The organism is Mesorhizobium sp. M4B.F.Ca.ET.203.01.1.1 (assembly GCF_004791025.1).
Lineage (GTDB): Bacteria > Pseudomonadota > Alphaproteobacteria > Rhizobiales > Rhizobiaceae > Mesorhizobium > Mesorhizobium abyssinicae.
The window spans coordinates 167,436-221,181 of the sequence record NZ_SRUO01000009.1; the positions used below are offsets into that span (position 1 = coordinate 167,436).

General features: G+C 64.7%; 62 protein-coding genes and 1 pseudogene (2 of these 63 only partly in view). 28 read left to right on the forward strand and 35 right to left on the reverse strand.

All coding sequences use genetic code 11. From position 1 onward, the window contains the following. Window positions 1-163 carry the final stretch of a LysR family transcriptional regulator gene (locus tag EN846_RS20405; RefSeq protein WP_127285450.1) on the forward strand. 752 nt of this gene lie to the left of the window's left edge, so the window shows 163 of its 915 coding nt (coding positions 753-915); its start codon lies off the left edge, out of view; the stop codon is at window positions 161-163. A 67-nt stretch (window positions 164-230) separates the two neighbouring features. Here EN846_RS20405 and EN846_RS20410 read toward each other — a convergent pair whose 3' ends face one another. Together EN846_RS20410 and EN846_RS20415 are read right to left on the reverse strand one after the other, a co-directional pair. After that, window positions 231-773, reverse strand: coding sequence for a DUF2314 domain-containing protein (locus EN846_RS20410; RefSeq protein ID WP_127287014.1), 543 nt, complete (start codon window positions 771-773; stop codon window positions 231-233). Window positions 774-965: 192 nt separating this feature from the next. Then, window positions 966-2,060, reverse strand: a complete 1,095-nt coding sequence (locus EN846_RS20415; RefSeq protein WP_127391159.1) for a GH25 family lysozyme — start codon at window positions 2,058-2,060, stop codon at window positions 966-968. A 243-nt stretch (window positions 2,061-2,303) separates the two neighbouring features. Between EN846_RS20415 and EN846_RS20420 the strand changes: the two genes are divergently transcribed. Then, window positions 2,304-3,215 carry a hypothetical protein gene (locus EN846_RS20420; RefSeq protein ID WP_127391160.1) on the forward strand — a complete coding sequence of 304 codons (912 nt, stop codon included), beginning with the start codon at window positions 2,304-2,306 and terminating at the stop codon, window positions 3,213-3,215. 27 nt (window positions 3,216-3,242) lie between these two features. On the opposite strand, the gene EN846_RS20425 is transcribed toward EN846_RS20420, so the two are convergent. The 4 genes from EN846_RS20425 to EN846_RS20440 all read right to left on the reverse strand — a co-directional run bounded on the left by EN846_RS20425 (window position 3,243) and on the right by EN846_RS20440 (window position 5,449). Then, window positions 3,243-3,455, reverse strand: coding sequence for a hypothetical protein (locus EN846_RS20425; RefSeq protein ID WP_127287011.1), 213 nt, complete (start codon window positions 3,453-3,455; stop codon window positions 3,243-3,245). Window positions 3,456-3,583: 128 nt separating this feature from the next. Further along, window positions 3,584-3,979 carry a GFA family protein gene (locus EN846_RS20430; protein ID WP_127287010.1) on the reverse strand — a complete coding sequence of 132 codons (396 nt, stop codon included), beginning with the start codon at window positions 3,977-3,979 and terminating at the stop codon, window positions 3,584-3,586. A gap of 178 nt (window positions 3,980-4,157) precedes the next feature. Then, window positions 4,158-5,111, reverse strand: coding sequence for an alpha/beta hydrolase (locus tag EN846_RS20435; protein ID WP_127391161.1), 954 nt, complete (start codon window positions 5,109-5,111; stop codon window positions 4,158-4,160). A gap of 89 nt (window positions 5,112-5,200) precedes the next feature. After that, entirely contained in the window at window positions 5,201-5,449 is a 249-nt protein-coding gene (locus EN846_RS20440) for a ParB N-terminal domain-containing protein (protein WP_126054808.1), read from the reverse strand. A gap of 150 nt (window positions 5,450-5,599) precedes the next feature. Here EN846_RS20440 and EN846_RS20445 point away from each other — a divergent pair, with 150 nt between their 5' ends. The 5 genes from EN846_RS20445 (at window position 5,600) to EN846_RS20470 (ending at window position 11,303) form a co-directional block, all read left to right on the forward strand. After that, a complete protein-coding gene (locus tag EN846_RS20445) occupies window positions 5,600-7,240 on the forward strand; it encodes a N,N-dimethylformamidase beta subunit family domain-containing protein (RefSeq protein WP_127391162.1) in 1,641 nt (546 codons plus the stop codon). Between the two features lies 1 nt (window position 7,241). Then, window positions 7,242-8,624, forward strand: coding sequence for an aspartate aminotransferase family protein (locus EN846_RS20450; protein ID WP_127391163.1), 1,383 nt, complete (start codon window positions 7,242-7,244; stop codon window positions 8,622-8,624). A 14-nt stretch (window positions 8,625-8,638) separates the two neighbouring features. Further along, entirely contained in the window at window positions 8,639-9,568 is a 930-nt protein-coding gene (locus EN846_RS20455; RefSeq protein ID WP_127391164.1) for a 3-keto-5-aminohexanoate cleavage protein, read from the forward strand. A 209-nt stretch (window positions 9,569-9,777) separates the two neighbouring features. Next, window positions 9,778-10,278: a GNAT family N-acetyltransferase gene (locus tag EN846_RS20465; protein WP_245478192.1), complete on the forward strand. Its 501-nt coding sequence runs from the start codon at window positions 9,778-9,780 to the stop codon at window positions 10,276-10,278. Continuing rightward, on the forward strand, window positions 10,275-11,303 hold the full coding sequence (locus tag EN846_RS20470) for a histone deacetylase family protein (RefSeq protein ID WP_127391165.1): 1,029 nt from the start codon (window positions 10,275-10,277) through the stop codon (window positions 11,301-11,303). Before EN846_RS20465 ends, EN846_RS20470 begins: the two co-directional genes overlap by 4 nt. 60 nt (window positions 11,304-11,363) lie before the next feature. On the opposite strand, the gene EN846_RS20475 is transcribed toward EN846_RS20470, so the two are convergent. The 3 genes from EN846_RS20475 to EN846_RS20485 all read right to left on the reverse strand — a co-directional run bounded on the left by EN846_RS20475 (window position 11,364) and on the right by EN846_RS20485 (window position 14,324). Continuing rightward, the gene (locus tag EN846_RS20475) at window positions 11,364-12,629 is read right to left on the reverse strand and encodes a cysteine desulfurase-like protein (RefSeq protein ID WP_127391166.1); all 1,266 of its coding nucleotides are present in this window, start codon (window positions 12,627-12,629) and stop codon (window positions 11,364-11,366) included. 39 nt (window positions 12,630-12,668) lie between these two features. After that, a complete protein-coding gene (locus EN846_RS20480) occupies window positions 12,669-13,736 on the reverse strand; it encodes an aldo/keto reductase (protein ID WP_127391167.1) in 1,068 nt (355 codons plus the stop codon). A gap of 120 nt (window positions 13,737-13,856) precedes the next feature. Continuing rightward, window positions 13,857-14,324: a hypothetical protein gene (locus tag EN846_RS20485; protein ID WP_127286912.1), complete on the reverse strand. Its 468-nt coding sequence runs from the start codon at window positions 14,322-14,324 to the stop codon at window positions 13,857-13,859. Window positions 14,325-14,706: 382 nt separating this feature from the next. On the opposite strand from EN846_RS20485, the gene EN846_RS20490 reads away from it, so the two are divergent. Next, a complete protein-coding gene (locus EN846_RS20490; protein WP_126054817.1) occupies window positions 14,707-14,871 on the forward strand; it encodes a hypothetical protein in 165 nt (54 codons plus the stop codon). A gap of 49 nt (window positions 14,872-14,920) precedes the next feature. On the opposite strand, the gene EN846_RS20495 is transcribed toward EN846_RS20490, so the two are convergent. Beyond that, complete coding sequence (locus EN846_RS20495) at window positions 14,921-15,424, reverse strand: DUF1993 family protein (RefSeq protein WP_127286913.1); 504 nt, start codon at window positions 15,422-15,424, stop codon at window positions 14,921-14,923. Between the two features lie 116 nt (window positions 15,425-15,540). Here EN846_RS20495 and EN846_RS20500 point away from each other — a divergent pair, with 116 nt between their 5' ends. Next, window positions 15,541-16,578, forward strand: a complete 1,038-nt coding sequence (locus EN846_RS20500; protein WP_127391168.1) for a DUF1176 domain-containing protein — start codon at window positions 15,541-15,543, stop codon at window positions 16,576-16,578. 18 nt (window positions 16,579-16,596) lie between these two features. Here the strand turns inward: EN846_RS20500 and EN846_RS20505 are convergent, their stop codons facing one another. From EN846_RS20505 to EN846_RS20540, 8 genes are all read right to left on the reverse strand, one after another. After that, the gene (locus tag EN846_RS20505) at window positions 16,597-17,466 is read right to left on the reverse strand and encodes an alpha/beta fold hydrolase (protein WP_127391169.1); all 870 of its coding nucleotides are present in this window, start codon (window positions 17,464-17,466) and stop codon (window positions 16,597-16,599) included. A gap of 59 nt (window positions 17,467-17,525) precedes the next feature. After that, entirely contained in the window at window positions 17,526-19,142 is a 1,617-nt protein-coding gene (locus EN846_RS20510) for a molybdopterin-binding/glycosyltransferase family 2 protein (RefSeq protein WP_127391170.1), read from the reverse strand. Further along, window positions 19,139-19,843 carry an XdhC family protein gene (locus EN846_RS20515; protein WP_128346780.1) on the reverse strand — a complete coding sequence of 235 codons (705 nt, stop codon included), beginning with the start codon at window positions 19,841-19,843 and terminating at the stop codon, window positions 19,139-19,141. The genes EN846_RS20510 and EN846_RS20515 overlap by 4 nt, the downstream gene beginning before the upstream one ends. Before the next feature lie 6 nt (window positions 19,844-19,849). Then, window positions 19,850-20,188: an XdhC family protein gene (locus EN846_RS20520; RefSeq protein ID WP_040593291.1), complete on the reverse strand. Its 339-nt coding sequence runs from the start codon at window positions 20,186-20,188 to the stop codon at window positions 19,850-19,852. 54 nt (window positions 20,189-20,242) lie between these two features. Next, on the reverse strand, window positions 20,243-20,638 hold the full coding sequence (locus tag EN846_RS20525; protein ID WP_127394318.1) for a RidA family protein: 396 nt from the start codon (window positions 20,636-20,638) through the stop codon (window positions 20,243-20,245). A gap of 68 nt (window positions 20,639-20,706) precedes the next feature. After that, window positions 20,707-21,957 (reverse strand): VWA domain-containing protein, encoded by a 1,251-nt coding sequence (locus tag EN846_RS20530; RefSeq protein ID WP_135859257.1) that lies wholly within the window; start codon window positions 21,955-21,957, stop codon window positions 20,707-20,709. A 4-nt stretch (window positions 21,958-21,961) separates the two neighbouring features. After that, window positions 21,962-22,891 carry a MoxR family ATPase gene (locus tag EN846_RS20535; RefSeq protein WP_127394129.1) on the reverse strand — a complete coding sequence of 310 codons (930 nt, stop codon included), beginning with the start codon at window positions 22,889-22,891 and terminating at the stop codon, window positions 21,962-21,964. A 31-nt stretch (window positions 22,892-22,922) separates the two neighbouring features. Further along, a complete protein-coding gene (locus EN846_RS20540) occupies window positions 22,923-23,417 on the reverse strand; it encodes a flavin reductase (protein ID WP_127286659.1) in 495 nt (164 codons plus the stop codon). 174 nt (window positions 23,418-23,591) lie between these two features. Between EN846_RS20540 and EN846_RS20545 the strand changes: the two genes are divergently transcribed. Next, entirely contained in the window at window positions 23,592-24,665 is a 1,074-nt protein-coding gene (locus EN846_RS20545) for a branched-chain amino acid ABC transporter substrate-binding protein (protein WP_128275233.1), read from the forward strand. Beyond that, window positions 24,665-25,684, forward strand: a complete 1,020-nt coding sequence (locus EN846_RS20550; protein ID WP_135859256.1) for a P1 family peptidase — start codon at window positions 24,665-24,667, stop codon at window positions 25,682-25,684. The genes EN846_RS20545 and EN846_RS20550 overlap by 1 nt, the downstream gene beginning before the upstream one ends. A 9-nt stretch (window positions 25,685-25,693) precedes the next feature. On the opposite strand, the gene EN846_RS20555 is transcribed toward EN846_RS20550, so the two are convergent. Beyond that, entirely contained in the window at window positions 25,694-25,948 is a 255-nt protein-coding gene (locus EN846_RS20555; protein ID WP_127394358.1) for a DUF2171 domain-containing protein, read from the reverse strand. Window positions 25,949-26,078: 130 nt separating this feature from the next. On the opposite strand from EN846_RS20555, the gene EN846_RS20560 reads away from it, so the two are divergent. From EN846_RS20560 to purB, 3 genes are read left to right on the forward strand one after another with little or no spacing between them, the layout of a single operon-like run. Then, the gene (locus tag EN846_RS20560; RefSeq protein WP_128347112.1) at window positions 26,079-26,798 is read left to right on the forward strand and encodes a DUF2259 domain-containing protein; all 720 of its coding nucleotides are present in this window, start codon (window positions 26,079-26,081) and stop codon (window positions 26,796-26,798) included. Further along, window positions 26,795-27,319: a hypothetical protein gene (locus EN846_RS20565; protein WP_245499952.1), complete on the forward strand. Its 525-nt coding sequence runs from the start codon at window positions 26,795-26,797 to the stop codon at window positions 27,317-27,319. The genes EN846_RS20560 and EN846_RS20565 overlap by 4 nt, the downstream gene beginning before the upstream one ends. Window positions 27,320-27,377: 58 nt before the next feature. Continuing rightward, window positions 27,378-28,685, forward strand: coding sequence for an adenylosuccinate lyase (purB, locus tag EN846_RS20570; protein ID WP_127310979.1), 1,308 nt, complete (start codon window positions 27,378-27,380; stop codon window positions 28,683-28,685). Between the two features lie 204 nt (window positions 28,686-28,889). Here purB and EN846_RS20575 read toward each other — a convergent pair whose 3' ends face one another. Further along, complete coding sequence (locus tag EN846_RS20575) at window positions 28,890-29,702, reverse strand: VOC family protein (protein WP_128346528.1); 813 nt, start codon at window positions 29,700-29,702, stop codon at window positions 28,890-28,892. A gap of 240 nt (window positions 29,703-29,942) precedes the next feature. Here EN846_RS20575 and EN846_RS20580 point away from each other — a divergent pair, with 240 nt between their 5' ends. After that, on the forward strand, window positions 29,943-30,500 hold the full coding sequence (locus tag EN846_RS20580) for an alpha/beta hydrolase (protein WP_127282360.1): 558 nt from the start codon (window positions 29,943-29,945) through the stop codon (window positions 30,498-30,500). A gap of 21 nt (window positions 30,501-30,521) precedes the next feature. Here EN846_RS20580 and EN846_RS20585 read toward each other — a convergent pair whose 3' ends face one another. After that, window positions 30,522-31,295, reverse strand: a complete 774-nt coding sequence (locus EN846_RS20585; protein WP_127392924.1) for an HpcH/HpaI aldolase/citrate lyase family protein — start codon at window positions 31,293-31,295, stop codon at window positions 30,522-30,524. Window positions 31,296-31,456: 161 nt separating this feature from the next. Further along, window positions 31,457-31,777: a DUF1476 domain-containing protein gene (locus EN846_RS20590; RefSeq protein WP_127282326.1), complete on the reverse strand. Its 321-nt coding sequence runs from the start codon at window positions 31,775-31,777 to the stop codon at window positions 31,457-31,459. A 277-nt stretch (window positions 31,778-32,054) separates the two neighbouring features. Between EN846_RS20590 and purC the strand changes: the two genes are divergently transcribed. The 5 genes and pseudogenes from purC (at window position 32,055) to EN846_RS20615 (ending at window position 34,918) form a co-directional block, all read left to right on the forward strand. Continuing rightward, window positions 32,055-32,849 carry a phosphoribosylaminoimidazolesuccinocarboxamide synthase gene (gene purC / locus EN846_RS20595; protein WP_127282327.1) on the forward strand — a complete coding sequence of 265 codons (795 nt, stop codon included), beginning with the start codon at window positions 32,055-32,057 and terminating at the stop codon, window positions 32,847-32,849. A gap of 67 nt (window positions 32,850-32,916) precedes the next feature. After that, window positions 32,917-33,156 carry a phosphoribosylformylglycinamidine synthase subunit PurS gene (purS, locus tag EN846_RS20600; RefSeq protein WP_126054835.1) on the forward strand — a complete coding sequence of 80 codons (240 nt, stop codon included), beginning with the start codon at window positions 32,917-32,919 and terminating at the stop codon, window positions 33,154-33,156. A 2-nt stretch (window positions 33,157-33,158) separates the two neighbouring features. Next, complete coding sequence (gene purQ / locus EN846_RS20605) at window positions 33,159-33,827, forward strand: phosphoribosylformylglycinamidine synthase subunit PurQ (protein WP_127392923.1); 669 nt, start codon at window positions 33,159-33,161, stop codon at window positions 33,825-33,827. A gap of 45 nt (window positions 33,828-33,872) precedes the next feature. Beyond that, window positions 33,873-34,283: a hypothetical protein gene (locus tag EN846_RS20610; RefSeq protein ID WP_127392922.1), complete on the forward strand. Its 411-nt coding sequence runs from the start codon at window positions 33,873-33,875 to the stop codon at window positions 34,281-34,283. 4 nt (window positions 34,284-34,287) lie between these two features. After that, window positions 34,288-34,918, forward strand: a pseudogene (locus tag EN846_RS20615) (Pr6Pr family membrane protein). 36 nt (window positions 34,919-34,954) lie between these two features. Here EN846_RS20615 and EN846_RS20620 read toward each other — a convergent pair. Further along, on the reverse strand, window positions 34,955-35,203 hold the full coding sequence (locus EN846_RS20620) for a DUF1127 domain-containing protein (RefSeq protein ID WP_126054839.1): 249 nt from the start codon (window positions 35,201-35,203) through the stop codon (window positions 34,955-34,957). Window positions 35,204-35,294: 91 nt separating this feature from the next. On the opposite strand from EN846_RS20620, the gene EN846_RS20625 reads away from it, so the two are divergent. The 3 genes from EN846_RS20625 to EN846_RS20635 all read left to right on the forward strand — a co-directional run bounded on the left by EN846_RS20625 (window position 35,295) and on the right by EN846_RS20635 (window position 39,416). Then, complete coding sequence (locus EN846_RS20625; protein WP_127392921.1) at window positions 35,295-36,704, forward strand: PLP-dependent aminotransferase family protein; 1,410 nt, start codon at window positions 35,295-35,297, stop codon at window positions 36,702-36,704. A gap of 141 nt (window positions 36,705-36,845) precedes the next feature. Further along, window positions 36,846-39,086 carry a phosphoribosylformylglycinamidine synthase subunit PurL gene (gene purL / locus EN846_RS20630; protein WP_135859253.1) on the forward strand — a complete coding sequence of 747 codons (2,241 nt, stop codon included), beginning with the start codon at window positions 36,846-36,848 and terminating at the stop codon, window positions 39,084-39,086. Between the two features lie 96 nt (window positions 39,087-39,182). Then, on the forward strand, window positions 39,183-39,416 hold the full coding sequence (locus tag EN846_RS20635; protein ID WP_023674714.1) for a BolA family transcriptional regulator: 234 nt from the start codon (window positions 39,183-39,185) through the stop codon (window positions 39,414-39,416). A gap of 6 nt (window positions 39,417-39,422) precedes the next feature. Here the strand turns inward: EN846_RS20635 and EN846_RS20640 are convergent, their stop codons facing one another. The 3 genes from EN846_RS20640 to EN846_RS20650 all read right to left on the reverse strand — a co-directional run bounded on the left by EN846_RS20640 (window position 39,423) and on the right by EN846_RS20650 (window position 42,663). After that, window positions 39,423-40,622 (reverse strand): metal transporter, encoded by a 1,200-nt coding sequence (locus tag EN846_RS20640; protein ID WP_128346688.1) that lies wholly within the window; start codon window positions 40,620-40,622, stop codon window positions 39,423-39,425. Beyond that, window positions 40,619-41,749 carry a multicopper oxidase domain-containing protein gene (locus EN846_RS20645; RefSeq protein WP_127391995.1) on the reverse strand — a complete coding sequence of 377 codons (1,131 nt, stop codon included), beginning with the start codon at window positions 41,747-41,749 and terminating at the stop codon, window positions 40,619-40,621. The genes EN846_RS20640 and EN846_RS20645 overlap by 4 nt, the downstream gene beginning before the upstream one ends. A gap of 113 nt (window positions 41,750-41,862) precedes the next feature. Further along, entirely contained in the window at window positions 41,863-42,663 is an 801-nt protein-coding gene (locus EN846_RS20650) for a phosphodiester glycosidase family protein (protein ID WP_127391994.1), read from the reverse strand. A 162-nt stretch (window positions 42,664-42,825) separates the two neighbouring features. Between EN846_RS20650 and grxD the strand changes: the two genes are divergently transcribed. Both grxD and EN846_RS20660 read left to right on the forward strand, forming a co-directional pair. Next, the gene (gene grxD / locus EN846_RS20655) at window positions 42,826-43,161 is read left to right on the forward strand and encodes a Grx4 family monothiol glutaredoxin (RefSeq protein ID WP_127282336.1); all 336 of its coding nucleotides are present in this window, start codon (window positions 42,826-42,828) and stop codon (window positions 43,159-43,161) included. A gap of 145 nt (window positions 43,162-43,306) precedes the next feature. Next, window positions 43,307-44,551, forward strand: coding sequence for a multidrug effflux MFS transporter (locus EN846_RS20660; RefSeq protein WP_135913949.1), 1,245 nt, complete (start codon window positions 43,307-43,309; stop codon window positions 44,549-44,551). 40 nt (window positions 44,552-44,591) lie between these two features. Here the strand turns inward: EN846_RS20660 and EN846_RS20665 are convergent, their stop codons facing one another. The 7 genes from EN846_RS20665 to EN846_RS20695 form a co-directional block, all read right to left on the reverse strand. Next, window positions 44,592-45,002 (reverse strand): hypothetical protein, encoded by a 411-nt coding sequence (locus EN846_RS20665; protein WP_127282338.1) that lies wholly within the window; start codon window positions 45,000-45,002, stop codon window positions 44,592-44,594. Between the two features lie 68 nt (window positions 45,003-45,070). After that, window positions 45,071-45,898, reverse strand: coding sequence for an inositol monophosphatase family protein (locus EN846_RS20670; RefSeq protein WP_127282339.1), 828 nt, complete (start codon window positions 45,896-45,898; stop codon window positions 45,071-45,073). A gap of 10 nt (window positions 45,899-45,908) precedes the next feature. After that, complete coding sequence (ttcA, locus tag EN846_RS20675; RefSeq protein WP_187331405.1) at window positions 45,909-46,766, reverse strand: tRNA 2-thiocytidine(32) synthetase TtcA; 858 nt, start codon at window positions 46,764-46,766, stop codon at window positions 45,909-45,911. 156 nt (window positions 46,767-46,922) lie between these two features. After that, window positions 46,923-47,540, reverse strand: a complete 618-nt coding sequence (gene rpsD, locus EN846_RS20680) for a 30S ribosomal protein S4 (protein ID WP_126054848.1) — start codon at window positions 47,538-47,540, stop codon at window positions 46,923-46,925. A gap of 338 nt (window positions 47,541-47,878) precedes the next feature. After that, window positions 47,879-48,067, reverse strand: coding sequence for a DUF3008 family protein (locus EN846_RS20685; RefSeq protein ID WP_126054849.1), 189 nt, complete (start codon window positions 48,065-48,067; stop codon window positions 47,879-47,881). A 60-nt stretch (window positions 48,068-48,127) separates the two neighbouring features. Next, window positions 48,128-48,913: a glutamate racemase gene (gene murI / locus EN846_RS20690; RefSeq protein WP_127282341.1), complete on the reverse strand. Its 786-nt coding sequence runs from the start codon at window positions 48,911-48,913 to the stop codon at window positions 48,128-48,130. Continuing rightward, the gene (locus EN846_RS20695) at window positions 48,906-49,823 is read right to left on the reverse strand and encodes an RNA methyltransferase (RefSeq protein ID WP_127282342.1); all 918 of its coding nucleotides are present in this window, start codon (window positions 49,821-49,823) and stop codon (window positions 48,906-48,908) included. Before EN846_RS20695 ends, murI begins: the two co-directional genes overlap by 8 nt. A gap of 207 nt (window positions 49,824-50,030) precedes the next feature. Between EN846_RS20695 and EN846_RS20700 the strand changes: the two genes are divergently transcribed. The 3 genes from EN846_RS20700 to EN846_RS20710 all read left to right on the forward strand — a co-directional run bounded on the left by EN846_RS20700 (window position 50,031) and on the right by EN846_RS20710 (window position 52,738). Continuing rightward, window positions 50,031-51,242, forward strand: a complete 1,212-nt coding sequence (locus EN846_RS20700; protein ID WP_127282343.1) for an NADP-dependent isocitrate dehydrogenase — start codon at window positions 50,031-50,033, stop codon at window positions 51,240-51,242. 84 nt (window positions 51,243-51,326) lie between these two features. Beyond that, on the forward strand, window positions 51,327-51,953 hold the full coding sequence (locus EN846_RS20705; RefSeq protein ID WP_127391992.1) for a glutathione S-transferase family protein: 627 nt from the start codon (window positions 51,327-51,329) through the stop codon (window positions 51,951-51,953). Beyond that, window positions 51,953-52,738 carry a hypothetical protein gene (locus tag EN846_RS20710; RefSeq protein ID WP_127391991.1) on the forward strand — a complete coding sequence of 262 codons (786 nt, stop codon included), beginning with the start codon at window positions 51,953-51,955 and terminating at the stop codon, window positions 52,736-52,738. The genes EN846_RS20705 and EN846_RS20710 overlap by 1 nt, the downstream gene beginning before the upstream one ends. Before the next feature lie 64 nt (window positions 52,739-52,802). Here the strand turns inward: EN846_RS20710 and EN846_RS20715 are convergent, their stop codons facing one another. Beyond that, window positions 52,803-53,582, reverse strand: coding sequence for a PhzF family phenazine biosynthesis protein (locus EN846_RS20715; RefSeq protein WP_127391990.1), 780 nt, complete (start codon window positions 53,580-53,582; stop codon window positions 52,803-52,805). Window positions 53,583-53,647: 65 nt separating this feature from the next. Then, window positions 53,648-53,746 carry the 3' end of an alanine--tRNA ligase gene (gene alaS / locus EN846_RS20720; protein ID WP_135859252.1) on the reverse strand. Its footprint extends 2,568 nt past the window's final position, so only the last 99 of its 2,667 coding nucleotides appear in the window; its start codon lies off the right edge, out of view; it ends in the stop codon at window positions 53,648-53,650.

Genomic DNA, 53,746 nt, shown 5'->3' on the forward strand with positions numbered 1-53,746 from the left:
ACAGCTGATCCAGCCTTTTGAAGTGCTTGGATCCGATGGCGACGGCTATTGGCTGGTGCATCTGGAAAGCCGCCGCAATGCACCCAAGATCAAGGTGTTCCGCGACTGGGTGCTGGCCCAGACGGCCGAGATACGCGAGCGCGAAAGACGCGAGGCAAGGTAAGGCTAGGGTCAAGCTCGAGGATGACGACCGCGCGGGGTGCGACTCTCCTCCTCTCGGGGGAGTCGGATCAATCCTTGAAGGTGATGCCGTATTTCGCGGCCTGTTCCTTCGGCATGTCCGCAAACGCCTGGCGCACGGTATAGCCGCCGTAAACCTCGCCGCCGTTCTTGACCATCCAGTCCTCGACGTCGGCTTCCGCCACCGTCATGCGGTCGCCCATCTTGTATTTGGTGCCGTTGACCGGCTCGTCGGCGAGCAGGCCGATGAAGGTGCCGTCGCCCAGGCCGGTGAGCTGCATCCAGATGTGCTCGGTGGCGCCGTTCTGGGTCAGCGGGAACTTCACCGTGTAGGTGCCGGGCGTGCCGGCGGCCATCAGCTCGTGGAAGCGCGGCAGCGTCGAGTGGCCCTTGTTCTTGGCGGCCTGCATCGCCTTGTCTTCGGTGGAATAGGCGACGACGTTCTCCGTCATCGCGCGAGGCGCCGTCTGCGAGGCGCCCGGCGCCGCGGCCGGAATGGCCATCGGCTTGTCGCTCCGCCCGTGCCCGAGCGCATTGAAAAATCCGTAGCCGACAGCGGCCACGAAGACGATTGCCAGAACCGGATTGCGCATCGACCCCTCCATGCCCATTCATGCCGGGCCGCGCGGCGTTGCGCGCGGCATGCATGATCACGCGGATGTTACCAGCCGGGCATTGCAGGACCACTAAGGAAAAAGGTGAGTGGATCCTTAGCAAATCGCTGAAAATGCCGCCGGGGGATGGGGACGACGGCGGCCTGCCGGTAGTCGCGCCAGCCGGAACGCTCAGTCCGCGTCGGCGACGGTCGTCTGTCCGCCGGCCCATGCTCGCCAGGCGCGCTCGTCGCCATGGAAGACGTTGAGGTCGATGCGGCCCCTCACCCCGTGCGAAAGGCCGGAGCCGGAATACTGCCAGAACACCCATTTGCGGCCGGGATAGACCTTTGACGGATGGCGCGCCACGGCGCGCAGCCAGAACGGATAGTCGGGGAAGGCGCCGCGCAGATTGTCGCGATAGAAGTCGGGGCTGGTGTAGATGATCGGACGCTGGCCGTAATAGCGTTCAAGCTTGTCCATGAACACCTGCATCTTCTCCAGCACCGTGTCGCGCGACGGCCGCCGCTTGCAGGACGACTCGCCGTTCCATTCGACGTCGATCACCGGCGGCAGCGCGCCCTCGACCCGCGGCACATTGCGGATGAACCAGTCAGCCTGCTCGCCGGCGGTGCGGCACCAGTAGAAGAAATGATAGGCGCCGCGCTTCAGCCCGGCAGAGTCGGCGTTGCGCCAGTTGGTCCTGAACATCGGGTCGAGATGATCGCCGCCGTCGGTCGCCTTGATGTAGGCGAAGTTGGCGCCCTGGGCGCGCAGCTTTTCCCAGTTGACGTTGCCTTGCCAGCGCGAAACGTCGACGCCGTGCACGGCAAGGTGCCGGGGCGAGGCGCGGCCGAAATTGATCGGCTTGGCATCGCGGAAGCCATAGCGGGTGACGGGACCGGCCAGCATCGCGGGCGCCGCCCGCGACAGACGCTTCGGCGGCGCCATAAGGGCTGCCGGCTGGACCGGCGGCTCGACGCTGTCGGGCAGGTTCGGCGCGGGGAACGCGACCGTCTCTTCCTCGGCAAGACTGAACGGAGGCGCATTGTCGTCGGCCACCGGCTCCGGTGGCCGCATGCGCGCGTCGCCTGCCATCGATGTGGTCTCGAACGTCGTTTCCGTTTCGGCCGTGGCCTCGGCCGCCGCGACGGGCGCGCGCGGCCTGACGACGGAACTGGTGGTTTCGTTGGACGGCACCTGCAAGGCGTCCATGCCCGATGTGGACGAGCAGCCGGCAAGGCACAGCGATGCAAGCACAAAACTGACGACGCCTGAGAACCGCATCTGGACCTGTACACAAAACAAAACAGGCCGAGGGCGGATTGCCACCGGCAGATCCGATTCCTAACGAGAAATTACCAATAAAGTTTGAATCAACTTGTTAGGGATAAATGGCGGCTCGCCGGCGGCATCATCGGAATGTCCTCGGGGCAACGGTGTTTCCCACATCCTGCTTGACAAGCCTCGCCATGATATTATCCTCCACTAATCTTACATCGTAAGGTTAGGCTTTCGGGAGGAGAAGCCATGTCGTCCGCCCTGTCGGAACTGGAACCCGTCATAGTGCCGGTGCCGCATCCGCCGGCCATCGCGATCGAGGATGTGTCAGGCGATTTCAGCCGCGCCATCGAGCGCGCCGAGGTCAGTGCCTGGCTCGACCTCTACGCCGCGGCGCCGGCCGATTTCGCCGCGCAGCAAGGGCTTTCGATGGCGGCAGACGGCGACCTCGCCTGGACGACCTGCACGACGATCCCGTTCATCCATTTCAACTGCGTGAAGAATCTCGGCGTCGACAGCCCGGCTACCGAAAGCCAGCTCGACACGCTGCTGGCGCATTACCGCGCTGCCGGCATTTCGCGGCCCTGGTTCTACGTCAATCCGCACACCGAACCTTCCCGGCTCAGATGCTGGCTCGAAGCGCGCGGCCTGCAGCGCCAGGGCGGCTGGGAGCGTATCTATCGCGAAGCGGAGCCACTGCCATCCGAGCCGCTCTTCGCGGCCGACGGGGTTGCTGTCGAGCGCGTTACGAAATCAACGGCGGCGGAATGGGCCGGCTTCATCGACCGTCAGTATCGGCTGGCGACCTCACCCTGGCTGCTGGCGCTGGTCGGCCGCAAGGGCTGGCATCATTACATGCTGAAGCGGGACGGCGCGGTGGTGGCGGTGCGCTCGCTGTTCATCGGCGCCGACGGCGCGGCCTGGAGCGGCATCGACGCACCGGTGCCCGGCATCATGGCGCCGAGCTTCGATCTCGACGCGGTGCTTGGCGAAGCGCTGGTCCGCGACGGCCTGGCGGCCGGCGCGAAACTGTTCGTCGCCGACATCGAAGCGCCGCATGAGGAGCGCGACGGCCCTGCCTATCGCAACTATGCGCGCCTTGGCTTCAGGATCGCCTATTTCCGCAGCCATTACAGCTATTTGCCGGCTACTTCCAACTAAAGGATTCAGCTTGTTCTTGGAATTGCTTTAGACCCGCAGCCATTGCCGGAAACAGTTCTTGGCGACCATGTGGGCCGGCGGCACCATCGGCTGGCCGGCGCGCATGTCGTCAGCCGCGCCGCCGCGAGCCCTCTCGAGCAGGGTGCGAAGCTCCGCCGGCTGCACGCGGTCGCGCTCCATCACGAGCCGGACCATCGGGTCGTTCAAAAGCTCGTCCAGGGTGTTGATGCTCTCGCTCATCCGTCGCCTCCTCGAATGCCGGCCCGCGCACGATAGATAGGCAGCCAATGATGGCCCGCCAATGACGCTTTGCCGGCTATGTCGTGAATCGAAGATGAAATTTTTGTGCAGGACTGCGTCGAAATGAGTCAGGCCGGTGGCAGGCCCTCATATTGCGGCAGGCCGTCGTCCAACCGTACCCAGGGCTGCTTCGAGGCCGTCCAGAAATGCATGTCGGGCTTGAACAGGGAAGGATCGTCGAGCGAGCCCGAGGTGATGCCAAGAATGCCCCTGGAATCGCGCCTGGAAAACAGCGTCGCACCGCAGGCCGCGCAAAAGCCGCGCTTGAGGTCCGGCGAGGAGTTGACGGTCGCCACTTCGCCCTCGACGGTCACGTCGTCGATGCGAAACAGCAGCCGCGCGTTGAACGCCGCGCCGATCGCCTTCTGGCAGATCCGGCAGTGGCAGACGCGTTCGTTGATCGGCGCCACCTCGGCGCGGTAGCGCACCGCTCCGCACAGGCAGCCGCCCTGATATTTCGTCATCGCCGGTATCCGTTCGCTCGGGAAGAATGCCGGAACCGTAGCCGGGCGGGTCGCTGCGTCAATTCAAAAGCTTTTATGGAATGCCATCGTTTGCGATGATGCGACCGGCGCAGATGGCAGCGCGTCCAAAAGCACGCGGCCGCCTCCAGGGAGACGGCCGCATGAGATTGCCGACCCGCTATTCGGTTGCGCCGAGCATCTCGTCCCAGCTCTTCACCTTAGTCACACCGTCGAGGAAGGGCAGTGCGGTGGCGGGCAGTTCCGGCGCGAAAAAGATGTCGTAGTGGGTGCGGTTGGGGATGATCGCCAGCCGGTTCTGCGACAGGTTCTCGCGCATCCAGCCGGCATCCTTCTGGCCGCCGCCGAGCATCTGGAAGAACTTGATCTCGTGCTCGGGCTTGTACATGTCGCTGTCGCCGTAGACGAGCATGACCGGCATGTTCAGCTTCGGCACATCGGCCGAGAAGTCGCGCTCGTTGCGCATGAAGTTGCCGAGCGTGTCGAGCAGTCTCGGGAAATCGTCCGGATGCGGCGCCACGGCGACGTAGGATTTGTACATCGGCGTATCCTTCATGAACGGGGCCGCCGCCGCGCTCACCTGCGCCTGCTGCGGGCGCATCTCGTCGTAGAAGCCGTTGGTGGCATAGCCCGTCGACACCATCACCAGCCGGCGCACCGCCTCCGGGTGCTGGACAGCCATGCGGAAGGCGACGCCGCCGCCCAGCGAATAGCCCATGACGTCGACCTGGTCGTAGCCAAGCGCCTTGACGATCGCCGCCATGTCGTCGCCCATCGCTTCGACACTGAACGGCCGCTCGCCAAGCGCGGTGCGGCCATGGCCCTGCAGATCCACGGCGATCACGGTGCGATGCGCGGCGAATTGCGGCAGGACCGGCGCGAACATGTCGGTGGAACCGAGGCCGCCATGCAGCAGCAGCAGCGGCTCGCCCTTGCCGTAGATGGCGTAGTAGTAATTCAGGCCGTCGATCGGCAGCAGGCCGGATCTCTCCGGCTTCACAGCGGCTTTGGTGGCAGCGGTCATGGCAGGCTTTGTCTCCTCGGATTGTGCATCTGGCGCGGTAATCAGGGCCACGGCCGAAGCGAGCATGGCGAAAAACAGGTTCTTGGGCATTCGGTCTCCTCCAGTTGTGCCCCAAGGACGCGACGGCAGAGCGCAAGCCGACATGGCCGCGAGAAAATTTGCAGCAGATGTGAAATTGGCTAGTGGCGCTTGGCCTGCACCAGATAGGCGTCGATCTCGGTCTCGCCGAGCCATTTGGCGGCTTCCAGCCGGTGCAGGCCTTCAACCAGAATGTGGCGCTTGCCGTCATGGCGGACCTGGATCGGCATTTTCATACCGTTTTCGAGAATGTCCTCGGCCAGATGGCGGACGGTTTCCGGGTGGAGCGTCTTGCGGCGCGCGGCGGGCACATAGATGTCGTCGACCTTGACCTTTTGCACGCGCAGCATCTTGGCTCCCGGCGCTGAAAATTCGCCCTGACATGAGATAGTCTGTTTGCCGGATATGGCCAAGGGCAAGCGGATGCTGGCCCGATCGTTTCCAATTGACGCTTGGCCGGCCAATGGTCTCAATGGCGGCCTGTTGGTTTCAGGTGTTCATTGACGCGACTGCCGACCGAATTCCCCGATTTCGGGCTGACGCCCGAGCAGCGCCGCGAGGCGGTGCGTGGCCATTACTACGAATGGCCCGGCATGGACGGCGCGCGCGGCGAGATCTGGTGCTACAGCGACCGTTTTTCGTACCGCCCCGGCGAAACGGTGGCGTTACATGTCAGCGCGACGGCGCCGCAATTCGGCATCACGATTGTTCGCGACGGCGGCGCCGAAACAAGGGTGTTCGAAAAAACCGGCATCGCGGCGCGCTGGCAGGAGACGCCCGACCAATGTTCGGTCGAAGGCTGCGGCTGGGACACTTCCTTCGAGTTCCGCATCGGCGATGCCTGGCCGTCCGGCGCCTACCGCGTCACGCTCACGGCCGAGGGCCGCGACGGCACGCCGATCCAGAGCCATCACCTCTTCATCGTCACGCCCCTGCCCGGCAAGAAACCCGGCCGCTTGCTGCAGGTCGCGGCGACGGGAACCTGGCTCGCCTACAACACGTGGGGCGGCTCCAACCACTATCAGGGCATCACCGGCCCGAACCGGGACCAATACGCCACGATGGTGTCGACGCAGCGTCCCTGGTGCCGCGGCTTCGTCGTGCTGCCGAAGGAGGCCCCGCGCGTACCGCTGGAGATCGCGGTGCCGCCGAAGACCGTGCCGCGATATCCGCACATGGAATGGGCCTTCGCCACCGGCCATTCGAAGAAATACGCCTCGTCCGGCTGGGCGAGCTATGACAGCCATTTCTTCCGCTTCACCGAGCGCGCCGGCTACGCGATCGATCTCGCCAGCCAGCACGACTTGCACTTTGCGCCCGATATCCTCGACGGCTATGACTGCGTCGTCTTCGTCGGCCATGACGAATACTGGACCTGGGAGATGCGCGACGCGGTCGACGCCTATGTGGAGCGTGGCGGCCACGCGGCACGCTTTGCCGGCAATTTCATGTGGCAGACCAGGTTGGAAGACGAGGGGCGGCGGCAGGTCTGCTACAAATACCGGGCGCGTGCCGAGGACCCGGCCTATCGCGGCGGCGACGTGACCCGCGCAACCAACTCCTGGGAAGCGCCCGAGATCGGCCGGCCGGGTTCGGCAACCTTCGGCCTCAATGCCACCAGGGGCGTCTATGCCGGCTGGGGCGGCTGCGCGCCGCGCGGCGTGCGCGGCTTCCCGGTCTATCGCCCCGAACACTGGGCCTTCGCCGGCACCGGCATCTATTACGGCGACCTGCTCGGCGCCGACAGCCATGTCTACGGCTATGAGGTCGACGGGCTGGATTTCGAGATCCGCGGCGGCCTGCCCTACCCGACCGAGCAGAGCGGCGCGCCGGACGGCCTGCAGGTGCTGGCGGTCGGCATGGCGAGCCAGGTCGAGGAAAGCGCGGACATCCCGATCGAGGACCAGTTCCTCACCGACGAGGATGGTCGCTTCACCGCCGAGACGCTGTTCGGCGAAGCCAGCGACGCCAATCTCGACAAGGTCAAGCGCGGCAACGGCATGATCGTCAATTTCCCGCGCGGCAAGGGCGAAGTGTTCCATGCCGGAAGCTGCGAATGGGTCGCCGGCCTGCTAAGGCAGGACGCGATGGTCGAGCGCGTGACCAAAAATGTCCTCGACCACTATCTCGGAAAGTCCTGACATGCCGAAACCGCAAGTCCAGAATGCAACTGACGCCGAAGCGCGGCCGCCGTCGCATCTGTTCTATCTGTCCAGCCTGCGCCGGCCGCTCGTCGAGCGTGCCGAGGGCATCTATTTCTGGACCAAGGACGGCCGCCGCTTCATCGACGGATCGAGCGGACCGATGGTCGCCAATATCGGCCATTCCAACCGCAATGTGCTCGACGCCATGAAGCGGCAGATGGACAAGACCACCTTCGCCTATCGGCTGCATTTCGAGAACGAGCCCGCGGAAGAGCTGGCGCGGGAGCTGGCCGGCAAGCTGCCCGCCGGCATGGACCGCATCTTCTTCGTCTCCGGCGGCTCCGAGGCAACGGAATCCTGCATCAAGCTTGCCCGGCAATGGGCGGTTGCCACCGGCCAGCCCAAGCGCTGGAAGGTGATCGCCCGCTTCCCTTCCTATCATGGCGGCACGCTGGGCTCGCTCGCGGTCACCGGCGACGATGCGCTGGCCGAGACTTTCCTTCCGATGATGCGGGCGATGCCGACGGTGCCGGCGCCGACGGCTTGGCGCGACCGCGACAACCTCTCGCTGGAACAGCGTGGCATCCGGTATGCCGACATGCTCGAAGAAAAGATCCAGGCCGAAGGGCCGGAGAGCGTGGTCGCCTTCATCATGGAACCGGTCGGCGGGGCGGCAACGGCCGCTCTTGTCGCGCCCGACAGCTACTATCCGCGCATCCGCGAAATCTGCGACCGCTACGGCATCCTTCTGATCCATGACGAGGTGATGAGCGGCGCCGGCCGAACCGGCAAATTCCTCGGCGGCGACCACTGGAACTGCAAGCCGGACCTGGTCGCGCTGTCGAAGGGGCTGGGCTCGGGCTACGCGCCGCTCGGCGCGCTGGCCGCACCGAAGCGGCTGGTCGAGCCGCTGCTTGCCGCCGGCGGCTTCCAGCATGGCCACACCTATGCCGGCAATCCGCTCGCCTGCGCCGCCGGGCTCGCAGTGCTCGGCGAGATGGATCGTCTCGACCTTATCGCGAACGCCGCCGCCATGGGCGACGTGCTGATCGGCGAACTGAGGGCGTTGCAAAAGCGCTTTCCCTTCATCGCCGACGTGCGCGGCAAGGGCCTGCTGCTCGGCGCTGAGATGGTTGCCGATCCGGAGACGCTGACGCCGATCGCGCCGGGCAAGAAGGCGACGCAGCGCCTGCTCGACCTCGCTTATGAACGCGGCCTCATCATCTACGGCCGCAAGGTCAAGGGCGGCGTCGACGGCGACAATTTCATGGTCGCGCCACCAATGATCATCACGCGCGAGCAGATCGGCGAGATGATCGCCATCATCGGCGACTCGCTGGCAGCGCTCGCCGCCGAACTCGACCTGCCGGTCGAAAGCTGAAGGGGTAGAACAAGATGGCGACGAGAAAAGTCATCATAACCTGCGCCGTCACCGGCTCGGTGCATACGCCGTCCATGTCGCCCTATCTGCCGGTCACGCCAGACCAGATCGCCACGGACGCCATTTCCGCCGCCGAAGCCGGCGCCTCGATCCTGCATCTGCACGCCCGCGATCCGAAGGACGGACGGCCGACCGCCGACCCGGAAGTGTTCATGCAATTCCTGCCGCGCATCAAGCAGGCGACCGATGCGGTGATCAACATCACCACCGGCGGCTCCTCATTGATGACGCTCGACCAGCGGCTCGCCGCACCGCTCCGGGCCGAGCCGGAAATGTGCTCGCTCAACATGGGCTCGATGAATTTCGCCATGTTCCCGATGCTCGACAAGCCGCGGGAGTGGCAGCACGAATGGGAGCCGAAACTGCTCGAGGCTACCCGCGACACGATCTTCAAGAACACGTTCGCCGACATGGAGACGGTGCTGGAAAAGCTCGGTAAAGGCTGCGGCACGCGCTTCGAGTTCGAATGCTACGACGTCGGCCACCTCTATTCGCTGGCGCATTTGCGCGATCGCGGCCTGGCGTCTGGGCCGCTGTTCCTCCAATTCGTGCTCGGCATTCTGGGCGGCATTGGCGCCGATCCCGACAATCTCATCCACATGAAGCGCATCGCCGACAAACTGTTCGGCGACAGCTACCAATTCTCGGTTCTCGCCGCCGGCCGCCACCAGATGCCGCTGATCTCGATCGCCGCCGCCATGGGCGGCAATGTCCGCGTCGGGCTGGAGGACAGCCTCTACGACGGGCGGCAACTGGCGAAGTCGAATGCCGACCAGGTGCGGCGCATACGCTCGGTGCTGGATGGCCTGTCGCTGGAGGTCGCGACGCCCGCGGAAGCGCGCGCAATGCTGGCGCTGAAGGGCGGCGACCGGGTGGCGTTTTGAAGTGCGGGGGGTGAGATGATAGCGCCCAGCCCTACCCCCCTCTGGCCTGCCGGCCATCTCCCCCTCAAGGGGGGAGATTGGCAGCTTCGACGTGTCTGCCTCTTCTCCAGCTTTGGCGATTGGCGAAAGCCTCGGCGACATCCGATCTCCCCCCTTGAGGGGGAGATGTCCGGCAGGACAGAGGGGGGTGCCTTGGCGCCCCGTCTATCGTGAGCAAGGCAATCACCCTTCGCCCGGGCACAATCGACGACGTCGACACCATTTACGCCGCGCTTCTCAAACTCGGCACCCATATCGGCGCGCATCAGGAGATCACCTCGACAGCGGATGACCTCCGCCGCTACGGCTTCGGCGAAAAACCCGCCTTCTCCACCTTGATCGCCGAGGTCGACAGCGAATTCGCCGGCCTCTGCCTGCACTTCCCGATATTCTCGACCTGGATGGGGCGTCCCGGCGTCTATGTGCAGGACCTCTATGTCGAGGACCCCTTTCGCGGCCGCCGGATCGGCGAAAAACTGTTGCGGCGCGTGGCGAAGGAATGCCGTGCTGCAGGCGGCGTCTATCTCAGGCTCTCCGTCGACACGGACAACGAAACCGCCAAGGCCTTCTATGAAAGGCTGGGCATTGGCTGGTCGAGCTACGAACAGACCCAGAAGATCGTCGGCGACGCCTTCTTCGCCTTTGCGGATGCACCAGAGGACAGCGCATGAAAACCTATTATGCCGAGGAACAGAAGCGCCACGATCCCAAGGCTTTTCTCTCCAGCGGCGCCCAGCAGCCCAATCCGGAAAAACCCGAGCGCATCGAGAGATTGCTGGCCGGCGCGAAAGCCGCCGGTTCGGCGATCGAACGGCCGCGGAACCATGGGCTGGGTCCGGTCGCGGCGGTGCACACGCCCGAATATCTCGACTTCCTCGAGCATATTTTCGAGCGCTGGCAGCGTATCGAAGGCGCCTCGGCGGAAGTGATCCCGAACATCCATCCGATCGCCCGTGGCGGTTCTTATCCTGCGTCCGCCGTTGGCCAGGCCGGCTACCACATGGCGGACACAGCGTGCCCGATCTCGGCCGAAACCTGGAACAGCTCGCTGTGGAGCGCCTGGAGCGCCGTGGAGGCGGCCGAAGCGGTGATGGCGGGCGCGTCTTCGGCCTACGCGCTCTGCCGTCCGCCCGGCCATCATGCCTTCGTCGACGTCGCCGGGGGATTTTGCTTCATCAACAATTCGGCGGTCGCGGCGCAGGTGCTGCGAAGGAGCGCGGCACGGGTGGCGATCCTCGATGTCGACCTGCATCACGGCAACGGCACGCAAGGTATCTTCTATGCAAGGCCGGACGTGCTCACGGTGTCGCTGCATGCCGATCCGGTGCGCTTCTATCCGTTCTTCTGGGGGTATGCGGACGAGCGCGGCGAAGGCGCCGGCCTCGGCTACAATCTCAACCTGCCGCTGCCGCGCAAATCCGGCGACGCTGCGTTTCTCGAAGCGCTCGCGACCGCCTTCCGGCGCATCCGCGCCTTTGCGCCGGAGGCGCTTGTCGTGGCGCTCGGGCTCGATGCTTTCGAGGGCGACCCGTTTGGTGGCCTTTCCGTCACGACGCCCGGCTTCTCGCGCATCGGCGAGGCCATCGCCGGGCTCGGCCTGCCGACGGTGATCGTCCAGGAGGGCGGCTATCTGTGCGACGCGCTCAGTGACAACCTCACTGCTTTCCTGACCGGCTTTGGCGGCAAGCAGCGATGAGCAATTCCAGGAAAAGTGCGTAGCGGTTTTCCGTCCGGAATTGCGTGAAGGCAACGTGGCTCAGGCTCGCTGCTGCCTCAGCATGGCCACGACTCGGCGCACGCCTTCCAGCGTCTCGTCGATCTCGCCCGCCGTGTTGTAGTGCGCGATGCCGATGCGCACGACGCCCTCGCCGGCCGGAATGCCGAGCTGGTGAACGATCTCCCAGGCATAGTTGTGGCCTGACCAGAGGAAGATATTTTCGGCGTTCATCTGCCGCACGATCGTCTCCGGCGCGATGACCTCGACGGTAAAGGACACGGTCGGCACGCGCTCGCCGATCCGCGCCGGATCGGTGATGCCGTGGATGGTCAGGCCGGCAATGCCAGACAGGCCGTCGATTAGCTTTTGCGCCAGCGTGTTCTCGTAGGCGATCGACACTTCGAACGCCCTGGCGATCCGCTGCCGCCGCGAGCCGCCCTCGCCCGCCGCCGCGCCGAGATCGGCGAAATAATCGACCGCCGCGCCGAGACCGGCCATCAGTTCGATCTGCGGCGTGCCGAGCTCGAAGCGTTCCGGCAGGCCGTTGGACGAGCAGCGGCATTTGTAGGGTTTCAGCGCATCAATGAGGTCGCGGCGCCCCCACAGGATGCCCATATGCGGGCCGAAGAATTTGTAGGCCGAGCAGACGAGGAAATCGCAGCCGAGCGCCTGCACGTCGACCAGGCCATGCGGCGCGAACTGCACGGCATCGACATAGACCAGCGCGCCTGCCTGCTTGGCTACGGCCGTCAGCGCCTTCACCCGATTGATCGAGCCGGTGAGGTTCGAGGCATAGTTCAGCGCCACGAGCCGCGTCTTTTCCGAGAGCAGCGCACTCAACGCCGCTTCCTCGACCTGCCAGCTTTTCTCGTCAAACGGCAGGAAGCGCACGACGAGGCCAAGGTCCTCGGCAAGCTGCAGCCAGGGCGAGACATTGCCCTCATGATCCATGCGGGTGACGATGATCTCGTCGCCTGGCTTCATCGCGCGGCCGAGCGTGCGCGACATGTGGTAGGTCAGCGTCGTCATGTTGGCGCCGATGATGATCTCCTCGGCGCTCGCGGCACCGAGGAAATCGGCCATTGCCGCATGCGCGCCGTCGACCACTTCCTGCGCCGCCAGCGTCGTTTCGAAGAAGCCGCCGAGATTGGCGTTGGTGGTAAGCAGGCAGCGCGACACGGCGTCGGCCACCGCCTGCGGCACCTGCGTGCCGGCCGGGTTGTCGAGATAGATGCGGCGGCGGTCCTTGTCGGTCAGCGACAGCGCCGGAAATCTTCCCCGCACGGTTTCGATTGGAAAGTTCATTGCCGTCCCCTCCCTTTTGTTATCGTTGGACAATTCTGGTCAAGGGCACGGATTGCCGACGCGCTGATGAACCCCATCGATCGCCTTCTGCATCTCCTCGGTCCATCTGACCTCGGCCGAGGACAACGCCGTTTCCAGCTGCCAGATCGCCGTCGCGCCGATGATGTTCGAGGTGACGAAGGGTCTGCTCGAGACATAGGCATTGGCAAACAGCGCCGGCTCCATGCCGAAGGAGCGCGCCAGCTCGTTGTATTCGAGCAGGACTTGCGCCGCATTCGGCGTCTCGTAGCGCTGGCCACGGTTGAAAAGCTGCGAGCGCGAGCCTTGCGGGCGCGCGCCATGGTCGTATTTGCCGGTCAGATAGCCCTGCGCCAGCGGCGAATAGGGCAGGAAGGCGATCTGCTCGCGCTCGCAGACCTCGGCGAGGTTCACCTCGAAGGTGCGATTGACGAGGCTGTAGGCGTTCTGCAGCGAGACGGGCCGCGGCCCGACGCCCTTGTCGGCCTCGCCAAGGAAGCGCATGACGCCCCAGGAGCTTTCGTTCGACAGGCCGAAATGGCGGATCTTCCCGGCCTTCACCAGTTCGTCGAAGACGCCAAGCGTCTCGGCGATCGGCGTCTCGCCTGCCGGCGCGCCTTCGGTGTCGGCGCGTCGCGCCACCGCGCCGACGCGCGTCGGGTTGGCGCCCCAGGGAATGTCCCGTTCCGGCCAATGGATCTGGTAGAGATCGATGTAGTCGGTGCCGAGCTTGGTCAGCGACTTCTCGACGGCGTCGAAAATGTCGGCGCGCGCCAGCTTCGACGGGCGGTCGCCGCGAAACCAAATGTTGCCGGTGCGACCGACCACCTTCGAGGCGATGATCACCTTGTCGCGATTGCCGTTGGCCTTCATCCAGCTGCCGATGATCTTCTCGGTCCGCCCCTGCGTCTCCGCCTTGGGCGGGATCGGGTACAGCTCGGCCGTGTCGATGAAATTGACGCCGCGCTCAAAGGCCAGGTCCATCTGCGCATGGCCTTCGGCCTCGGTGTTCTGCTGGCCCCAGGTCATCGAGCCCAGGCAGATTTGAGACACAAGAAGATCGGTCCGACCGAGACGGCGTTTATGCATGGGAATTTCTCCGGCGGGGAACTTTTTTGCGCGAAGCGCAGGAGGAAATCCGACCATAAAGCAAAGGGCGGGTGTTCTCCAAGCCCGGCCCGGACGACTTTTGCGTGAACTTGTAGAGGGCTAGCGCCGGGCTCCGGCCACGGCGCGCCGCTTGGCTTCATCGATCAGCATGTTGGCCACCTGCATGCGGATCATGGCGCGCTGGCGCAGATGCGGGGCAACGCGGTCCGGGTGGTTGGCGAAAGCGAAGCTGCGCCGCATGCGGCCGAGGTCGGCGCTCTTCACCGGATGATCGAGGCCAAGCTCGGCGGCGATCGCGTCGGGGTCGATCGGCGGCAGTTTTTCCTCCGGCCTTGCCTGCTCGCCGGCCAACGCCAGCTTGGCCTGATCGAGCAGCGCGGCGAATTCGGCGGCGAGATCGGCGCCTGCCTCCCGGTATTCGGCCGCGAACGTCTCGCCGGCAACCTTGATGCGGCCGGAATGAAGCTCGTCCGCCACCGAGAGATAGTCGAACGGAATTGTCGGCCGCGCCGCCGCCTCATCGCCTGCCTCGGCCTTGTCGGAGGCAACGAAGAGATCGTCGAGCAAGGACGCGAAATCCCGCTTGGCTCCGGTGCCGATGTCAGCCTCCCGTCTCGTCAAGCACATATGTGAGACGGTCGCACCATAGAGCTTGCTCGTTAAAAATGAATGCCTTCGACGTTAACCAGTTTAGCCGTTCGCCAGCGCCATAGCAAAAAAGCCGGACTGCATTTCATGCAGCCCGGCAAGGTCGCCAGGAGTGGCGAGGAAAAAGCCGGCCATGGGCCGGCACCACGCCTACGTTCGACAGACCGTAAAAGTTTCAAAAAAAATCGATTGTGACGAAAAAAATCGTCCGGGCATGGCTGCCATGCAATTGCTGCACTGCACAATTTTAATATTCGCCCTATATGTTTGAGTCGGGAGGACCAACTAGGGGCCATGGATCATGGGGTTCTTCACCGAAATGTTCGCGCGGCCGCGGCCGCAGGACCATCAGCGCTACCGCGCAGCCTTGGCGCTGCTGCATTCAATGAGCAATGCCGACCGCGCCGACATCGGCATCAAGCCAGCCGATTTCCCGCGTATCGCGCGCGAAATGTCCACGCGCTGAGTCTGTCCAGCAAGAGGTTTCCCGGCAGCACCGGGAAACCTCAAGACTTTCAACGTCCCAGAAAAACCGCCTTGCCGAGTGGCACGCCGTTGTGCCGCAGGATGTCGTAGGCGGTGGTCACGTGGAAATAGAAGTTGGGCATGGCGGCGTGGAGCAGGTATAGCAAGCCCGGCATCGAGACTTCCCGCCCGCCGAGCCGGAGTTCGATCGTGCGCTCTTCCGAGTTATTCAGGTCGGCTGCCGAAAACGTCGCCAGATGATCGACCGTCTTGGCGATGCGAGCCTGCAGGTCGGCGAAACTCGCTTCATTGTCCTCGTATTTCGGCACCTCGCGGCCGGCGAGCCGCGACGGCGCGCCCTTGGCGTGATCGGTGGCGATCTGCACCTGCCTGGTCAGCGCGAACATGTCGGGGGCCAGCCGCGCGGTCAGAAAGACCTGCGGGTCGATCTTGCGATCGGCCGCGTTCTGTTCGGCCAGCGACAGCACATTGGAGAGTGACTTCAGCCTGGCCGAAAACACGGGCACCGAGGCGTCATACATCGAAATCGTCATCTTGCTTTCTCCCAGTCGAGCGACGGGAGCTAGCGCTTCCACAAGCGATTCTTCAAGCGTCACCGCGCCGCCGCAATCACCATGCTAGGTGTTTCCATCTGGAGTGGAGGATCCCGATGAGATGCGCCTTTCTTGCAGCGACCGCCTTCTTCGCCATCGCCGTAACGGGCCAGCAGGCGCTCGCCGCCGACCCACCCTATATCGACGATCGCTCGGACGCTGCCGCTGTCATCCGCTCGCTCTACAGCGCCATCAACCGGCATGAATTCGCCCGCGCCTGGGGCTATTACGGCGATACCAAGCCGGCAAAGGATTTCGACGCGTTCGTCAAAGGCTATGACGGCACCGATACGGTCGAGGTGAAGACGGGCGCGGTATCCGACGAGGGTGCAGCCGGCAGCATCTACCACAATGTCCCGGTCGCCATCCAGGCGACCGACAAGAAGGGCGAGGCCAAGGTCTTTGCCGGCTGCTATACGCTGCGCCAGGTCAACGGCCAGATCCAGGAACCGCCGTTCCAGCCGATCGTCATCGACAAGGGCGCACTGAAGCCATCGACCGCCGATTTCGAAGAGGCCGTGCCGGCAAGCTGCGGCGACGGCCCGCCGCCGCCGAAGAAGGACGAGGCGCTGGAGCAGGCGAAGCAGGCGTTCGCTGCCACCTATGCCGGCCAGTGCGACAAGGAGCTGTTCGAGCAGGAGCCCGAGCTGTTTTCGATCAAATACAAGGACAAGAGCGCGGCCGAAGGCGACCCCGAGCGGGAAACGCGGCTCTTCCATTTCGCCTGCTCGGCCGCCGCCTACAATGAAAGCTCCATCTACTACATCTACGACGACGTCTCGGGCGTCAGGCAGTTGCAGTTCGCCGAGCCCGAAATGGACATCCGCTACGCGAACAACGACAGCGACGGCAAGGTGGAGAGCATGCACGTCGTCGGCTTCCAGGCGACAGGCTGGGCCGTCAATTCCGCTTACGACGACGCCACCAAGACGATCACCACGTTCAACAAGTGGCGCGGCGTCGGCGATGCCTCGTCGTCGGGAACCTACCTGTTCCGCAACGGTGATTTTTCCCTCGTCCAGTACGACGTCGATGCATCATACGATGGCGAGCAGAACCCGCAGGCCGTCGTCGACTACAACACCGCGCCCTGAGGCAATCCCGGTTTCACGTCACGGCGCCTTGGAGAGCATCCAGTTGAGCGTGCCGCGCCAGTCGGTCATGCGGATCGGCGTGCCGTGCGTGCCGGTCTCGAAGCGGACGAAGCGGGTCGGATAGGGATAGGCTTTTGACTTTGCAATGATGGAGCGGAAGAAGGCTTCCTGCTTTTCCACGGGAAATACCGGGTCCTTGCTGCCCTGACCGAAGAAGACGGGCACATGGCGCCTGAAGGCGGGACTGGCGAGAAAGCTTTCGTCCCACAGCGAACCGAGCAGCAGCAGCCCGTCGATGCGTCGTCCGGTGTCGTTGCGCGCGGCAAGCTTCCAGCACAGCGATCCGCCCATCGAGCCGCAGGCGACGAAAATCTTCGCGCCCGGGGACTTCTCGGCGTAGTGATCGATCAGCGCCGCAACCTGGGCGGCGCCCTTGTCGCCGAAATCGGGGAAGTCCGGCGACAGATAGAGGCCGCCATTGGCGGCCATCAGATTCTTGAGGCGGTTGAAATTGCCACCGAAGGTAAAGTCGTCGACACCTTGCTTTCGGCTGCCACCCTGCCCGTGCAGGTAGAGCACGATGATGCCGGCGCCCTCGGTCTTGCCGACGGCAACATGCCTGACATCGCCCGCGTCCGTCTTCAGCATCAGGTCCTGCTGCAGCTTGCGCACGCCGGTGTCGGTATATTCGCCATGGACGCGCTTTTCCGGCACCTCGTCGCGCTGGTTGATGTCGCGCATCTCGCGATAGTCGATGACGGTGTAGGCGCCATTGTCGCCGGACGACAGCGTCGCCGGATAGGCGAACAGATCGTCCTTGTAGGGTTTTAGCTCGAGCGCGCCGGCATCAACAGCGGACAGCGAAAGAGCGATCGAGGTTAACAGCATGCGGGAGACTTGAAAGCGATTGGCCATGCCGCAGGCATGCGTGCTTCGGCTTCGCTTTGTCAATCCTGCAGCACGCCGCCGGCGCCTTCCAGCGCCTCGCGCGTATCGACGTCGACCGAGGCGGCGTTGCCGATCTCGACATCGACGACATCAAGGCCCCCGGCCTCGACCAGGTGGCGCGCGCCGGTGTCGCCTTCGAGATGGGCGATGGCCCCGAACAGCGAACGAGGCAGCAGCACCGGATTGCCGCGCCGGCCATCGTGCGCCGCGCGCACCACCGAGCGGCCGCCGGATCTGCGGAAGGCTTCGATAAGCCGGTCGAGATCGGCGGAGGACACGCCGGGCATGTCGCCGAGGACGATCATGGCGCCGGCGGCATCGGCCGAAACCTTGGCGATGCCCGCCTTCAATGACGAGGACAGGCCGTCGGCGAAATCGGGATTGTCGGCCAGGATGACATCGAGACCGCTTAAAGTGGCGAGCACCCGCTCGCGCTGATGGCCAGTGACGACAATGGTGCTGGATGCCCTGGAGCCCAGTGCTCTCTCGGCGGCGCGGCGGACCAACGGCTTGCCGTCGAACAGTGCCAGCAGCTTGTTCGGCCCCCCCATGCGGCTGGAGCGGCCGGCTGCCAGAAGCACGATCTCGACCTTCGGCCCGGCTCCCTCGCGCTTTGGCGACGGTTCGCGCGGCTGCGGCCGGGTCGGTATCTCCATCAACAGCCCGCCGACGCCCATGCCGGCGATGTCGCCGGCCGTCACGTCGAGGCCGGCGATCAGCCGGTCGAGCACCCAGTCGAAGCCGTTCTCCTTGGGGCTGCGAGCGCAGCCCGGCGCGCCGATGATGCGCTTGCCGGCAAGCGTGCCGAGCACCAGCAGATTGCCGGGATCGACCGGCATGCCGGCGCGGACCACGCTGCCCCCCGCGTGTTCGATCGCTGCAGGGACGACGTCGGCGAAATCGCTCATCGCGGAGGCGCCGAAGATCACCACCATATCGTTGTCACGGACGAGCGCAGCAGCCGCTTCCGCGACGGGCGCGACCTCGTGCGGCGTGCGGCGCTCGGCGGTTAGATGGCTGCCCGAGCGCGTCAGGCGCGCTTCGGTGATGCGCAGCGTCTTGTCGAGCACGCTCGGTTTGACGCCGGGCAGCATTGTCTGGATGACGCCGATCCGCATCGGCCGATAGGCGTTGACGGCAAAGATCTCGCCATCGGCGCAGATCCTTGCCACCCGATCGACCAGGCTGCCGGCGACGGCGAAGGGAATGATCTTCACCGTCGCAACCATCTGGCCTTTCTCGACCGGCGCATGCTGCGCCAGCGTGGCGATGGTGATGGTCGGATCGACGGCATTGATGGCGTCGATCATCGCGCGGTCGACGGTGAAGACGCCGGCCGCCTCGGCGTGCAGATTGACCCGGCCGGTCGCGGCGGGCCTGGCCTCCACGTTGCGATGGCTCATGCCGGCGGCGATCCGTTCCGCCGCCGCGTCCTCGCCGAGATCGTCGGGCGCCAACACGGCCGCGACCACCTCTGAAATGCCGGCCGCTTTCAGCGCCGACAGATCATCGGCGCTCAGCCTGTGCGCCTTGCGGAAGCGCCGCTCTCCGGCCTCTGTGGCGTGCGCCAGCACCGCGCCTTCCGCCTCATCGATCGGAACCGGACCGAATTTCACGCCACGGCGCCTTTTGCTTCGAGGCCGCGCGAGCGGAAGGCGTGGATGGTCTGGGCGAGCACCGCGACGGCGATCTCGGCCGGACTTGCCGCGCCGATATCGAGGCCGATCGGCGCATGGATGCGGGCGATCTGGTCGGCGCTGGCGCCGAGCGCCAGCAGGCGTTCCACGCGCTTGGCATGCGTCTTCCTGCTGCCGAGCGCGCCGACATAGAAGCACCTGGCGTCGAGCGCTGCCTTCAATGCAAAATCGTCGATCTTGGGGTCGTGGGTGACGGCGGCGAGCGCCGTGTAGCTGTCGAGGGGCTGGCGCGCCAGCACATCCTGCGGCCATTCGGCATGCAGCACGACATCGGGAAAACGCTCCGGCGTGGCGAAAGCGGTGCGCGGGTCAATAATCTCGACGGGGTAGCCGGCGATCCTGGCCATCGGCGCCAGCGCCTGGCTGATATGGACGGCGCCGATCACCACGAGGCGGGGCTGCGGCAGATGCGCGTTGAGGAAGAAGGTGCGCCCTTCCGCCTCGACAGAGCCGGAATTACCGGTGCGAAACGCCCTGGCGATCGCCGCTCCCAATTCGCCGGCGACTGGATCGCCCTCGCGCACGATGCGGTCGCGACCGTCGCCGAGGTCGGTGACCAGGATCGCCGCGCGGCGGGCGCGGCGTTCGGCATTCAATGTTTTCAGCACATACGGGTCCATGGCACCCTAACCAAGCCGCTCGACATAGACCTTGATGCGGCCGCCACAGGAGAGACCCACCTGCCAGGCGGTCTCGTCGGCGACGCCGAACTCCAGCATTCTGGCCTTACCCGAGCCGATGACATCGATCGCCTCGGTCACCACCGCGCCCTCGACGCAGCCGCCCGAGACAGAACCGTGGAAATTGCCGTCGGCGTCGATGACCAGATGGCTGCCGACCGGGCGCGGCGCCGAACCCCAGGTCTCGACCACGGTCGCGATGGCGACATCCTTGCCGTCCTTCATCCAGCCCTCCGCGATGATCAGGGGATCGCGGGCCTCATCGAGATAGATGCTGTTTTCCATGACTGCTTCTCTTGGAGTCTGTTTATGATCTGGGCAGTTCGCGCAAATGCATGCTCAATCAATCACTGCGAACGCGTCAACCTCGATCAGATAGTCGGGGGACAGGCTCGCCACGCCAAGCACCACGTCGGCTGGTTTGTGATCTCCGAACAGCTCTACCCGAGCCTTTTCGATGATCGGCAGACATTCGTCGCGATTGTAGTTGACGACATAGATCGTGATCCTGCTGACCTGCGAAGGCGCCGCACCGGCGGCGGCGAGTGCTCGGCCGAGATTGGCAAACACCTGGCGCGCCTGCGTCGCAAGATCGCCACGGCCAACAAGCTTGCCATCCAGGTCTTCTGGCTCCTGGCCCGAGATGAATACCAACTTGCTGCCTGTCGCAACGACAACCTGGCTATACGTCTGCGGAACTGGCAGGTCCTTCGGGTTGATGCATTGCAGCGGCATTCATCGGGTCTCCTGTATGGTGGTCTCAATTTTCTGGGAGTCTGTTCTTCCGATGGATAAACATATGGCTATGCGGCGTGCCTGTCGCCAGCCCGCAGCCACCGACGCGGATCGACCGAAGCGGCCGGCCGCTGGTCGAGCGAGGCGCAGAGATCAGCCAACGCCTCGAGATTGTGCACCGGGCGGAACTCGTCGACATGCGGCAGCATCGCCTTGACCCCGCGGGCGCGCGCCTCGAAGCCGTCGAAGCGCAGCAGCGGGTTCAGCCAGATCAGCCGCCGGCAGGATTTGTGCAGCCGCTCCATTTCCTCCGACAGGCCGGCGATCTCGTCGCGCTCCAGCCCGTCGGTGATCAGCAGCACCACGGCCCCCTGCCCCAGAACGCGTCGCGACCACAGGCGATTGAACTCGGCCAGCGTGTCGCCGATGCGGGTGCCGCCGGACCAGTCCTTCACCGTCGCCGAGCTCTCGGCGAGCGCGGCGTCGGGATCGCGATGGCGCATCTGCCGCGTCAAATTGGTCAGGCGGGTGCCGAAGACAAAGGCATGCACGCGCCGGCGCTTTTCCGTCAGCGCGTGCAGGAAATGCAGGAAGATGCGCGTGTACTGGCTCATCGAGCCGGAAATGTCGGCAAGCACCACCAGCGGCGGGTGGACCTCGCGGGCAGAGCGGAATTTCGGCAGGATCAGCGCGCCGCCGGTGCGGGCGGCCGAACGCATCATGGCACGCGGATCGATGCGCCTGCCCTGCGCGTCCGCCCTGAAGCGGCGCGTGCGGACCATGTCGAAGGGCAGTCGCAAGGCGGCGATCGCCTGCTTGGCCTCGGCCAGCTCGGCGGCGTTCATCTGGGCAAAGTCCTTGCCGCGCAACACCTCGTTGCCGGAAAAGGTGAAGCGGGCATCGACCTCGATCTCCGGGATTTCCTTGGCCGGCTGGTTTTTCTGATGGCCCTCGAACATCGCCTGGCTGACGCGGGTCTCGGCCGCGCGCGGTTTCTGCTTCTCGCTGGTATCGAGGGCGACAGGCGAGAACATCGCCAGCATCTTTTCGATCAGCTCGCGCGATTTCCAGAACAGCCGGAAAGCTTCGTCGAAGACCGGATGGTCCTCATGCCGGGAGACCAGCACTGCATGCAGCGTCCAGTAGAAATCGTCGCGCGATCCGATGCCGGCGGCAAGCACCGCCTCGATCGCATCCTTGACCGAAGCCGGTCCGACCCGCATGCCGGCCTTGCGCAAGGTACGGGCGAAATAGACGATGTTGTCGGCGAGGCGCCCGTCCTGCGTGGCCTCAGCGGGATCGGGGCGCGGCGACTTCATCGGCCTATTCCGCAGCAGCGAGCTCGGCCTTGACCTCGTCGAGGATGCGCCGGCCCTCGCCCGCGCCGATGCGGGCGATGTCGTCCTGGTACTTCAAAAGCACGCCGATCGTGTCGGAGACCGTTTCCGGATCGAGCGCGACCTTGTCGAGCTCGGTCAGCGCACCAGCCCAGTCGATGGTTTCGGCGACGCCCGGCGCCTTGAACAGCTCGACCTGGCGCAGCTTCTGGATGAACGACACAACCTCGGCCGAAAGCCGGCTGTTGGCCCGCGGCACCTTGCGGCGGACGATCTCCAACTCGCGCTCGGCATTGGGATAGTCGACCCAGTGGTAGAGGCAGCGCCGCTTCAGCGCGTCATGGATCTCGCGCGTGCGATTGGTGGTGATGATGACGATCGGCGGCTCCTCCGCCTTGATCGTGCCGAGCTCCGGCACCGTCACCTGGAAGTCCGAGAGGATTTCGAGCAGGAAGGCCTCGAAGGCCTCGTCGGTGCGGTCGAGCTCGTCGATCAGGAATATCGGAGCAGCGCCCGCCTTGCCGGTCAGCGCATCGAGCACCGGGCGGCGGATCAGGTATTTTTCGGAGAAGACGTTGCGCTCCATGTCGGAGCGCACGACCTTGCCGGCTGCCTCCTCCATGCGGATCTCGATCATCTGCGCGGCGTAGTTCCACTCGTAGACGGCGGAGGAGACGTCGAGCCCCTCATAGCATTGAAGGCGAATCAGCCGGCGGCCGAGCGCATCGGCCAGCACCTTGGCGATCTCGGTCTTGCCGACGCCGGCCTCGCCCTCGAGGAAGAGCGGCCGCTTCATGCGCAATGACAGGAAAAGAACGGTCGCCAGCGAGCGGTCCGCCACATAGTCCGCGCCGGTCAGGAGATCGAGCGTCTCGTCGATCGTCCCCGGCGCCGGGCGCGGTTTCAAGCCGGTCATTCCATCTCCGTGGAGTCAGCCATCAAGGCACCTACAAGGCGCGATAGCCGCGATCATGATAGATCAGCGGGCGCAAATTATCGCCGATGCGCAGGCCTGTCACCTTGCCAAAAAGCACACGGTGGGTGGCGAGATCCTTGGTGTCGATCAGCTCGCAATCGAACACGGCAAGCGCGCCTTTCAGGGTCGGCGCACCGGTCGAGATCACGTCCCATTCGCCAAGCGCAAACCGTTCCTCGACCGGCAGGCCGGTCATGCCGGAAAAGCCGACCGAGAGCGGCTCCTGATGCGAGGCCAGCGTGTTCAGCGCGAACCTGCCATTCGCAACGAAAGGCTCGTTCTTGGGATTTTCCCGGTTGAGGCAGACGAGCACGGTCGGCGGCGTGTCGGACACCGAGCAAGCGGCGATAACGGTCGCGCCTCGCCTGCCGGCCGGACCGTCGGTGGTCACCACATGGACCTGGCCGGCAAAATGGGCCATCGCGTCGCGATAGGCCTGCGGCCCGATGTCGTTCTTCTTCAGCACAGATGATTTTCCTCAGAACCCATCGTTATATATGGCGGCATATTGCATGCCACAAGCGAAGTGCTTGACCCATATCCGGAAATTCGCGTTGCACCGGGGCCGGCCAGCCTTTAGGTCTTGGCGAAGCGGATGCCGGCAACCCTACCGCCGGCACGGGAGGAATGCTTCGCTCACATGCGACCCCTGATGACGACATTGGCGGTGCTGGCCTCGATTGCTTTCGCCGGCAATGCGGGCGCCGAAGACCTCGTCGTCGGCGTCGCGGCGCCGCTCTCCGGCCCGTCAGCGATCCTCGGCAAGCAGGTCGAAGCCGGCGCCGTGCTGGCGGCCGACACGAACGGCGCGACGATCAAGACGGTCGACGATGCCTGCACCGCCGACGGAGGAGCCGCCGCGGCGCGCGACTTCGCCGCCACCAAAGTCAATGTGGTGGTCGGTTTCCTCTGCACCGAGGCGATCGAGGCGGCGCTGCCGATCCTGAAGGAGGCCGGCATTCCCGTCATCACCGTCGGCGTGCGCACCGAAAGCCTGACCGACCGGCGCGCCAAGACCGGCTGGCCAGTCTACCGGCTGGGCCCGCGCGGCGACGACGAGCGCTACGCCGTCGCCAGGATACTCACGCGTCTGTGGCAGAAAGAGCTGTTCGCCATCATCGACGACGGTACGATCTATGGCCGTGAAATCGCGGAGACTTTGCGAGCCGCGGCCGAGCAGGCGGCGCTGAAGCCGGCGTTCGTCGACACGTTCCGGCCGCAGCTCGACAACCAAATCGGACTGATCGGCCGGCTGAAGAAGGCCGGCGCGACCAAAGTATTCGCCGGCGGCGACGGCGACGACATCGCCATCATGGGGCGCGATGCCGCCCAGCTCGACGCCGGCATCACCTTTGCCGGCGGTGAAAATCTGCGCACGCCGGCCGGTGACGTGCGCTATGCCATGGGCACGTTGATGATCGCGCCACCCGAATGGGCCGCGGTCGCCGATCCCAAGGTGGTGCAGACCTTCACGGACAAGAACATCGTGCCGGAAGGCTACACGCTGCCTGCCTATGCCGCGGTCGAGATCGCCAGGGCCGCAACGGCGGAGGCGGCAAGCTCGGGCAAGCCCCTTGCCGAAGCGCTCACCGGGCATGAGTTCACGACGGCGATCGGGCCCGTCCGGTTCGACAACAAGGGCGATCTCAGCCAGTCTCCGTTGCGTGCCTTCCGCTTCGACGGAACACGCTTCGTGCCGCTGGAGGCCAACTGATGTTTCACAGCGGCCCGCGCAACCTGATCACCGATGTCGCCGGCCTCAAAGTCGGCAACGCCGCCGACGCCAGGCTGAAGTCGGGCGTGACGGCATTGCTTTGCGACGATCCGTCGGTGGCAGCCGTGCAGGTGCTGGGCGGCGCGCCAGGCACGCGCGAGACCGACCTGCTGGAGCCGCAGAATTCGGTTCACGAGATCCATGCCGTGGTGCTGTCGGGCGGCTCGGCCTTCGGCCTCGACGCCGCTTCGGGGGTGCAGGCGGCGTTGCGCGAAAGGAATATCGGTGTCGAAGTCGGCGGCTTCCGCGTGCCGATCGTGCCGGCTGCGATCCTGTTCGACCTGCGCAATGGCGGCGACAAAGGTTGGGGCCGCTACCCGCCCTATCGCGAGCTCGGCTACCAGGCGGCACAAGCGGCGGAGGCCGACTTTGCATTGGGCACGGCAGGCGCCGGCATGGGTGCGCTGACGTCGGGCCTCAAGGGTGGACTGGGTTCGGCCTCTACCGTGCTTGAAACGGGCGTCACCATCGGCGCGCTCGCCGCCGTCAACCCGACCGGCTCGGTGACGGTCGGCAGGACCCGCCACTTCTGGGCGGCGCCTTTCGAGATCGGCGACGAGTTCGGCGGCCTCGGCTACCCTTCGCCGATGCCCGCTGAGGCCAGGCGGATCCTGCTGAAATACCGCGACAAGCAGTTCGGCGGGCAAGCGGAAGCCGGCGGCAACACCACCATTGCCGTCATTGCCACCGACGCCGTTCTGACCAAGGCCGCCGCCAAACGGCTGGCGATTTCGGCACATGACGGCTTTGCGCGCGCCATCTGGCCGGCGCACACGCCGGCAGACGGCGATCTGGTTTTCGCGCTGGCGACCGGCAAGAGCGGCGTCGAGCTTAGCGCCGACGCGGCCATCGATCTCTACGCCGCCGCCGGCGCCACCATGGCGCGCGCGATCAGCCGCGGCGTGCATGCCGCAACAGCGGCCGAGGGCGATCTGTTTCCGGTGTGGTCGTCGCGCTGAGCCGGCGGATCAGGTGGGATCGGACTTTTCTTCCTCGAAGCTCACCGCGACATCCGAATTGGCAGACAGCCAGACCTTCTTGCCGTCGACCTCGGCGACGAGGCTCAGGGGAATGTAGTGGTGGTGACCCTTGTGCGAGCCCATGCCGCTGTCGGCCTTGGTCAGCTTGATCCGCTGGCCGTCGACCTTGTCGACAGTGCCGATGTGAACGCCGTCGGCGCCGATCACTTCCATATGCTCGCGAATCTTGCTGGTGTCGATCATTGTGGTTCTCCATTGAAGCTGCCGACAACAACAATCGACGGCCGGATTGGATGCATTGCCGCCGGAGGGCACGTCCTGTTCACCATGACGTGATAGGCATGATCCAATCCTGCCGGCTGGAGCGACTCGAATTCCCGTTCTGATTTGCACATGGCTGCTCGCGCAGCTCGCCACCGTCGCCACGGCCGACGCCGGCGACGTCGCGGAGCTGGAAATCCTCGGCTTCAGCCAGGATGGCGGCGTCTTCGCCTTTGAGGAATTTGGCGTGCAGGATGGATCGGGCTTTCCCTATGCCAACCGCTACTACATCGACACCAGCGGCGACAGCTTTCTCAAGGACACGCCTATCAGGGTGCGCCTCGACGACGAGGCCGCGACGCTCGACCAGGCACGCCTGCAGGCGCGGCAGAAAGGTGAAGCCATTGTCGGCCAGGCGGAACTCGCGGCCAATCGCGGCATCACCGCTGGCTTCAACGCCATAACCGAGCTTTCCGCCGATCCCTACCGCATGGCGGTCAATCCGCGCCCGATATTCTCTCCGGTCGACGAGCCGCTCGAGTTCCGGCTGGACGAAATCCCCTTGAACGACACCGAGGGCTGCCAGAGCCAGGGCGAGATCAACGGCTTTCGCCTGCTGCGCATCGAGGCAAAGGATGGCGGCAAAACGGAACTGGTGCACGAGGACAAGTCCATCCCGAAAAGCCGCGGTTGCCCGAACGGCTACCGCATTGGCGCTGTGCAGACGTTCTCGATGCAGGGCTTGAGCGCCTATGCCGTGCTGATCGCAGTTCGGCAATACGGCTTCGAAGGTCCCGACTTTCGCTGGATCGCGGTGACAGGCCGGCTGTGACACCGCTCTCCCAACCCACGGCGCGCAGTCGCATCGGCGACCATTTCCGGGCCGCCCTGCCCTCGGCCCGCACCGCGTTTGCCGGCGCGCTGGTCTGGGGCCTGACGATGGGCGCCAGCGCGCTCGTCAATCTCCTGCTCTACGACTGGGAGACGCCGGCAAAGATCCGCTTCGTCACGCTCATTTATGCCGCCGGCGGCGCGCTCGCCTTCCCGGTCGGCCTGTTCCTGGCGCGGCTCGTCTCACGCGGCCGGCACTGGGAGGTTGCCTTCGCCGCCGCTTTCGTCGCGCTGCTGGTCGCTACGCTCGCCTTCACCGGTGGATTGTTCGCGCTGCAATACCGCTCCTACTATGCCGAATGGCACGCGCCGGCCTTCACCATCCGGTGGGCGTTCGAGTTGGTGTTCACCATGCTGACGGCGCTCTACCAGTTCGTCGTGCTCGGGATCCGGCTCTATTTTCCGCTGGGATTCATTGCGCTGGTGGCCGCCGGCATCTGGTTTGCGCGGCAGCGGCGTTGAGCATTTCGTCGGCCTCTGTTAGGAGGCGGGCGACAAGCCCCCAAGTCAGGACCGATTGATGATCCCTCGCTATTCCCGGCCGGAAATGGTCGCCATCTGGTCGCCAGAGACCCGTTTCCGCATCTGGTTCGAGATCGAGGCGCATGCCTGCGACGCGCTGGCCGAGCTCGGCGTCATCCCGAAGGAGGCGGCCAGGACGATCTGGGAAAGGGGCGGCGCGGCGAAATTCGACGTCGACAAGATCGACGAGATCGAGCGCGTCACCAAGCATGACGTGATCGCCTTCCTCACTCACCTCGGCGAGTTCGTCGGGCCGGATGCCCGGTTCATCCATCAGGGCATGACCTCATCGGACGTGCTCGACACCTGCCTTGCGGTGCAGCTCACCCGCGCCAGCGACATCCTGCTTGCCGACATCGATGCACTGCTGGCGGCTTTGAAGCGCCGCGCCTTCGAGCACAAGGACACCGTCACCATCGGCCGCAGCCACGGCATCCATGCCGAGCCGACCACGTTCGGCGTCAAGCTGGCGCAGGCCTATGCCGAATTCTCGCGCTGCCGCGAGCGGCTGGTGCATGCGCGGGAGGACATTGCGACCTGCGCCATCTCCGGCGCGGTCGGCACCTTCGCCAACATCGAACCTTATGTCGAAGAGCATGTGGCGCAGAAGCTCGGGCTGAAGCCGGAGCCGGTGTCGACGCAGGTGATCCCGCGCGATCGCCACGCCATGTTCTTCGCCACGCTCGGCGTCATCGCCTCGTCGGTGGAGCGGCTGGCGATCGAGATCCGCCACCTGCAGCGCACCGAGGTGCTGGAAGCGGAGGAGTATTTCTCTCCGGGGCAGAAGGGCTCGTCGGCAATGCCGCACAAGCGCAATCCGGTGCTGACCGAAAACCTCACCGGCCTTGCCCGCATGGTGCGTTCCTTCGCCATGCCGGCAATGGAGAATGTGGCGCTCTGGCACGAACGCGATATCTCGCACTCCTCGGTCGAGCGCATGATCGGACCGGACGCCACCGTGACGCTCGATTTCGCGCTGTCGCGGCTCACCAGCGTCGTCGACAAGCTGCTCGTCTATCCCGACAACATGCTGAAGAACATGAACAAGTTCCGCGGCCTGGTGCACTCGCAGCGCGTGCTGCTGGCGCTCACCCAGGCCGGCGTGTCACGCGAGGACGCTTACCGCCTGGTGCAGCGCAACGCCATGAAAGTGTGGGAACATGGTGCTGATTTCCTTGAGGAATTGCTGGCGGATAGGGAAGTGACCGCAGCGCTCCCCGAAGCCGATATCCGCGAGAAATTCGACCTCGGCTATCATACCAAGCATGTCGACACGATCTTCAAGCGGGTGTTTGGCGAGGCGTGAGGCAAGCGTCCTTCTCCCCGTCACCATACGGGGAGAAGGTGCCGGCAGGCGGATGAGGGGCGGCGCCGACTTCGGCGATGATCGCACCCATAGGCGCTGCGGCTGAACGGACAATCTCGCAAACTTGGCGCTGCCCCTCATTGCCCTGCCGGGCATTTCTCCCCGTATAGTGACGGGGAGAAAGGGGCTGTCGCTAACGCCTCATCACGCCTTGCCGGGAATGGTCCTGATCACCGTGCCCCACGGATCCTCCCTGGACGTCTCGCCGGCCACGTTGTCCGAGCGCATCTCGACCCAGGCGAGACCCGAACGGGCCGGATCGCGGCGGCCGGAGCCGGCGCTGCGCCAGGCATTGGCGCCGATGTGGTGGTGGTAGCCGCCCGACGACAGGAAGACGGCCTGGCCGCCGTATTTCGCCACCGTGTCGAAGCCGAACTCGTCATGCCAGTAGGCTTCGGCATCTTCCGGTCGGCCGACGCGCAGATGCACATGGCCGACGATGGTGTTTTCCGGAGCGCCCTGCCAGCCGGCATCGCCTGCCGGCACGCTGGCAACGACGGCGGGAAGGTTCAGACGCTCGGTCGCCATGGCGATCTTGTCGCCGTCCCATTTCCAGTCCTGCGGGCTACGGTCGGCGTAGATCTCGATGCCGTTACCCTCGGGGTCGGTCATATAGAGCGCTTCACTGACCAGATGGTCCGACGCGCCCTCGATGGCGATCCGGTTGGCCGCGGCGTGGTTGATCCAGCGGCCGAGATCGGCACGACTGGGCAGCAGGAAGGCGGTGTGGAACAGGCCGGCGCTGCGCGGATCGTCGGGCTTTGCCGCGGCATCGGGCTCGAGCACCAGCAGCGGCCGGTTGGCGGCGCCGAGCGTGATCACGCCATCGGCGCGGCTCAATTCCTGCAGGCCGACAACGGCGCGGTAATAGGCGGCGAGCCCTTCGGCATCGCGCGCCTTCAGGCCGACGCGCGACACGCTGACCGGCGTGGTCGCGGCAAAAGGCAATTCACTCATCATCGTCTCCGTTCGGGCGCCCGCCGAAACTCCCAAAGCCAGGAGCCCCGCGCCGCCGATCATCCTACGTCGTGTCAGCCCCGAAATCCGGTCCTTCACGGCCATCTTGTCCTTGCCACAAATCGTCGATCTCGATCGTTCACACAAGAGAGCAAGGAGCGAACATGGTGTTCACTAAATTGATCGTGACCGTCGTTCGGCACGGTTGCGCGAAAGGGCGGCGCTCGCTACATGCGCGCCATGAAAGTCAAGGACGCAGATATCCTCATCGTGCCGGGCTACACCAATTCCGGCCCCGAACACTGGCAGACCCGCTGGCAGTCGAAACTGTCGACGGCGCGCCGGGTCGAGCAGGCGGAGTGGTCGAAGCCGGTACGCGAGGACTGGACCGCGAATGTGGCCAGGGCGGTCAACGAGGCCGAGCGGCCCGTGGTGCTCGTGGCGCATTCGCTTGGCGTGGCGGCGGCGGTACAGGCCATCCCGCAGTTCCAAAGGCCGGTGGCCGGCGCCTTCTTCGTTGCGCCGCCCGACGTCGCCAATCCGGAGATCAGGCCGCGGCACCTGATGACCTTCGGCCCCTATTCGCGCGAGCCGCTGCCCTTTCCGTCGATCGTGATCGCCAGCCGCAACGACCCGTTCTGCGCCTTCGACGTCGCCGAGGATATTGCCGGCGCCTGGGGCTCGCTGTTCATCGATGCCGGGGATGCCGGCCACCTCAACGCGGATTCCGGCTTCGGCCCCTGGCCTGAAGGCTCGATGACCTTCGCCAAGTTCCTGACGGAATTAAGGGAACCCTGAGCTGTAGCCGCTCGGTGGCGCTCAGGATCCGATGGAATCGCGCATGCTCTTCAGCAGGGTCTTGGCGCCCAACGAAATCAGCGTGTGGTCCGAGCCCATGGCGAGCAGCCGGTAGCCCATCGCCACGACGCGACCGGCAACCGCCGGCTCGATGACGTAGATGGCGGCGTGCTTGCCGGCCTTGCGCGTGCGCTCGGCGATCGAGGCTACCGTCTCCATCATGCTTTCCAGCGTCGAATTGACGGTGGTGCCGTTCGACCAGGCGATCGAGAAATCCGACGGGCCGACGAAAATGCCGTCGATGCCGGGTGTCTCAATGATGCCGTCCAGCGCCTCGAACGCCGCCCGCGTCTCAACCATCGCAAACGCCATGGTGCGCTGGTTGGTGTCGCGCAGCCATTCGGCATGATCGCCCCTGCCGTGGCGCGGAAAGGCATAGGTCGGCCCCCAGGACCGCTCGCCGACCGGTGGATATTTCATCGCGGCGGCGAATAGCCTGGCGTCGGCCACGGAGTTCACCATCGGCGCGATCACCGCCTCGGCGCCGAAATCGAGCGCCCGGCTCGCCATGTCGAAGCGGCCGACCGGAATGCGAACCAGCGCCGGCTTGTTGGCGGCCAGCACCGGCACCAGGCCGCGCAGCACGCTGTCCTCGTGATGGCCGCCATGCTGCATGTCGAGCGTGACGGCGTCGAAGCCCTGCTTGGCGATGATCTCCACCGTGAGCGCATCCGGCACTCCGGACCATGCGGTGAACAGCGTTTCATCCGCCGCCAGGCGTGACTTCAGGGACATCGGCTCTTCCTCGTTACCTCGTTAACAATCGCAGTTTCAGCCGGAAACGACGACAAAGGCAAAGAAAAACCGCCCGGCTGTGACGGGCGGTCGATTGGTCCAGTCAGAGCATGACGCCGAAAAGCGTGAAGCGCGTTTCGGGCAACACCATGCTTATAGGATCAGGTGTTCTTGATCTGCTCGATCGCCTCGGCCATCAGTTCGTCCATGGTGCGGCGGATCTGATGGTCGGACTGGGCAACGCCGGCGTCGTCGAAATCCTTGCGGATCTTGCGGAAAACGTCGTGGTCGCCGGCTTCCTCGATGTCGGCGACGACCACCTGCTTGGCATAGGCCTCGGCATCGTCGCCGGATTTGCCGAGCTTCTCGGCGGCCCACAGGCCGAGCGCCTTGTTGCGGCGGGCAGAGGCCTTGAAGCGAAGCTCCTCGTCGAAGACGAATTTGCGCTCGAAGCCCTCTTCGCGGTCTTTCATGCTGCTCATGGCATCCCTCCGGTCAAATCCGATTCGCTTAGGCGTAAATCATGTGTGTTCCCGAAGCACAAACCAAAAGGCCGCGGGCCGGTCAATATGCTACATCACTTGCTGCGCTGCGGCATTTCATTCCCGAAAGCGGTTGATTCGAAGGATTTGCCGATTGAGCAAACAATGCGATTGGGATAGACACCGGCATTGAACACCGCCGTTGCCATACTAATTTAGGCAGACGGACAGGAACTGGTCGTTTGCCGCCTGCCCGGAAATCCAGAGAAAAAATCAGATGAAAAATCGCCGCCGCATTTATGAAGGCAAGGCCAAGATCCTCTATGAGGGACCTGAGCCGGGGACGCTGATCCAGTTTTTCAAGGACGATGCGACCGCCTTCAACAAGAAGAAGCATGAAGTGGTCGATGGCAAGGGCGTGCTCAACAACCGCATTTCCGAGCACATCTTCAACCATTTGAATCGCATGGGCATTCCGACCCATTTCATCCGCCGGCTCAACATGCGCGAGCAGCTGATCAAGGAAGTCGAGATCATTCCGCTCGAAGTGGTGGTGCGCAACGTCGCCGCCGGCTCGCTCTCGAAACGCCTCGGCATCGAGGAAGGCACGGTGCTGCCGCGCTCGATCATCGAATTCTACTACAAGGCCGACGCGCTCGACGACCCGATGGTGTCGGAAGAGCACATCACCGCCTTCGGCTGGGCGAGCCCGCAGGAGATCGACGACGTGATGGCGCTGGCCATCCGCGTCAACGACTTCCTCTCCGGCCTGTTCATGGGCGTCGGCATCCAGCTCGTCGACTTCAAGATCGAGTGCGGCCGCCTGTTCGAGGGCGACATGATGCGCATCGTCGTCGCCGACGAGATCTCGCCCGACTCCTGCCGGCTGTGGGACGTGGCCACCCAGGACAAGCTCGACAAGGACCGTTTCCGCCGCGACATGGGCGGCCTGGTCGAGGCCTATCAGGAAGTCGCCCGCCGCCTCGGCATCATGAACGAGAACGAGCCGCCGCGTCCCACGGGTCCGGTGCTCGTCGCGTCGTCCGAGCCGCCCAAGGGCATGAAGCACTAACTGCCAAACCGGGCTTGCCGGTAACGGCGAGCCCGGCGCCAGCCTTACTGATTTCTCAGGAGTATCGATGAAAGCCCGTATCACCGTCACCCTCAAGAACGGCGTGCTCGACCCGCAGGGCAAGGCGATCGAGCATGCGCTGTCCGGGTTGGGTTTCGATGGGGTCGGATCGGTGCGCCAGGGCAAGGTGTTCGACGTCGAACTGGCCGGGACCGACAAGGCCAAGGCCGAAGCCGATCTCAAGGCCATGTGCGACAAGCTTCTGGCGAACACGGTGATTGAGAACTACGCGGTGGAGATCGCCTGACAATGAAATCAGCCGTCGTCCTTCTGCCTGGCCTCAACCGCGACCGCGACATGATCGCGGCGCTGACCAAGATTTCCGGACAGGCGCCGGCAACCGTTTGGCAGACCGACACCGAAATCCCCGACGTCGACCTGATCGCCATTCCCGGCGGCTTCTCCTTCGGCGACTATCTGCGCTGCGGGGCGATCGCGGCGCGCATGCCGGTGATGCGGGCGGTGGCAGAAAAAGCGGCCAAGGGCGTGATGGTAATCGGCGTCTGCAACGGCTTCCAGATCCTGGTCGAGGCCGGCCTGCTGCCCGGTGCGCTGATGCGCAATGCCTCGCTGAAATTCGTCTGCCGGCAGGTGAAGCTCGAGATCGCCAACGCCAACACCATGTTCACCCGCCGCTATCAGCCGGGGCAGATCATCCGCTCGCCGGTGGCACATCACGACGGCAACTATTTCGCCGACGCCGAGACGCTCGCCCGCCTCGAGGGCGAGGGACAGGTGGTGTTCCGCTATGCCGAAGGCACTAATCCCAACGGCTCGATCAACGACATTGCCGGCATCATCAGCGAGAAGGGCAATGTGCTCGGCCTGATGCCGCACCCGGAAAACCTGATCGAGGCGGCGCATGGCGGCAGCGACGGCCGCGCGCTTTTCGAAGGCGCCCTCGGCATCGCCGCTTGATTATCTTCTAGGACATTCCTTTCGGAACGCGGGGGCGGCCTGACCATGAGACTGACGATTGTTCGCCTTGCTCTCCTGGCTGCCGCCGGGCTTGCGCTCGCCTCCTGCCAGTCGAGCCCGAAGAACACGCCGGCGCCCTCGGGCAAGAGCGCCTCGCTGCTCGCCATGGAGCAGGTGGCGATATCGGCGCACAAATGCTGGATCGCCAGCAAGGATCCGGCCTTCAAGCCCTACCAGATGGCCAATGAGCTGAATTCGTTCAGCGGCACGCCGCGCTTCCTGCTGGTGCCGGCCAAGCATTATGGCGGCAAGCCGCTGCTGGTTGTGCAGGCGCAAGGCAATTCCAGCCGCGTCGATGTGTTCGGCCCGCTGATGGCTGACCCGCTCGGCGCGCGCATCGGCTCCGATATCGCCCGCTGGCAGGCGGGCAACCCGTCCTGCGCCGCCGCCGCCTGAGGCGATGGGCCGATTCCTGCAGAAGGCGGGACTGGCCGTCGGCCTGATCGGGCTCCGTCCTGCAGGCTAGCATCACCATCCCGGCGTCGATGCAAGCCGGCCGCAGCTTCCTCGGCTCGGTCGTCTTCCTGTTCAGCTTCTTCACCATCCTGACCAATATCGGGGCGGTGCTGGTGCACACGTCGCTGCTGTCGCCGTCAGGCTATGCGTGGTTCCCGGCCTTTGCCGGATCGCGGCTGCGGGCGGGCGTGGCGGTGGCGATCAGCCTCGTCTTCATCGTCTATGCGACGGTGCTGGCGCGGCTGTGGCAGCCGCAAGGACTGTTCCTGCTCTGCGATATGCTGCTGCACTATGTGACGCCGGCGCTGTTCGTGCTGTGGTGGCTCATCGCCGGCGCCGACGGCACCACGCGCTGGCGCGACATCTCCTGGTGGATGGTCTACCCGCTCGCCTATCTGGCCTGTGTGCTGCTGCGGGCGCCGATCGCCGGCGAAGTCCCCTACCCGTTTCTCAGCGTGGAGAAGAACGGCGCGGCCAGCGTCGCCGTTTCGGCGCTGGCCACAACCGGACTGTTTCTGCTCTTGTGCGTCATCGCCGTCGTCGCCGATCATTGGGTTGCCCGGCTGCGGAAATAGTGTTCGGCGCCATCCGAATCCTTCGAGGGCGTGAACTCAATCCCAGAACGGCCGGAGGCCTTCGCGATGCGCATCGCAGCGCGATACGCCGATATCCTTGAGCTGCTCGTCCGTCATCTCCAACAAGGCCAGGCGGCCGCGGCGGCGATCCAGCATCCGGTCAATCTGCCTCATGACGGAGCCGAGCACAAATACGAGGCGATCCACGAAGCCATTGCGAGCCCGTGACTTCGTGCGCCCATCCAATCCGGTGCCGATGTAATGAATTGTGTCGGTTGTATCCATCTTCGTTCTACCTTGCCTCGATTGTATCCTATCAATCGCAGACTTCATATGGATTGACTCATCGTGCGGCACAATATAGAAAATTGTCACCATGACAAATTGGCTTCCAGACCTCTCTTCCGGCTCAGGCCCGCTGTATCAGCGTCTTGCTGACAGCATTGAATCAGATATCGACAAGGGCATCATTGATGTCGGTGCAAAACTGCCACCGCAGCGTGACCTCGCTTATGACATCGGCGCCACCGTCGGTACGGTCGGCCGCGCCTACCAGTTGCTGCGCGAACGCGGCCTGGTCAGCGGCGAGGTCGGACGCGGAACCTATGTGCTTGCGCAGCGCGCCGAGAACCCGAAGGTCGAGCTGGAACCTGCCGCGCAAGGAACGCGCCCCTTCGATGCACCGAGCGGCAAGCTGCGCTTCGACAGCACCGCAGCGCCCGATGTCGGCCAAGGCGCAATCATTGCCGAAATTCTGGCCCGCACGGCTGAGGACCATCCCCACGACATTTCGAGCTACACGAGGGATTTTCCCGGGCGCTGGTACGAGGCGGGAAGCCGCTGGCTGTCGCGCAATTCCTTCCGCCCTTCGCCCGATTCAATCGTGCCGACGCTTGGCACTCATGCGGCGGTGATGGCGGCGATCGCGGCGCTCACCATGCCTGGCGACTACGTCGTCTTTGAGCATCTCACCTATTCGCAGATTTCGCGCAGCGCCGGCCTGATCGGGCGTCGAACGGCACTGGTTGCGACCGACAATGAAGGCGTCGACCCCGAGGACTTCGAACGCGTTTGCGCGCAGAAGCATCCCAAGGTGATGTTCCTGATGCCCACCGCGAAGAACCCGACCTTGGTGACGATGCCAGCGGAGCGGCGGCAGGCGATCGCGCAGATCGCGCGCGAATACAATGTGGCGCTAATCGAGGACGACCTTTACGGCGACCTGACCGACGATCCAACGCCGTTGCTGGCCGAATATGCCCCCGAGCGCACAATTGTCGCCGGAGGCCTGTCGAAATCGGTTGCCGCCGGCGTGCGCGGCGGCTGGCTTTCCTGCCCGCCAGCCTATCGCCATCGCATCCGCGTCGCGCACAAGATGATGACCGGCGGCCTGCCCTTCCTGCTGGCCGAGGTCGGCACCAGGCTGGTGATGTCCGGCCAGGCCGGCGATATCCGCAAGCGCTGCATCGCCGAGATCCAGGCGCGCATCGCCATCGTGCGCGAGACGCTTGAAGGCTTCGACTTCGAGGCGAGAGACAATGTCCCCTTCGTCTGGCTGACCTTGCCGGACCCGTGGCTCTCCGGCACGTTCAAGAATGCCTGCCTGGCGCAGGGCGTGCTCATCGACGATGAGGACGAATTCAAGGCAGGCCGCTCCGAACAGGTCTTCCATGGCGTGCGCTTCGGCGTCTCACAACCGCGGCAGGACAAGGATGTCGCCGGTGGCGTCGCGGTGATCCGGCGCCTGCTCGATGAAGGCCGCGCCGGCTACGACAGTTTTTCCTGAGCTCGGCCACGCCTGATCCCGCAGCCTCCGCCACCTTGTGGCTTTCCGCCGTTTTTCGTCAATCTATGGGGTGTATCGGCCTCAAGCTTGCGATAAGAGGGGACTCGAATTCCCCTCTCCCACGGATAAAAATCGCCGCCCATGACCATCTCCAATTCCGTGCCGATCACCCCGGAACTCATTGCCGCGCACGGGCTGAAGCCCGACGAATATCAGCGCATCCTCGATCTGGTCGGGCGCGAGCCGAGCTTCACCGAACTCGGCATCTTCTCGGCGATGTGGAACGAGCATTGCTCGTATAAATCCTCGAAGAAGTGGCTGCGTACCCTGCCGACGACCGGACCGCAGGTGATCCAGGGACCGGGCGAAAATGCCGGCGTGGTCGACATCGGCGACGGCGACTGCGTCGTCTTCAAGATGGAGAGCCACAACCATCCTTCCTATATCGAGCCGTATCAGGGCGCTGCGACCGGCGTCGGCGGCATATTGCGCGACGTCTTCACCATGGGCGCAAGGCCGGTGGCGGCGATGAACGCGCTGCGCTTCGGCGCGCCGGACCATCCCAAGACCCGGCACCTGGTGGCCGGCGTCGTTTCCGGCGTGGGCGGCTATGGCAATTCGTTCGGCGTGCCGACGGTCGGCGGCGAAGTCAATTTCGATCCTCGCTACAACGGCAACATCCTGGTCAATGCCTTCGCAGCCGGGCTTGCCAAGACGGATGCCATCTTCCTGTCCGAGGCCAAGGGCGTCGGCCTGCCGGTCGTCTATCTCGGCGCCAAGACCGGGCGCGACGGCGTCGGCGGCGCCACCATGGCCTCGGCCGAATTCGACGACAAGATCGAGGAGAAACGGCCGACCGTGCAGGTCGGCGACCCCTTCACCGAAAAATGCCTGCTGGAAGCCTGCCTGGAGTTGATGGCGTCCGGCGCGGTCATCGCCATCCAGGACATGGGTGCCGCCGGCCTGACCTGCTCGGCCGTCGAGATGGGCGCCAAGGGCGATCTCGGCATCGAGCTCGATCTCGACAGGGTGCCGGTGCGCGAGGAGCGCATGAGCGCCTATGAGATGATGCTGTCGGAAAGCCAGGAGCGCATGCTGATGGTGCTGCGCCCCGAGAAAGAGAAAGAGGCCGAGGCGATCTTCCACAAATGGGGTCTCGACTTCGCCATCGTCGGCAAGACCACGGACGATCTGCGCTTTCGCGTCATCCACCAGGGCGACGAGGTCGCCAATCTGCCGATCAAGGATCTCGGCGACCAGGCGCCGGAATATGACCGGCCCTGGGTCGAAGCGAAGAAGCCGGCGCCGCTCGCCGCAAACGATGCGCCCAAGGCGGATGTCGCCGACGCCTTGCTCAAGCTGCTGGGTGGGCCGGACCTCTCCTCGCGCCGCTGGGTGTGGGAGCAATACGACACGCTGATCCAGGGCAATTCGCTGCAGCTTCCCGGCGGCGACGCCGGCGTGGTGCGCGTCGAGGGCCACGCAACCAAGGCGCTCGCCTTCTCATCGGACGTGACGCCGCGCTATTGCGAGGCCGATCCCTATGAGGGCGGCAAGCAGGCGGTGGCCGAATGCTGGCGCAATCTGACGGCTACCGGCGCCTTGCCGCTCGCGGCCACCGACAACCTCAATTTCGGCAATCCGGAACGGCCGGAGATCATGGGCCAGCTGGTCGGGGCGGTGAAAGGCATTGGCGATGCCTGCCGCGCGCTCGGCTTCCCGATCGTTTCCGGCAATGTCTCGCTCTACAACGAAACCAATGGCCGCGGCATCCTGCCGACGCCGACCATCGGTGGCGTCGGGCTGATCACCGACTGGTCGAAGATGGCGCGCATCGGCTTTGCCGGAGAAGGCCAGATGATCGTGCTGGTCGGCGCGCCGGCGACCTGGGGCAGCCATCTCGGCCAGTCCGTCTATATGCGCGACATCCACGGCCGCAGCGACGGCCCGCCGCCGCCTGTCGACCTCGAGCATGAAAAGCGCGTCGGCGACCATGTCCGCGCGCTGATCGCCTCCGGCGTCGTCACCGCCGCGCACGACCTTTCCGATGGCGGCCTTGCCGTGGCGCTGGCCGAAATGGCGATGGCGTCGGGCATCGGCGCCACCATCCCGGGCCTCGTCGGCACCGATCCGATCCCGGTGTTCTTCGGCGAGGACCAGGGCCGCTATCTTCTGACGCTGTCGATCGATCCGCAAAGCAAGGAATGGGACGCCATTCGCGAGGGACAGAGTAAGCTCGGCATCTTCGCGCCCTGGATCGGCTCGACCGGCGGCCGCGATCTGAAACTCGGCGAGGCCCGGGCGATCCCCGTGAGCGAATTGACCGCCGCCCACGAATCCTGGTTTCCTCGCTTCATGGCAAACGAGGTCGTGGACCCATAATATTATGCTCGGGATGGCGTTCTGGTCGCCTTTGGAGTGGTGCATCCGCCGTCCCGGCCATATCTATGAGCTCAGTACCTGATAGGGAAAACCCGCATGGCAATGGACGCGCACGACATCGAACGGCTGATCAAGGAAGGCATTCCGGACGCCAAGGTGACGATCCGCGACCTGGCCGGCGACGGCGATCACTACGCCGCTGAAGTGGTGGCCGAGAGTTTTCGCGGCAAAAGCCGCGTCCAGCAGCACCAGATGGTCTATGACGCGCTGAAGGGCAATATGGGCGGCGTGCTGCACGCGCTCGCCCTGCAGACCAGCGTTCCGGACTGAGTCCCCTCAGATCTTCACCAGCATCGCCGTCACGTACATGAAGCCGATGCCGGCGGCCAGTCCGGCCATTGCGCCCGGCGCAAGCAGTGCGCGTGTGCCGTCGGCGCGCTGGCGAAGCTGCATCGACACGAGCTCGACGATCACCTGCAGGATCGCTCCGGCGCCGACCGCCAGCGCCAACGCCGACCATTGCGGCGCATAGGCGAGGCTGCCGATCCACAGGCCGATGACAGCGGGGCCGCCGGCCAGCAGCGTCAGCGCGGCAAAGGTCCTGAGCGGCGGGCGCTGCTTCAGGATCGGGGCGGCGATGCCGATACCCTCGGTGATGTTGTGCAGGGTGAAGCCCAGCACCAGGAAGGTGCCAAGCCCCGCCGCGCCCGACGCGAAGGCAGCGCCGATCGCCAGCCCTTCACCGAGATTGTGCAGGCCGATGCCGAGCGCGATGAAGGTGGCGAGCGCCAGACCGGTCGGCGCCCCGCTTCGCCGGCCCGCCGCCATCAACAGCAGGAAGCTGACGGCGGCGGCAAGCACGATCATGGTCGGCCCCTGGAACAGGGCAGCGGCTTCGCCGGCAAGTTCGAACGCGTCCTCCAGAGCATCGACAAACAGGAACGCGAGCAGGCCGACGGTCAGCGACAGGAGGAAATCCATGCCGCTGCGTCCGACGCCGCGCAGCGCGGGGTAGAACATCAAGCCGATCGCCACGGGCAGGATGCCGACAAAAGCGCCGAGCACCGCCTGCGCGACAAGGCTGAGCGAATCGCGCGTTGGGGTCGGGACGGCCACAGCGATCTCGTGTGTGAATGTGGTGCCGGTGCTGGTCACGACGTTGACCGCATGCGCCTCCCCCAGCACCCAGGGATATGGCAGGGCGATCCATGCCGTCGAGCCGCGCGCGATTGGGCCCGGCGGATCCTGCGTGAACTGCCAATAGGCATCGTCGACCTGGACCTGAGCGATCCTCATCGGTTCCGACCCGCCGGCGCGGACGAGGATTCGAATGCCATCGTTTCCAAGGATTGTCCGCTCGAAGGTGATGTTCTCGACTGGCGGCGCGCCGTTGCGGAAGCTCGACAGCGGATCCGAAGAGACCAGCCATGCGATGGCCAGCCCGAGCACGGCGAGCGGCAGCGCGATCCAGAGCAGATAGGCCCAGGCTGGTCGCGCTGCACGCGTATCGGCGGAAGGCTGGCTCGTATCGGTCACGACAGAGCCTCCACGACGTCGAACATGCCTGACCAGCCGAGCTCGGTGAATTCCGACTGGTGGGGGTGGAACATATAGAGGCCCGGCTCGTGCTCGCGGAAGTGGAACTCGAGGATGCCGCGCTCGGCCTGGCACTGGGTGATCAGATCGACGGTCTTCAGCGTCGGGGTGAGCGTCGTGCCCTGATTGTAGTAGTCGAAGAAATTGGCGTGCAGGTGGAAGGAGTTGATCGGGTCGAACTCGACGACATTGATGAGATAGATGCGGACAGGCTTATCCTTCAGCACCCCGATCGGCTTCTTCGCGTAGGCGTGGGCGACCGTGTTGACGGCGTAGACCTCGTTCTCGTTGTCGAAATTGGTGTCGAAGGCGTTCATGACCATCACGAACTCCTGCCAGCCGGCATTCTCAGGCGTGCCGAGCAGGCGCGAGCGGGCGACCGCGTCGTGTTCCGGATGACGGGCCGGGTCGGGATCGATGACGAAAGCGCCGTACATGCCCTTCTGGATATGCCGCTTCAACGGCAGCGCGTGGCAGTGATAGAGGTGACAGCCGAACGGCCTGGCATCGAACTCGTAGACGAACTCCTCACCCGGTCCGATCAGGCCGGCGCCCGGGACACCGTCCATGCGCGCGGCATGGATGCCGTGGAAATGCATCGAATGCGGATGCGAGCCCTGGTTGCGGAAGACGATCCGCAGCCGCTCGCCTTCGGTCGCGCGCAGCGAAGGTCCCGGCACCCGGCCATTATAGGTCCAGGCTGGAAACATGATGCCCGGCGCGATCTCGATCTCCTTGTCTTCCGCCGTGACTTCGAACGTGCGAAGCGTGCGCCCGTCCGGCAGCGTCGATACCGTCCCGGTCTCCCAATCGTTGACCAGCTTCACCGGGTCGAAGCCGTTTCGGGCGTCGTCGACCTCGCCGACCGTGATCATCGCTCCATGAGCGGACAGATGCGCCGGCTGGCCTTCGGCAGCAGCTGCCGCCGGCATCTCGTGACCGGCATGGCTTGTCTGCCCGCGCGCCGCGCTCGCCACCACCGCCGTGCCGCCTGCAGCCGCGAGGCCACCGGCCAGAAGCAACCTTCGATCGAACTTGCGCTCCAGCAGGGATTTCGTCTCGCTCATGCCAGCATCCTCCATATCGCGGGGAGCATAGCGGATGCTTCAAGATTTAGCTATAGCTATATTGTTGTGGCCGCTGCTTTGGCGGAGGAGACAAGCTCACGGCTTCTTGGGGGTTACTGCGCCGTCTTCCTGGCCGACACCGCGATGATCGGGCCAGCAGGGTATTTTCCGCCGACGATCATCCTGTCGCCGTCCGACAGCGCCGAGACCACGCCGTCGAGGAACAGCGCGTTGCGACAGGAAAGCCCGTCGCGGAACAGCCGCGCGAAGCTGCCGAGGCTGACTTCCGAGCGCGAGATCGCCAGCACGACGGTACCGCCATCGCGCACGCCAACCCCGTTGCGGACATAGCGCGAGGTGCCGTTCTGGTCGAAGCGAGGATGCAGCGCGCCGTCGATCACCAGCATCGGGCCCGACTGCGTGGCAAAGACGGAATCGGGTTTGGCGCCGGCATAGGCGCTGCTTTCCATCACCGCGGCCTTGCCGTCCCTGCCGATCAGAAACACGCCGTTCGGCTTCAGGAAGAAATTGCCCTTGGCGTCGGCAAGGTTGAGCGGCGCTCTTTCGCTGCCATCCTCGACAAGCAGCCCAACCGGCGTCAGGTCCTCGTGGTACATGCCGCCATTCATGGCAAGCAGGACTGGCCGCCCCAGCCCCTTCATCGCCTTGTCGAACATCTCCAGCGAGCCGTAGGGTTTGCCTTCAGCGCCGGCGTGGAAGAGGCCGACGTCATAGGAGTTGAGATCGATCTCGCAGACGACATAGGGGACCGCCTCGAAGCTCAAATCCCGGCACGGAGCGGGCAGTCCGCCGATGACGAGCGGCGGGCGTTCCCGCGGCCTCAGCCAAAGGGCCGCGGCCAGGGCGACGAGCAGGACGCCGATCAGGATCGTCGCGAGATGGCGCTTTTTCATTACGCTCCGGGAGGATTGGCAGCTAGGGACTTGGTGCAGCGTCAGGCCATCTTTTGCGCCATTTCGGCGCCAGCAAGGCAAATACCTTGTTTCGGTCAACCTATGGGTTTATTTGATGGTTATGTTTCGAGCCTGACTCCCACAGGCGTGAAAGGATTATCCATGAGCGGTATCAACGACTACATCGACAGCGAAGTGAAGAGCAACGACGTGGTGCTCTTCATGAAGGGCACGCCCGGCTTCCCGCAGTGCGGCTTCTCCGGCCAGGTGGTTCAGATCCTCGACTATATCGGGGCCGACTACAAAGGCGTGAACGTGCTGACGTCGGCCGAACTGCGCCAGGGCATCAAGGAATATTCCAACTGGCCGACCATCCCGCAGCTCTACGTCAAGGGCGAGTTCGTCGGCGGTTGCGATATCGTGCGCGAGATGTTCCAGGCGGGCGAACTGCAGACGTTCCTCGTCGAAAAGGGCGTCAGCGTCAAAGGCGCTGCCTGACTGAACGCGCCTGCCGGCGCCTGAGCGCCGGCGCTGGCTTCCGGGGCCGCCCCCACCTCGGCACTTTGGTTCTCGATACCGGGAACGAGACGGATCGATGCGCCGGTCAACCGGCGCAGGTTCGTTTGGAAGATCGGATCTTGCGGTGGACAAGCAGGCAGTAGCGCAGCAATCGGCAACCAGTTTGCCCATTCCGCGCTGGGAATTCATCGCGCTCTGCGCGGCGCTGATGGCGCTCAATTCTTTGGCGATCGACATCATGCTGCCGGCGCTGCAGCAGATCGGCGCCTCGCTCGGTGTCGAAAATGAAAACCACCGGCAATATGTCATCACCGCCTACATTCTGGGTTTTGGCGGTGGCCAGCTCCTGTTCGGCCCGGTCTCCGACCGCTTCGGACGGCGCGCGCCGCTGGTTGTCGGGCTGGTGATCTATGTCCTGGCGGCGGGTGCCGCAGCCATCGCCCCGTCCTTCGCTACGCTGCTCGCCTGCCGGGTGGTGCAAGGCATCGGTGCGGCTGCCACGCGCGTCATCGCCGTCTCGATCGTGCGCGACACCTTCGAGGGCCGGCGCATGGCAGAGGTGATGTCGCTGATCTTCATGGTGTTCATGGCCATTCCCGTGGTGGCGCCCGGCATCGGCCAGTTCATCATGCTGTTCGCGACCTGGCACGTCATCTTCATCACCATGGCGGCGGGCGCGCTGATCGTATCGGCCTGGGCGCTGCTGCGTCTGCCCGAAACCCTGCATCCGGAATACCGCCGGCCGCTGACGGTGCACGCCATCGTCGGCGGGTTCCGCATCGTGCTCACCAACCGCATCGCGCTCTGCTATGCCTTTGCCAGCACCTTCATCTTCGGCGCCATGTTCGGCTTCATCAATTCGGCGCAGCAGATCTATCTCGACGTCTTCCACGTCGGCGAACTGTTCCCGCTGATCTTCGCCGGCGTCGCCGGCGTGCTCGCCTTCTCGAACTATCTCAACTCGCGTCTGGTCGGCCGCGTCGGCATGCGCCGGCTGTCGCAGGGCGCGCTGCTGCTCTTCCTGACCATCAGCCTGGCCTGGCTCGTCGTCTCGCTCGAAATGCAAATGCCGCTCTGGCTGTTCGTCGGCTTCTTCGCCCTCGCAATGCTTCCGTTTGGCGGGCTCGGCGCGAACTTCAACGCACTCGCCATGGAGCCGCTCGGGCAACTGGCCGGCACAGCCTCGTCGATACTCGGCTTCATGCAGACCTTCCTCGGCGGCATTTTCGGGACGCTGATCGGGCAGGCCTACAACGGCACGGTGACACCGCTCGCCGCCGGCTTCTGCAGCGTCTCGGTGGCGGCACTGCTGATGATCCTGCTGGCAGAGCGCGGCAGGTTGTTCCAGCCGCACAATCCGCCGGTCTGATGCGTGTTACCGACGCTTCCGAATTGCGCCCGCCCCTAGACTAGCTTGCACCTTCGACAGTTGCGGTGAAACGAGGGGCAAGCATCCGCCCCGCGACGGCTCCGCCCATGCTGTCTGAAAACGGCAGCGGCAGAGCCTCGTCGAGCGCCTTGAGGATGGACGTCACGAAAGCACGGTTCAGCGCTTGGTCGGTTCCCAGATCGGAATAGGTGGCGCGTGGCTTGCCGATGAGCGTGCCGTTCCGGCGAAGCGAGAACCGCAGTGTCAGGGACATGCCGGCAGTTCCAGCCGGTGGCTTCCAGCAGGCATAGATGGCGTCCGACATCTCCACCAGGGTGTCGATGGGATCGGAACTGTGACAAGGGCGGCGCTGCTGCGCCCCGGCTTCGCAGGGGGCCGCAACCACGGCGATGACCAGGGCTGCTGCGAGGATTGCCGACCAAGGTCTCATCAGCGGTTCTCCGGACTACGCGAAGCCTCCGGCACCCGCCGGCTTGGATCGGGCCGCGGCTCCTGCCCCTACTCCGCCCAAAGCTCGCGGCGCAGTTCCTGCCAGCTGTCCTTGTCGGGGGCGACCAGGATGCCGCCGTCGATATGCGAGGGCAGATAGGCGCTGCCGTCGATCCGCGCCGCGTAGCCACCCGCTTCCTGGTGGATCAGCACGCCGGCCAGGTGATCCCACGGCATCAGCTTGTTGTAGACGACGAAATGGGCGTGGCCGCTGGCGAGCAGCCGGTATTCGTGCGCCGCGCAACGATAGCCGAATTGCGACAGCGCCTTGGTCTGGTTGCGGGCGAGCCGAGAGCGCTCGGGTTCCGGCAGGTATTGCCAGGAGACGGCGCCCGTCATTTGCGAGATCGGCACGGCCGCCGCGACGCGCACCTTCTCCAGCGCGCCATGAGCGTGGCGGATGTGGCTGCCTGCGCCTTTGGCGCCGATCAGCCAGTCCTTGCCGACGGGGTCATGGATGATGCCGGCGACGGTCTCGCCCTTGACGACAACGCCCAGCATGACGCCGAACAGCGGCACGCCGGAGGCGAAGTTGAAGGTGCCGTCGACCGGATCGATGACAAAGGCGAGCTCGGCATCGCCGAGACCGCCGAGCAGCGCCGGATTGTCGGAGCAGGCTTCCTCGCCGACGATCATGGCCGAGGGATAGCGCTCGCGCAGCCTTGCCGTGATCACCCGCTCGGCATTGACGTCGGCCTCGGTCACCAGATCGGCGGCCGATGTCTTCTGGCGGACGTCGCCTTCGCCCAGCCGGCGAAAGCGCGGCATGATCTCGGCAATGGCCGCGTCGGAGAGGAGACCGGCAAGCCAGTCGATGGCGCTATCGTCAAATGTCATGGGGATCGTCTTACCTGTCGTTGAGGGCGGCGAAGTCGAACAGCTTCCTGTCGAGCAGATGCGAGGGCCGCACATTCGTCATGGCGCGGATCATCGTGTCCTTGCGGCCGGGCATGCGCTTTTCGATGTCGTCCAGCATCGCCTTCATGGCATTGCGCTGCAGGCCTTCCTGGCTGCCGCAGAGATCGCAGGGGATGATCGGGAACTTCATCGCGTCGGCGAATTTCTCGAGATCGGCCTCAGCGTTATAGGCGAGCGGCCGCAGCACCATGACGTCGCCCTCATCGTTGAGGAGTTTCGGCGGCATGGCGGCAAGGCGACCGCCATGGAACAGGTTCATGAAGAAGGTTTCGAGGATGTCCTCGCGGTGGTGACCCAGCACGAGAGCGGCGCAGCCCTCCTCGCGCGCGATGCGGTAGAGATGGCCGCGCCGGAGCCGCGAGCAAAGCGAACAATAGGTGCTGCCTTCGGGCAGCTTGTCGGTGACCACCGAATAGGTGTCCTGATATTCGATGCGATGCGCAATGCCGTTGGCGTTGAGGTAGTCCGGCAGGATGTGTTTCGGGAAGTTCGGCTGGCCCTGGTCGAGATTGCAGGCGAGCAACTCGACCGGCAGCAGGCCGCGCCATTTGAGGTCGAGTAGCAGAGCGAGCAGACCGTAGGAATCCTTGCCGCCTGACAGCGCCACCAGCCAGCGCTCGCCGGGCTTCACCATGGCGAAGTCCTCGATCGCCTGGCGCGTCAATCTGAGGAGCCGCTTGCGCAGCTTGTTGAACTCGACGGAGGACGGCACGTCGGCGAACAGGGGATGGAAGCCGCCCTCAGTGTCGTCGCCGACCGGCTCGAGGGATTTGACGTCTGGCAGCATATTCATGGCGCATCGGCCCCAGGGACAAGTGTCGGCGCCCGGATTAGCGCATCGGCTCGGAAATCGAAATCGATTTCTGCGGCGCCGGCATGGCGGCTCGGCAAACAAAAAGGCCGCCCAATGGGCGGCCTTTCGATGGATTGCTGAAGCAACCGATCAGCGCGAATAGAATTCGACGACCAGGTTCGGTTCCATCTGCACGGCGAACGGAACATCCGACAGGCCGGGGATGCGCGCGAAGGTGGCGGTCATCTTGTTGTGGTCGGCTTCGATATAGTCAGGCACATCGCGCTCGGCGAGAGCGACCGATTCCAGCACGATGACGAGCTGCTTCGACTTCTCGCGCACCTCGACGACGTCGCCCGGCTTGCAGCGATACGAGCCGATGTTGACGCGCTTGCCGTTGACGTTGACGTGGCCGTGGTTGACGAACTGGCGGGCGGCGAAAATGGTCGGCACGAACTTGGCGCGGTAGACGACCGCGTCGAGACGCGACTCGAGCAGGCCGATCAGGTTCTCCGAGGTGTCGCCCTTGCGGCGGTCGGCCTCTTCATAGACCTTGCGGAACTGCTTTTCCGAAACGTCGCCATAGTGGCCCTTCAGCTTCTGCTTGGCGCGCAGCTGCAGGCCGAAGTCGGAAAGCTTGCCCTTGCGGCGCTGGCCGTGCTGGCCGGGGCCGTATTCACGCTTGTTGACCGGGGACTTCGGGCGGCCCCAGATGTTCTCGCCGAGACGGCGGTCGATCTTGTATTTCGCGGATTCGCGCTTGCTCATCGCATTCCCTTTCAAAACAATACACCCGGAACCTCATGCTCCGAGTGAAGGAAACGCGCCCTCCTCTGGCCTCCGTTTTCGAGACCTGACAGGGTTCTCCACGCAACGCGACGGAAAACCCACGGGACACGTCAGTTAACAAGGCCTAGGAAGAAACAATCGAACTTCCGTCTGCCTCGCCCATAAAGAAAACCACCGGGCATTGCGGCCCGGTGTTGGCGCGCTGATTAAACGGAGATTTAGGCGGTGTCAAGCTTGTGCGTGGCTCTGCGGGCCAATCACCGAGAGCCCGCGGCCCCGCAGGCGGGTTTTTGCTTTTCTTCCCAAGCGCAGCGAGATCAGCTCTTCGATTTCTTCTCGGGCAAGCCCTTGCGCCTGGTCTCCGCGAATTCCTCGAGCTGCTTTTCGCTCATCGATTCGTACATTCCCTTCGAGGCGCCCTTGAGCTCGCTCTTCTTGGTGTCACCGCGCTTTGCCGACAGCGCAGCGCCGGCGGCCTTTTGCTGAGCTTTCGATGTGGCAGGCATGGTCGTTTCTCCCAATTGACTATGGGAGGGAACGCAGCCGCCCAGCCGATGTTCCTGCCGTCACGGGATCGTCAGACCAAAACCCTGCATCAGCCGGCTGACCGCGAAATCCGCCTTGCCGGAGGTGAAGACGGCAATGTCGGGCTCGCCTTGCGAGGATCCGTTGACCGGCGGGAGCAACGACATGGCGCGGCGGGCTATCGCTTCGGCCGGATCGATCCAGTCCACCGGCCAGGGCGCGGTCTTGCGCATGCGGTTGACCAGGAATGGATAGTGGGTGCAGGCAAGCACGACGATGTCGGTATGCTGCCCATCGCGTTCGATGAAGCAGGGCGCGATCTCGGCGCGCACGGCGTCCTCGTCGACAAAGCCCTCGCGCATGTAGACCTCGGCCAGTCCGGCCAGATTGTCGCTGCCGACCAGGCGGACATGGCATTTCTGCGCCCATTTGCTGATCAGGTCGCGCGTGTACTGCCGCTTCACCGTGCCCGGCGTCGCCAGCACCGAGACCAGGCCGGAGCGGGTGCGTTCCGCCGCCGGCTTGACCGCCGGCACCGTGCCGACGAAGGGATGGCCGGGAAATCTTTCGCGAAGCGCATCGATCACCAGCGTCGAGGCGGTGTTGCAGGCGATGACGGAGATCGCCGGCGAAAACCGGTCGAGCAGCCTGGCGAAGAGATCGAGTATGTGCGTGCGCAGCGCCGGCTCCTCCCAGGCGCCGAAGGGAAAGGCCGCGTCGTCGGCGACATAGACGAAGCGCCGGTCGGGCATCAGCACGCGCGCCTCGCGCAGCACGGTCAGGCCGCCGACGCCGGAATCGAACATCAGGATCGGCCGGTCAGTCATTGTCTGTGCCCTTGCCGCCCAGCGGCGCGTCATTATCGTCGCCATTGGCGTTGGGCGCCTGGCCCGCTTCCGCCTTGCGGGCGCGCGCGGCAGCGGCGGGCAGCCGTCTCGGATCGTCGCCGGGGGAGCCATCGCCGCGCGGCATCGCCGGCGAAAATCTGTCCAGCGACGAGATGATGCCCCTTAGCACCTTCAGTTCCGGCTCGGCGAAACCGGCGCGCGTCAGCACGGCACGCAGATTGTCGACCATCTTCGGCTTCTTCCCTTCCGGGCGGAAATAGCCGCGCGCCTCCAGCGCGCCTTCGAGATAGGTGAACAGGCTGTGCAACTGCTCCTTGGTCGCCGGCACGAGTTCCGGTCCGGAGAAGTTGGTCTGGGTTTCGTCCTCCAGTCCCGACTTCATCCATTCATAGGACATCAGAAGCACGGCCTGGGCGATGTTGAGCGACGAGAAGCCAGGATCGACCGGGAAGGTAACGATCTCGTCGGCGAGCCCGACTTCCTCATTGTAGAGGCCGAAGCGCTCGCGGCCGAACAGGATGCCGGTTCGCAGCCCGGCACGCTGCCGCGTCCTCAGCGCCCTGCCCGCCTCGACCGGTCCGCGCACGGCCTTGAAGCCGTCGCGCTCGCGCGCCGTGGTGGCGAAGACGAAATTGAGATCGGCGACCGCCGTGGCGAGATCGTCGAAAACCCGCACCGCATCGATGACATGGTCGGCGCGGCTTGCCGCGGCGCGCGCCTTCTCGCTCGGCCAGCCATCGCGCGGATTGACCAGCCTGAGCTCGGCAAGGCCGAAATTGGCCATGGCGCGCGCGACCATGCCGATGTTCTCGCCAAGCTGCGGCTCGACCAGTATGATCGCCGGGCCGGCTGCGATGGGGGTGTCTCGGGATTGTTCGTCGGCTGGCATGGACGTCAATGAACTGCTGTTTGCGGCATTTCGGCGACCCCTGCCATATTCGGCGGCGAAAATGAAGCTTTCGCAAAGAATGGCATCAAGCGGCACCGCCGATCGCCGTTTGCGCGCTCAAAAAGCCTTTGATATACGCTCGGCATCCCCGGCCGAACGCCATGCGGGCAAGGCCGTTCCGATCCCCAGCAACGAGGCATTCTTTCCATGGCGAAGATCAAGGTGGCGAACCCGGTCGTCGAGCTCGACGGCGACGAGATGACCCGCATCATCTGGCAGTTCATCAAGGACAAGCTGATCCACCCCTATCTCGACATCAAGCTCGACTACTACGATCTCGGCATCGAGCACCGCGACGCCACCAACGACCAGGTGACGATCGACTCGGCCAACGCCATCAAGAAATACGGCGTCGGCGTGAAATGCGCGACGATCACCCCCGACGAGCAGCGCGTCGAGGAATTCAAGCTGAAGAAGATGTGGAAGTCGCCGAACGGCACGATCCGCAATATCCTGGGCGGCACCATCTTCCGCGAGCCGATCATCATGAAGAACGTGCCGCGCCTGGTGCCCGGCTGGACCAAGCCGATCATCGTCGGCCGCCACGCCTTCGGCGACCAGTACCGCGCCACCGACTTCCGCTATCCCGGCAAGGGCAAGCTGACGATCAAGTTCGTCGGCGAGGACGGCACCGTGATCGAGCACGACGTGTTCGACGCGCCGGCCGCCGGCGTCGCCATGGCCATGTACAATCTCGACGAATCGATCCGCGAGTTTGCCCGCGCCTCGCTGAACTACGGCCTGCTGCGCAACTATCCGGTCTACCTCTCGACCAAGAACACCATCCTCAAGGCCTATGACGGCCGCTTCAAGGACATCTTCCAGGAAGTCTACGAGAAGGAATTCGAGGCCGAGTTCAAGGCGAAGAAACTCTGGTACGAGCACCGGCTGATCGACGACATGGTGGCCTCCAGCCTGAAATGGTCGGGCGGCTATGTCTGGGCCTGCAAGAACTATGACGGCGACGTGCAGTCGGACACGGTGGCGCAAGGCTTCGGCTCGCTCGGCCTGATGACCTCGGTGCTGATGACGCCAGACGGCAAGACCGTGGAAGCGGAAGCCGCGCACGGCACCGTCACCCGCCACTATCGCCAGCACCAGAAGGGCGAGGAAACCTCGACCAACTCGATCGCCTCGATCTTCGCCTGGACGCGCGGTCTCGCCCACCGCGCCAAGCTCGACGACAATGCCGAGTTGAAGCGCTTCGCCGAGACCTTGGAAAAGGTCTGCATCCAGACGGTGGAGTCCGGCTTCATGACCAAGGACCTGTCGCTGCTGATCGGTCCCGACCAGCCCTGGCTGTCGACCACCGGTTTCCTCGACAAGATCGACGAGAACCTGCAGAAGGCCATGGGGTAAGAACCCAAATTTCGACATGCCGAAGGCTCCGAAAGGAGCCTTCGCTTTTTGGGCAGCAACGCGAGCGGAAGCAAGGGGCTGACGATGAGCAAGCCAATCCTCTACGGTGCCGACTATAGCGTCTATGTCCGCATCGCACGGCTGGCGCTGGAAGAGAAAGGCATCGGCTACGACCTCGTGCCGGTCGACGTCTTTGCCCCGGAAGGCGTTCCGGCCTGGTATCTCGAACATCATCCGTTCGGCCGCATTCCGGCTTTCGAGCATGACGGCTTTCGCCTGTTCGAGGCGAGCGCGATCGCCCGCTATGCCGACGAGGCCTTCGACGGCCCGGCGCTGCAGCCGAAAGAGGCGCGCAGCCGGGCAAGGATGAACCAGATCATCGGCCTGCTCGACGCCTATGGCTACCGCGCCATGGTCTGGGATGTCGCCGTCGAGCGGCTGGAGCAAAACCCGCCCGACGAGGCCCTGATCAGCAAGGGCCTGTCGCAAGCGGAGGCTGTGCTGCGGACACTGTCGGCGCTGAAGGCCGACGGGCCGTGGCTGCTGGGGTCGCAACTGACCCTTGCCGACCTGCATGCAGCCCCAATCATCGGCTATTTCGTCAAGGTCGCAGAAGGGCGTGAATTGCTTGCCCGATTTGCCGACATCAGCGACCGGTATGCGCGCTTCGCTGATCGCGCGAGCTTCGCCAGGACCGAACAGGCGGGCTGATGCGCGCCGTCCATGTCAGCTATGCGACGCCGAACCTGTCGCAGGCCGGCAAGCTGCTGCTGAAGAGCGCGCGCCGCTTCGGCCTCGACAGTCATCTCTATACGCCGGACCACCCGGTGCTGGTCGACCTGGCGCGAAAATACCCATCGATCATGGCCGCGCCGCGCGGCGCCGGCTACTGGCTGTGGAAGCCCTTCATCACGCTGGACATGATGAACCGCGTGCCCGACGGCACGCCGGTCCTCTACAGCGACGCCGCACTGACCTTCATCGCCGACCCCGCGCCTCTGATCGCGCTTTCCAGCCAGCACCCGGTATGCCTGTTCAAGATGGGCGGGCGGATGCTGCAGGGCGCCTGGACCAAGCGCGACTGCTTTGTCGAAATGGATGCCGACCGGGAGGAGTTCTGGTCGCTGCCGCAGCTATGGGCCGGCATGCAGCTCTACCGCGCCGGGCCGGAAGCGAGGGCTTTCCTCAAGCTGCTCACGACAGCCATGGCGAGCGAGGTTCGGCTGACCGACATGCCGAACATCCACGGCCTTCCCAACCTGCCCGGTTTTGTTGAGCATCGGCATGATCAATCGGTGCTGACGACCCTTGCCAGGCAGCAGCGCGCCGCCATTTTTCGCAGCCCGTCGCAGGAGTGGCACGATCCATCGGCGCCAGCGAGCGAGACGCCGTTCGGCCAAACGGTGTTTGTGCACCGCAGGCGAAACCTCCCCTATTTCAGGTGGGTTTACAGGCGCCTGCGCCAGAAATACACGGGCGGCCAAGGCTTCCTTTGATCATGCCGGTCTCTCGCGAGGGCCCGGCGGCTCTCAAGCTTCTGCACCATGAGCCGAGTGCCGTTCAGTCAGGCAGATAGATTTCGGCTTTCATGAAGGTCTTCGCGCGGCCCGTGATCCGCACGCGGTCTCCGGCCAGCTCGCACAGCAGGTGGCCGCCGCGCTGCGAGCACTGGAAGGCCGACAGCTCCGTCTTGCCGAGCTTTTCGGACCAATAAGGTATCAGCGTCGCGTGGATGGAGCCGGTCACCGGATCTTCGGGAATGCCCGCGCCTGGCGCGAAGTAGCGGGACACGAAATCATGGATCTCGCCGCGCGCGGTGACGACCACGCCGAGCGGGTGGAACGTCGCAATCCCGGATAGGTCCGGGACAAAGCAGCGCACGGCGGTCTCGTCGGCCAGTTCGACGAACAGGTTCTCGAAGTTGCGGAAGCTCGCAACCGGGCGCGCCGAAACGACGTCCTGAAGCGCGGATGCCAGCTCGGCGTCCACGGGCTGCGGCGGAAAGCACGGCAGATCGAGCTGGTAGGCGCCGCCGCGCCTGGAAACCCCGAGCTCGCCCACCCGTGTGGCGAAGGCCATGTCGCCGGCGACATCGTGTTCCTGGGCCAGCACATGGGCGGTGGCCAGCGTGGCGTGGCCGCAGAAGTCGGCTTCATGGACCGGGGTGAACCAGCGCAAATCCCAGCCCTTGCCGTTCGGCCGCGCGAACGCGGTCTCGGCAAGGTTGTTTTCGTTGGCGATGGCCTGCATGACATGTTCCGGTAGCCAGTCCTCGAGGATGAGGACGGCGGCCGGATTGCCGTGGAAGGCCCGGTCGGCGAAGGCGTCGACCTGGTACATGGTCAGTGTCGTCACTTCGCGCTCCCGGGATGGCTAGCTTGACTGCGTGGCGACCTCAAGCGAGGTCACGCCGCTTCCAGCGCCGCCTTCACCGCCGCGATCGCGTCCTCGGCCTTCGAGGCGTCGGGACCGCCGGCCTGGGCCATGTCGGGCCGGCCGCCACC

Excerpts from the sequence above, each read along its gene's own strand:
- EN846_RS20410 (WP_127287014.1), bottom strand. The coding sequence starts at position 773 with ATGCGCAATCCGGTTCTGGCAATCGTCTTCGTGGCCGCTGTCGGCTAC.
- EN846_RS20415 (WP_127391159.1), bottom strand. The coding sequence starts at position 2,060 with ATGCGGTTCTCAGGCGTCGTCAGTTTTGTGCTTGCATCGCTGTGCCTT.
- EN846_RS20420 (WP_127391160.1), top strand. The coding sequence starts at position 2,304 with ATGTCGTCCGCCCTGTCGGAACTGGAACCCGTCATAGTGCCGGTGCCG.
- EN846_RS20425 (WP_127287011.1), bottom strand. The coding sequence starts at position 3,455 with ATGAGCGAGAGCATCAACACCCTGGACGAGCTTTTGAACGACCCGATG.
- EN846_RS20430 (WP_127287010.1), bottom strand. The coding sequence starts at position 3,979 with ATGACGAAATATCAGGGCGGCTGCCTGTGCGGAGCGGTGCGCTACCGC.
- EN846_RS20435 (WP_127391161.1), bottom strand. The coding sequence starts at position 5,111 with ATGCCCAAGAACCTGTTTTTCGCCATGCTCGCTTCGGCCGTGGCCCTG.
- EN846_RS20440 (WP_126054808.1), bottom strand. The coding sequence starts at position 5,449 with ATGCTGCGCGTGCAAAAGGTCAAGGTCGACGACATCTATGTGCCCGCC.
- EN846_RS20450 (WP_127391163.1), top strand. The coding sequence starts at position 7,242 with ATGCCGAAACCGCAAGTCCAGAATGCAACTGACGCCGAAGCGCGGCCG.
- EN846_RS20455 (WP_127391164.1), top strand. The coding sequence starts at position 8,639 with ATGGCGACGAGAAAAGTCATCATAACCTGCGCCGTCACCGGCTCGGTG.
- EN846_RS20470 (WP_127391165.1), top strand. The coding sequence starts at position 10,275 with ATGAAAACCTATTATGCCGAGGAACAGAAGCGCCACGATCCCAAGGCT.
- EN846_RS20475 (WP_127391166.1), bottom strand. The coding sequence starts at position 12,629 with ATGAACTTTCCAATCGAAACCGTGCGGGGAAGATTTCCGGCGCTGTCG.
- EN846_RS20480 (WP_127391167.1), bottom strand. The coding sequence starts at position 13,736 with ATGCATAAACGCCGTCTCGGTCGGACCGATCTTCTTGTGTCTCAAATC.
- EN846_RS20490 (WP_126054817.1), top strand. The coding sequence starts at position 14,707 with ATGGGGTTCTTCACCGAAATGTTCGCGCGGCCGCGGCCGCAGGACCAT.
- EN846_RS20495 (WP_127286913.1), bottom strand. The coding sequence starts at position 15,424 with ATGACGATTTCGATGTATGACGCCTCGGTGCCCGTGTTTTCGGCCAGG.
- EN846_RS20500 (WP_127391168.1), top strand. The coding sequence starts at position 15,541 with ATGAGATGCGCCTTTCTTGCAGCGACCGCCTTCTTCGCCATCGCCGTA.
- EN846_RS20505 (WP_127391169.1), bottom strand. The coding sequence starts at position 17,466 with ATGCTGTTAACCTCGATCGCTCTTTCGCTGTCCGCTGTTGATGCCGGC.
- EN846_RS20515 (WP_128346780.1), bottom strand. The coding sequence starts at position 19,843 with ATGGACCCGTATGTGCTGAAAACATTGAATGCCGAACGCCGCGCCCGC.
- EN846_RS20520 (WP_040593291.1), bottom strand. The coding sequence starts at position 20,188 with ATGGAAAACAGCATCTATCTCGATGAGGCCCGCGATCCCCTGATCATC.
- EN846_RS20525 (WP_127394318.1), bottom strand. The coding sequence starts at position 20,638 with ATGCCGCTGCAATGCATCAACCCGAAGGACCTGCCAGTTCCGCAGACG.
- EN846_RS20530 (WP_135859257.1), bottom strand. The coding sequence starts at position 21,957 with ATGAAGTCGCCGCGCCCCGATCCCGCTGAGGCCACGCAGGACGGGCGC.
- EN846_RS20535 (WP_127394129.1), bottom strand. The coding sequence starts at position 22,891 with ATGACCGGCTTGAAACCGCGCCCGGCGCCGGGGACGATCGACGAGACG.
- EN846_RS20545 (WP_128275233.1), top strand. The coding sequence starts at position 23,592 with ATGCGACCCCTGATGACGACATTGGCGGTGCTGGCCTCGATTGCTTTC.
- EN846_RS20550 (WP_135859256.1), top strand. The coding sequence starts at position 24,665 with ATGTTTCACAGCGGCCCGCGCAACCTGATCACCGATGTCGCCGGCCTC.
- EN846_RS20555 (WP_127394358.1), bottom strand. The coding sequence starts at position 25,948 with ATGATCGACACCAGCAAGATTCGCGAGCATATGGAAGTGATCGGCGCC.
- purB (WP_127310979.1), top strand. The coding sequence starts at position 27,378 with ATGATCCCTCGCTATTCCCGGCCGGAAATGGTCGCCATCTGGTCGCCA.
- EN846_RS20575 (WP_128346528.1), bottom strand. The coding sequence starts at position 29,702 with ATGAGTGAATTGCCTTTTGCCGCGACCACGCCGGTCAGCGTGTCGCGC.
- EN846_RS20580 (WP_127282360.1), top strand. The coding sequence starts at position 29,943 with ATGAAAGTCAAGGACGCAGATATCCTCATCGTGCCGGGCTACACCAAT.
- EN846_RS20585 (WP_127392924.1), bottom strand. The coding sequence starts at position 31,295 with ATGTCCCTGAAGTCACGCCTGGCGGCGGATGAAACGCTGTTCACCGCA.
- EN846_RS20590 (WP_127282326.1), bottom strand. The coding sequence starts at position 31,777 with ATGAGCAGCATGAAAGACCGCGAAGAGGGCTTCGAGCGCAAATTCGTC.
- purC (WP_127282327.1), top strand. The coding sequence starts at position 32,055 with ATGAAAAATCGCCGCCGCATTTATGAAGGCAAGGCCAAGATCCTCTAT.
- purS (WP_126054835.1), top strand. The coding sequence starts at position 32,917 with ATGAAAGCCCGTATCACCGTCACCCTCAAGAACGGCGTGCTCGACCCG.
- purQ (WP_127392923.1), top strand. The coding sequence starts at position 33,159 with ATGAAATCAGCCGTCGTCCTTCTGCCTGGCCTCAACCGCGACCGCGAC.
- EN846_RS20610 (WP_127392922.1), top strand. The coding sequence starts at position 33,873 with ATGAGACTGACGATTGTTCGCCTTGCTCTCCTGGCTGCCGCCGGGCTT.
- EN846_RS20620 (WP_126054839.1), bottom strand. The coding sequence starts at position 35,203 with ATGGATACAACCGACACAATTCATTACATCGGCACCGGATTGGATGGG.
- EN846_RS20625 (WP_127392921.1), top strand. The coding sequence starts at position 35,295 with ATGACAAATTGGCTTCCAGACCTCTCTTCCGGCTCAGGCCCGCTGTAT.
- purL (WP_135859253.1), top strand. The coding sequence starts at position 36,846 with ATGACCATCTCCAATTCCGTGCCGATCACCCCGGAACTCATTGCCGCG.
- EN846_RS20635 (WP_023674714.1), top strand. The coding sequence starts at position 39,183 with ATGGCAATGGACGCGCACGACATCGAACGGCTGATCAAGGAAGGCATT.
- EN846_RS20645 (WP_127391995.1), bottom strand. The coding sequence starts at position 41,749 with ATGAGCGAGACGAAATCCCTGCTGGAGCGCAAGTTCGATCGAAGGTTG.
- EN846_RS20650 (WP_127391994.1), bottom strand. The coding sequence starts at position 42,663 with ATGAAAAAGCGCCATCTCGCGACGATCCTGATCGGCGTCCTGCTCGTC.
- grxD (WP_127282336.1), top strand. The coding sequence starts at position 42,826 with ATGAGCGGTATCAACGACTACATCGACAGCGAAGTGAAGAGCAACGAC.
- EN846_RS20665 (WP_127282338.1), bottom strand. The coding sequence starts at position 45,002 with ATGAGACCTTGGTCGGCAATCCTCGCAGCAGCCCTGGTCATCGCCGTG.
- EN846_RS20670 (WP_127282339.1), bottom strand. The coding sequence starts at position 45,898 with ATGACATTTGACGATAGCGCCATCGACTGGCTTGCCGGTCTCCTCTCC.
- ttcA (WP_187331405.1), bottom strand. The coding sequence starts at position 46,766 with ATGCTGCCAGACGTCAAATCCCTCGAGCCGGTCGGCGACGACACTGAG.
- rpsD (WP_126054848.1), bottom strand. The coding sequence starts at position 47,540 with ATGAGCAAGCGCGAATCCGCGAAATACAAGATCGACCGCCGTCTCGGC.
- EN846_RS20685 (WP_126054849.1), bottom strand. The coding sequence starts at position 48,067 with ATGCCTGCCACATCGAAAGCTCAGCAAAAGGCCGCCGGCGCTGCGCTG.
- murI (WP_127282341.1), bottom strand. The coding sequence starts at position 48,913 with ATGACTGACCGGCCGATCCTGATGTTCGATTCCGGCGTCGGCGGCCTG.
- EN846_RS20695 (WP_127282342.1), bottom strand. The coding sequence starts at position 49,823 with ATGCCAGCCGACGAACAATCCCGAGACACCCCCATCGCAGCCGGCCCG.
- EN846_RS20700 (WP_127282343.1), top strand. The coding sequence starts at position 50,031 with ATGGCGAAGATCAAGGTGGCGAACCCGGTCGTCGAGCTCGACGGCGAC.
- EN846_RS20705 (WP_127391992.1), top strand. The coding sequence starts at position 51,327 with ATGAGCAAGCCAATCCTCTACGGTGCCGACTATAGCGTCTATGTCCGC.
- EN846_RS20710 (WP_127391991.1), top strand. The coding sequence starts at position 51,953 with ATGCGCGCCGTCCATGTCAGCTATGCGACGCCGAACCTGTCGCAGGCC.
- EN846_RS20715 (WP_127391990.1), bottom strand. The coding sequence starts at position 53,582 with ATGTACCAGGTCGACGCCTTCGCCGACCGGGCCTTCCACGGCAATCCG.